Annotated in this window: 52 protein-coding genes and 1 tRNA gene (2 of these 53 only partly in view); 19 read left to right on the forward strand and 34 right to left on the reverse strand. The window is 73.6% G+C overall.

Features of this window, described 5'->3' with window-relative positions:
* On the reverse strand, positions 1-649 hold the start of the coding sequence (locus ACIQIB_RS02360; protein WP_400756265.1) for an MFS transporter. Its footprint begins 686 nt before the window's first position; only the first 649 of its 1,335 coding nucleotides appear in the window; its start codon is at positions 647-649; its stop codon lies beyond the left edge, outside the window.
* Positions 650-852: 203 nt separating this feature from the next.
* Here ACIQIB_RS02360 and ACIQIB_RS02365 point away from each other — a divergent pair, with 203 nt between their 5' ends.
* Positions 853-1,680: a hypothetical protein gene (locus ACIQIB_RS02365; protein ID WP_400756266.1), complete on the forward strand. Its 828-nt coding sequence runs from the start codon at positions 853-855 to the stop codon at positions 1,678-1,680.
* Positions 1,681-1,702: 22 nt separating this feature from the next.
* Here the strand turns inward: ACIQIB_RS02365 and ACIQIB_RS02370 are convergent.
* Positions 1,703-1,776: transfer RNA gene (locus ACIQIB_RS02370), tRNA-Thr, on the reverse strand.
* A gap of 281 nt (positions 1,777-2,057) precedes the next feature.
* Between ACIQIB_RS02370 and ACIQIB_RS02375 the strand changes: the two genes are divergently transcribed.
* From ACIQIB_RS02375 to ACIQIB_RS02385, 3 genes are all read left to right on the forward strand, one after another.
* Positions 2,058-3,149, forward strand: a complete 1,092-nt coding sequence (locus tag ACIQIB_RS02375) for a sn-glycerol-3-phosphate ABC transporter ATP-binding protein UgpC (protein WP_363612509.1) — start codon at positions 2,058-2,060, stop codon at positions 3,147-3,149.
* Positions 3,150-3,397: 248 nt separating this feature from the next.
* Complete coding sequence (locus ACIQIB_RS02380; RefSeq protein WP_363612507.1) at positions 3,398-3,841, forward strand: hypothetical protein; 444 nt, start codon at positions 3,398-3,400, stop codon at positions 3,839-3,841.
* 53 nt (positions 3,842-3,894) lie between these two features.
* A complete protein-coding gene (locus ACIQIB_RS02385) occupies positions 3,895-4,698 on the forward strand; it encodes an NDP-sugar synthase (RefSeq protein ID WP_400756267.1) in 804 nt (267 codons plus the stop codon).
* A 112-nt stretch (positions 4,699-4,810) separates the two neighbouring features.
* Here ACIQIB_RS02385 and ACIQIB_RS02390 read toward each other — a convergent pair whose 3' ends face one another.
* From ACIQIB_RS02390 to ACIQIB_RS02420, 7 genes are all read right to left on the reverse strand, one after another.
* Positions 4,811-6,442 (reverse strand): DoxX family membrane protein, encoded by a 1,632-nt coding sequence (locus tag ACIQIB_RS02390; protein WP_400756268.1) that lies wholly within the window; start codon positions 6,440-6,442, stop codon positions 4,811-4,813.
* 306 nt (positions 6,443-6,748) lie between these two features.
* A complete protein-coding gene (gene rlmB / locus ACIQIB_RS02395) occupies positions 6,749-7,744 on the reverse strand; it encodes a 23S rRNA (guanosine(2251)-2'-O)-methyltransferase RlmB (RefSeq protein WP_400756270.1) in 996 nt (331 codons plus the stop codon).
* A gap of 134 nt (positions 7,745-7,878) precedes the next feature.
* Positions 7,879-9,273, reverse strand: a complete 1,395-nt coding sequence (gene cysS / locus ACIQIB_RS02400) for a cysteine--tRNA ligase (RefSeq protein WP_400756271.1) — start codon at positions 9,271-9,273, stop codon at positions 7,879-7,881.
* A 118-nt stretch (positions 9,274-9,391) separates the two neighbouring features.
* A complete protein-coding gene (locus ACIQIB_RS02405; protein ID WP_400756272.1) occupies positions 9,392-9,787 on the reverse strand; it encodes a PPOX class F420-dependent oxidoreductase in 396 nt (131 codons plus the stop codon).
* A 164-nt stretch (positions 9,788-9,951) separates the two neighbouring features.
* Positions 9,952-10,443: a 2-C-methyl-D-erythritol 2,4-cyclodiphosphate synthase gene (ispF, locus tag ACIQIB_RS02410; RefSeq protein ID WP_363612495.1), complete on the reverse strand. Its 492-nt coding sequence runs from the start codon at positions 10,441-10,443 to the stop codon at positions 9,952-9,954.
* Positions 10,433-11,191, reverse strand: coding sequence for a 2-C-methyl-D-erythritol 4-phosphate cytidylyltransferase (ispD, locus tag ACIQIB_RS02415; RefSeq protein WP_363612513.1), 759 nt, complete (start codon positions 11,189-11,191; stop codon positions 10,433-10,435). Before ispD ends, ispF begins: the two co-directional genes overlap by 11 nt.
* A gap of 257 nt (positions 11,192-11,448) precedes the next feature.
* The gene (locus ACIQIB_RS02420; RefSeq protein ID WP_030244332.1) at positions 11,449-11,931 is read right to left on the reverse strand and encodes a CarD family transcriptional regulator; all 483 of its coding nucleotides are present in this window, start codon (positions 11,929-11,931) and stop codon (positions 11,449-11,451) included.
* A gap of 416 nt (positions 11,932-12,347) precedes the next feature.
* On the opposite strand from ACIQIB_RS02420, the gene ACIQIB_RS02425 reads away from it, so the two are divergent.
* The gene (locus tag ACIQIB_RS02425) at positions 12,348-12,998 is read left to right on the forward strand and encodes a DUF461 domain-containing protein (protein WP_400659855.1); all 651 of its coding nucleotides are present in this window, start codon (positions 12,348-12,350) and stop codon (positions 12,996-12,998) included.
* A 113-nt stretch (positions 12,999-13,111) separates the two neighbouring features.
* Here the strand turns inward: ACIQIB_RS02425 and ACIQIB_RS02430 are convergent, their stop codons facing one another.
* Both ACIQIB_RS02430 and ACIQIB_RS02435 read right to left on the reverse strand, forming a co-directional pair.
* Positions 13,112-13,807: a response regulator transcription factor gene (locus tag ACIQIB_RS02430; protein ID WP_363612491.1), complete on the reverse strand. Its 696-nt coding sequence runs from the start codon at positions 13,805-13,807 to the stop codon at positions 13,112-13,114.
* A gap of 2 nt (positions 13,808-13,809) precedes the next feature.
* Positions 13,810-15,195 (reverse strand): ATP-binding protein, encoded by a 1,386-nt coding sequence (locus ACIQIB_RS02435; protein WP_363612489.1) that lies wholly within the window; start codon positions 15,193-15,195, stop codon positions 13,810-13,812.
* 307 nt (positions 15,196-15,502) lie between these two features.
* Here ACIQIB_RS02435 and phoU point away from each other — a divergent pair, with 307 nt between their 5' ends.
* Positions 15,503-16,189, forward strand: a complete 687-nt coding sequence (gene phoU, locus ACIQIB_RS02440; protein WP_363612487.1) for a phosphate signaling complex protein PhoU — start codon at positions 15,503-15,505, stop codon at positions 16,187-16,189.
* 630 nt (positions 16,190-16,819) lie between these two features.
* Here phoU and ACIQIB_RS02445 read toward each other — a convergent pair.
* Entirely contained in the window at positions 16,820-17,578 is a 759-nt protein-coding gene (locus ACIQIB_RS02445) for a phosphoglyceromutase (protein WP_400659861.1), read from the reverse strand.
* 162 nt (positions 17,579-17,740) lie between these two features.
* On the opposite strand from ACIQIB_RS02445, the gene ACIQIB_RS02450 reads away from it, so the two are divergent.
* Positions 17,741-19,087, forward strand: coding sequence for an MDR family MFS transporter (locus ACIQIB_RS02450; protein ID WP_400756273.1), 1,347 nt, complete (start codon positions 17,741-17,743; stop codon positions 19,085-19,087).
* Positions 19,088-19,106: 19 nt separating this feature from the next.
* Here the strand turns inward: ACIQIB_RS02450 and ACIQIB_RS02455 are convergent, their stop codons facing one another.
* Together ACIQIB_RS02455 and mshA are read right to left on the reverse strand one after the other, a co-directional pair.
* The gene (locus ACIQIB_RS02455; RefSeq protein ID WP_363612481.1) at positions 19,107-19,619 is read right to left on the reverse strand and encodes a YbjN domain-containing protein; all 513 of its coding nucleotides are present in this window, start codon (positions 19,617-19,619) and stop codon (positions 19,107-19,109) included.
* Positions 19,620-19,685: 66 nt separating this feature from the next.
* Positions 19,686-21,050 carry a D-inositol-3-phosphate glycosyltransferase gene (mshA, locus tag ACIQIB_RS02460; RefSeq protein WP_400659881.1) on the reverse strand — a complete coding sequence of 455 codons (1,365 nt, stop codon included), beginning with the start codon at positions 21,048-21,050 and terminating at the stop codon, positions 19,686-19,688.
* Positions 21,051-21,388: 338 nt separating this feature from the next.
* Between mshA and ACIQIB_RS02465 the strand changes: the two genes are divergently transcribed.
* Complete coding sequence (locus tag ACIQIB_RS02465; protein WP_400659868.1) at positions 21,389-22,219, forward strand: class I SAM-dependent methyltransferase; 831 nt, start codon at positions 21,389-21,391, stop codon at positions 22,217-22,219.
* 182 nt (positions 22,220-22,401) lie between these two features.
* Here ACIQIB_RS02465 and ACIQIB_RS02470 read toward each other — a convergent pair whose 3' ends face one another.
* Positions 22,402-22,980, reverse strand: coding sequence for an O-acetyl-ADP-ribose deacetylase (locus ACIQIB_RS02470; RefSeq protein ID WP_363612475.1), 579 nt, complete (start codon positions 22,978-22,980; stop codon positions 22,402-22,404).
* Between the two features lie 232 nt (positions 22,981-23,212).
* Here ACIQIB_RS02470 and ACIQIB_RS02475 point away from each other — a divergent pair, with 232 nt between their 5' ends.
* A complete protein-coding gene (locus ACIQIB_RS02475; RefSeq protein ID WP_363612473.1) occupies positions 23,213-24,706 on the forward strand; it encodes a SpoIIE family protein phosphatase in 1,494 nt (497 codons plus the stop codon).
* A 121-nt stretch (positions 24,707-24,827) separates the two neighbouring features.
* On the opposite strand, the gene ACIQIB_RS02480 is transcribed toward ACIQIB_RS02475, so the two are convergent.
* From ACIQIB_RS02480 to ACIQIB_RS02505, 6 genes are all read right to left on the reverse strand, one after another.
* Positions 24,828-25,181: a DUF2516 family protein gene (locus ACIQIB_RS02480; RefSeq protein WP_363612471.1), complete on the reverse strand. Its 354-nt coding sequence runs from the start codon at positions 25,179-25,181 to the stop codon at positions 24,828-24,830.
* Between the two features lie 152 nt (positions 25,182-25,333).
* On the reverse strand, positions 25,334-25,918 hold the full coding sequence (locus ACIQIB_RS02485; RefSeq protein WP_363612469.1) for a hypothetical protein: 585 nt from the start codon (positions 25,916-25,918) through the stop codon (positions 25,334-25,336).
* 18 nt (positions 25,919-25,936) lie between these two features.
* Positions 25,937-26,407: a helix-turn-helix domain-containing protein gene (locus ACIQIB_RS02490; RefSeq protein ID WP_400756274.1), complete on the reverse strand. Its 471-nt coding sequence runs from the start codon at positions 26,405-26,407 to the stop codon at positions 25,937-25,939.
* Positions 26,408-26,620: 213 nt separating this feature from the next.
* Complete coding sequence (locus ACIQIB_RS02495) at positions 26,621-27,748, reverse strand: MerR family transcriptional regulator (RefSeq protein ID WP_400756275.1); 1,128 nt, start codon at positions 27,746-27,748, stop codon at positions 26,621-26,623.
* A 282-nt stretch (positions 27,749-28,030) separates the two neighbouring features.
* A complete protein-coding gene (locus tag ACIQIB_RS02500) occupies positions 28,031-28,285 on the reverse strand; it encodes a hypothetical protein (protein WP_400659965.1) in 255 nt (84 codons plus the stop codon).
* Positions 28,282-31,551, reverse strand: a complete 3,270-nt coding sequence (locus tag ACIQIB_RS02505; protein WP_400756277.1) for a DEAD/DEAH box helicase — start codon at positions 31,549-31,551, stop codon at positions 28,282-28,284. Before ACIQIB_RS02505 ends, ACIQIB_RS02500 begins: the two co-directional genes overlap by 4 nt.
* Before the next feature lie 263 nt (positions 31,552-31,814).
* Between ACIQIB_RS02505 and ACIQIB_RS02510 the strand changes: the two genes are divergently transcribed.
* A complete protein-coding gene (locus ACIQIB_RS02510) occupies positions 31,815-32,426 on the forward strand; it encodes a YceI family protein (RefSeq protein WP_363612459.1) in 612 nt (203 codons plus the stop codon).
* Between the two features lie 182 nt (positions 32,427-32,608).
* Here the strand turns inward: ACIQIB_RS02510 and ACIQIB_RS02515 are convergent, their stop codons facing one another.
* Positions 32,609-33,577, reverse strand: coding sequence for a LysR family transcriptional regulator (locus tag ACIQIB_RS02515; RefSeq protein ID WP_400659957.1), 969 nt, complete (start codon positions 33,575-33,577; stop codon positions 32,609-32,611).
* A gap of 129 nt (positions 33,578-33,706) precedes the next feature.
* Between ACIQIB_RS02515 and ACIQIB_RS02520 the strand changes: the two genes are divergently transcribed.
* Positions 33,707-35,011 carry an MFS transporter gene (locus ACIQIB_RS02520; RefSeq protein ID WP_400659954.1) on the forward strand — a complete coding sequence of 435 codons (1,305 nt, stop codon included), beginning with the start codon at positions 33,707-33,709 and terminating at the stop codon, positions 35,009-35,011.
* A 9-nt stretch (positions 35,012-35,020) separates the two neighbouring features.
* Positions 35,021-35,506 (forward strand): macro domain-containing protein, encoded by a 486-nt coding sequence (locus tag ACIQIB_RS02525; protein ID WP_400756279.1) that lies wholly within the window; start codon positions 35,021-35,023, stop codon positions 35,504-35,506.
* A 13-nt stretch (positions 35,507-35,519) separates the two neighbouring features.
* On the opposite strand, the gene ACIQIB_RS02530 is transcribed toward ACIQIB_RS02525, so the two are convergent.
* On the reverse strand, positions 35,520-36,113 hold the full coding sequence (locus ACIQIB_RS02530) for a GNAT family N-acetyltransferase (RefSeq protein WP_363612451.1): 594 nt from the start codon (positions 36,111-36,113) through the stop codon (positions 35,520-35,522).
* Between the two features lie 184 nt (positions 36,114-36,297).
* Between ACIQIB_RS02530 and ACIQIB_RS02535 the strand changes: the two genes are divergently transcribed.
* Complete coding sequence (locus ACIQIB_RS02535; protein ID WP_400659950.1) at positions 36,298-37,131, forward strand: TetR family transcriptional regulator; 834 nt, start codon at positions 36,298-36,300, stop codon at positions 37,129-37,131.
* A 180-nt stretch (positions 37,132-37,311) separates the two neighbouring features.
* Here the strand turns inward: ACIQIB_RS02535 and ACIQIB_RS02540 are convergent, their stop codons facing one another.
* The 8 genes from ACIQIB_RS02540 to ACIQIB_RS02575 all read right to left on the reverse strand — a co-directional run bounded on the left by ACIQIB_RS02540 (position 37,312) and on the right by ACIQIB_RS02575 (position 48,958).
* Positions 37,312-38,625 (reverse strand): GNAT family N-acetyltransferase, encoded by a 1,314-nt coding sequence (locus tag ACIQIB_RS02540; RefSeq protein WP_400756280.1) that lies wholly within the window; start codon positions 38,623-38,625, stop codon positions 37,312-37,314.
* A 115-nt stretch (positions 38,626-38,740) separates the two neighbouring features.
* A complete protein-coding gene (locus ACIQIB_RS02545; RefSeq protein ID WP_400756282.1) occupies positions 38,741-40,060 on the reverse strand; it encodes a C40 family peptidase in 1,320 nt (439 codons plus the stop codon).
* 332 nt (positions 40,061-40,392) lie between these two features.
* Positions 40,393-41,484, reverse strand: coding sequence for a hypothetical protein (locus ACIQIB_RS02550; protein WP_363612445.1), 1,092 nt, complete (start codon positions 41,482-41,484; stop codon positions 40,393-40,395).
* 78 nt (positions 41,485-41,562) lie between these two features.
* Complete coding sequence (locus tag ACIQIB_RS02555) at positions 41,563-43,380, reverse strand: threonine/serine exporter family protein (protein ID WP_363612443.1); 1,818 nt, start codon at positions 43,378-43,380, stop codon at positions 41,563-41,565.
* Positions 43,381-43,509: 129 nt separating this feature from the next.
* On the reverse strand, positions 43,510-44,163 hold the full coding sequence (locus tag ACIQIB_RS02560; RefSeq protein WP_400756283.1) for a DedA family protein: 654 nt from the start codon (positions 44,161-44,163) through the stop codon (positions 43,510-43,512).
* Between the two features lie 136 nt (positions 44,164-44,299).
* Entirely contained in the window at positions 44,300-46,657 is a 2,358-nt protein-coding gene (locus ACIQIB_RS02565; protein WP_400659937.1) for a hypothetical protein, read from the reverse strand.
* Between the two features lie 86 nt (positions 46,658-46,743).
* Positions 46,744-48,660 carry an ATP-binding protein gene (locus ACIQIB_RS02570; RefSeq protein ID WP_400756284.1) on the reverse strand — a complete coding sequence of 639 codons (1,917 nt, stop codon included), beginning with the start codon at positions 48,658-48,660 and terminating at the stop codon, positions 46,744-46,746.
* Positions 48,661-48,769: 109 nt separating this feature from the next.
* A complete protein-coding gene (locus ACIQIB_RS02575) occupies positions 48,770-48,958 on the reverse strand; it encodes a hypothetical protein (RefSeq protein WP_400756286.1) in 189 nt (62 codons plus the stop codon).
* 156 nt (positions 48,959-49,114) lie between these two features.
* Between ACIQIB_RS02575 and ACIQIB_RS02580 the strand changes: the two genes are divergently transcribed.
* Complete coding sequence (locus ACIQIB_RS02580) at positions 49,115-50,272, forward strand: acyl-CoA dehydrogenase family protein (protein ID WP_400756287.1); 1,158 nt, start codon at positions 49,115-49,117, stop codon at positions 50,270-50,272.
* 153 nt (positions 50,273-50,425) lie between these two features.
* Here ACIQIB_RS02580 and ACIQIB_RS02585 read toward each other — a convergent pair whose 3' ends face one another.
* Positions 50,426-50,689: a hypothetical protein gene (locus tag ACIQIB_RS02585; RefSeq protein ID WP_363612433.1), complete on the reverse strand. Its 264-nt coding sequence runs from the start codon at positions 50,687-50,689 to the stop codon at positions 50,426-50,428.
* 192 nt (positions 50,690-50,881) lie between these two features.
* Here ACIQIB_RS02585 and ACIQIB_RS02590 point away from each other — a divergent pair, with 192 nt between their 5' ends.
* Positions 50,882-51,199: a cupin gene (locus tag ACIQIB_RS02590; RefSeq protein WP_363612431.1), complete on the forward strand. Its 318-nt coding sequence runs from the start codon at positions 50,882-50,884 to the stop codon at positions 51,197-51,199.
* Positions 51,200-51,237: 38 nt separating this feature from the next.
* Positions 51,238-51,882: a hypothetical protein gene (locus ACIQIB_RS02595; RefSeq protein ID WP_400756288.1), complete on the forward strand. Its 645-nt coding sequence runs from the start codon at positions 51,238-51,240 to the stop codon at positions 51,880-51,882.
* On the opposite strand, the gene ACIQIB_RS02600 is transcribed toward ACIQIB_RS02595, so the two are convergent.
* Positions 51,824-52,108, reverse strand: a complete 285-nt coding sequence (locus tag ACIQIB_RS02600; RefSeq protein ID WP_363612428.1) for a type II toxin-antitoxin system RelE/ParE family toxin — start codon at positions 52,106-52,108, stop codon at positions 51,824-51,826. The two genes, ACIQIB_RS02595 and ACIQIB_RS02600, sit on opposite strands and share 59 nt — an antisense overlap.
* A 5-nt stretch (positions 52,109-52,113) precedes the next feature.
* Complete coding sequence (locus ACIQIB_RS02605; protein WP_363612426.1) at positions 52,114-52,395, reverse strand: type II toxin-antitoxin system Phd/YefM family antitoxin; 282 nt, start codon at positions 52,393-52,395, stop codon at positions 52,114-52,116.
* Between the two features lie 823 nt (positions 52,396-53,218).
* Between ACIQIB_RS02605 and ACIQIB_RS02610 the strand changes: the two genes are divergently transcribed.
* The 3 genes from ACIQIB_RS02610 to ACIQIB_RS02620 form a co-directional block, all read left to right on the forward strand.
* On the forward strand, positions 53,219-53,788 hold the full coding sequence (locus ACIQIB_RS02610; protein ID WP_363612424.1) for an isoprenylcysteine carboxylmethyltransferase family protein: 570 nt from the start codon (positions 53,219-53,221) through the stop codon (positions 53,786-53,788).
* A gap of 239 nt (positions 53,789-54,027) precedes the next feature.
* Positions 54,028-54,342 carry a Sec-independent protein translocase subunit TatA gene (tatA, locus tag ACIQIB_RS02615; RefSeq protein WP_363612422.1) on the forward strand — a complete coding sequence of 105 codons (315 nt, stop codon included), beginning with the start codon at positions 54,028-54,030 and terminating at the stop codon, positions 54,340-54,342.
* 158 nt (positions 54,343-54,500) lie between these two features.
* Positions 54,501-55,320: the 5' portion of a hypothetical protein gene (locus tag ACIQIB_RS02620; protein WP_363614572.1), read on the forward strand. Its footprint extends 524 nt past the window's final position; 820 of the gene's 1,344 nt are visible here — the first part of the coding sequence; it begins with the start codon at positions 54,501-54,503; the stop codon falls past the right edge of the window.

A 55,320-nucleotide genomic window follows, 5' to 3' on the forward strand; every position in this document is an offset into this window, starting at 1 on the left:
GCCCGGGCAGGCTCAGCCGGGCGAGCGCCAGGGCGCCGACGCCGTACGTCACCGCGTCGACCAGCAGCACCGCGGCCGGCCCCTGCGCCGCCGTCACCACGCCGGCGACGGCCGGGCCCGCGACCGTCCCGACCGAACGGGCCAGGCCGAGCAGCGTGTTGGCGTCCGGGAGACGGCTCCGGTCACGCACCAGGCCGGGCACCAGCGCACCGAGCGCCGGCATGAAGAGCCCCTCACCGACGCCCCAGACGGCGACCAGCACCACCATCGCCCAGACCGGGGCCCGACCCGCCATCAGCACCGCCGCGAACACCGCCTGCACGACACCGCGCAGCACATCCGAGGCCAGCATCACCCGCCGGCTGCCCAGGCGGTCCGCGATCACCCCGCCGGCCAGCAGCACCAGCACGATCGGCAGGATCCGGGCCGCCATCACCCAGCCCAGGTCGGTGCCGCTCCCGCCGTGGCCGCCGCTCCCGCCCCCGCCGTCCAGCACCGCGAAGGCCACCGCCACCGGCGCCATCGAGGAGCCGAGCAGCGAGGTCGCGTACCCGACGAAGAACCACCTGAAGTCACGCTCGCCCAGCACGGCGAGACGGCCGGCGAGCCGCCGACGGCGGGCCGGAATCCGTTCCATGTCCACTGCCATGGGCGGCAAGTCTGCCTCCGCGCCGGAGGGGCGTTCAAGGCTTTCCGGCGAAAAACCTGAGCCGACTCGCATCAATTTCTCGAAACCCTGCCACCGCCGCAGTAAATGACCCCAACAGGCCGCTTCCACCTGCTATTTACTGCATCAACCCGATATTCTCCAGACGGTCCGTCGCCCATCGTTTACTGCGGAAAGAAGGCTCCATGCCCGAGTTGCCACCGGTCGAGTACGCAGTGGCCGTCGAGCGCTATCTCGCCGCCTCCGGGCTCGGCGCCGGCTCCCGCCGGATCTACCGGATCGCGCTGAACACCTGGGCCTGGGCACTGGCCGACCGCCCCGCCCCCACCGGCCCCGAACGGCGGCGCGCCCGACCGCCCGTCCTCCCACTGGCCCTGCTCGACCACCCCGGCGCGGCCACCCGCCTCCGGACCGCCGCCACCCGTCGCGCCGCCGCGACCGACCCGCGCACGCTCAACCGCGAACTCTCCACCCTGCGCGCCGCGGTCACCTGGTGGCGCGCCCAGGGCTGGATCGACACCGACCCCACCACCGCCCTGCGCCCACGCCCCCTGCCCGGCACCGGCCCGGCACCGCTCACCCCCGCCGAACTCCGCGCGCTCCTCACCCTCCGCGCGCCGCTGCGCGAGCAGACCCTCTGGCACCTGCTCCACGAGAGCGGCGCCGCCATCGAAACCGTCCTCGCCCTGAACGCCGACGACCTCGACCTCCGCCACCGCCGCACCCGCCCCTCGGCCGCCCCCCTCCAGTGGCAGACCGGGACCGCCCGGCTCCTCCCCCTCCTCCTCGCCGGCCGCACCACCGGCCCCCTCTTCCTCACCGACCGCCGCGCCCCCGCGTCCACCCCCGCCCCCGACCGCTGCCCCCACACCGGCCACGCCCGCCTCTCCTACCGCCGCGCCGCCGAACTCTTCACCACCCTCACCCGCCCCCTCTCCCCCACCACCCCCTGGACCCTGCGACAACTGCGCCCCAACGACACCGGCCCCGGGCACAGTGCCCGGGGCCGGTGATCAAACGATGAGTGGCGCGCTGAGCCCCCTGTCGGGTTCGAACCGACGACCCCCGCTTTACAAGAGCGGTGCTCTGGCCAGCTGAGCTAAGGAGGCATGGTGGCCGTCCGCGACGGATCACGGCGGCACCGGGGGCAGTCTACCGGGCCGGGGCGGGGCGGTGCTGGCATATCCGGGGGTTGGCGGGACGGGTGGGCGTGATGGAACCGATGCCGAAATCGGGCTTGCTGGGGGCTGACAAGCGGCGGAAGCGCAGGTAGCGTCGCCGGGAGTCGGTTCGCACAGTGGTTCAGACCACTTGACGGGCCGACGGGTACGACATCCGCCCTTTACTCGGATCGTCCGGCACGTTCCTGCCGGTGAAGGAGAGCACAGCCATGGCTTCTGTGACGTACGACAAGGCGACCCGTGTCTACCCCGGGGCCGACAAGCCCTCGGTGGACGCGCTGGACCTGCAGATCGAGGACGGCGAGTTCCTCGTGCTGGTCGGCCCCTCGGGTTGCGGCAAGTCGACCAGCCTCCGGATGCTGGCCGGCCTGGAGGACGTCAACAGCGGTGCGATCCGCATCGGCGACCGCGACGTCACGCACCTGCCGCCGAAGGACCGGGACATCGCGATGGTGTTCCAGAACTACGCGCTGTACCCGCACATGACCGTCGCCGAGAACATGGGCTTCGCGCTCAAGATCGCGGGCGTCAACAAGGCGGAGATCCGCGCCAAGGTCGAGGAGGCCGGGAAGATCCTCGACCTCACCGAGTTCCTGGACCGCAAGCCGAAGGCGCTCTCCGGCGGTCAGCGCCAGCGTGTCGCGATGGGCCGTGCCATCGTCCGCGAGCCGCAGGTCTTCCTGATGGACGAGCCGCTGTCGAACCTGGACGCCAAGCTCCGCGTCTCGACCCGTACCCAGATCGCCGGCCTGCAGCGCCGCCTGGGCATCACCACGGTGTACGTCACCCACGACCAGACCGAGGCGCTCACCATGGGTGACCGCGTCGCGGTGCTCAAGGGCGGCGTGCTGCAGCAGGTGGACAGCCCGCGCACCATGTACGACCGGCCCGCCAACCTCTTCGTCGCCGGCTTCATCGGCTCGCCGGCGATGAACCTGGTCGAGGTGCCCCTGGTCGACGGCGGCGTGAAGTTCGGCGGCTCGGTCGTCAACATCTCCCGCGAGGACCTGGCCGGCTCCGGCACCGACAAGACCGTGACCGTCGGCATCCGCCCGGAGCACTTCGAGGTCGTCCCGTCGGGCGGCATCGAGGGCGTCGCCGTCACCGTCAACGTGGTCGAGGAGCTCGGCTCGGACGGCTTCGTCTACGGCACCACCAAGATCGGCGGCGAGGACCGGGACCTGGTCGTGCGCGTGCACGGCCGTCAGGTCCCGCAGCGCGGCGAGACCATTCACGTGGTGCCGATCGCCAACGAGACCCACGTCTTCTCCACCAGCACCGGCGCCCGCCTCTCCAGCTGAGGCCCGCGCAGGACAGCGGCCGGAGCCCCGTCGGACCACCCGTGGTCCGACGGGGCTCCGTCGTGTCGGGGGTGCTCCGTCGCCTCGGCAGCCCTCGGCCGACCCCGGGCCCGCAGGGTCACCGGCACCCGCTTCCCCGCCCGGAGCGCCGCCGCGTCAACACGGTGAGGGGACGAACCCGGACACGATGTCACTCGATGGGGTAACGGAGGGCAATCCGGACCATACTCAGCGCTACTCTCCTGATCGTGAAGCAGCTTGTTCGCCGTATCGGCCAGACCATCGCCCTCACCCTGCCCGTCGTCCTGGTGACCACCGGCACCCTCGCCGTGACCAGGGTGCCGTGGGCCCCTCCGACCGGGCTCGACCAGCAGGTCGTGGCCGCGTCCAGCGGCGACGGCGCCGGGATCGGCCGGGCCTCCGGAGCCGGCAAGCCCCAGGACGGCCTGGCTCCCCAGGAGTCGCTGCGCGTCGCGCTGCTGGACGAGCTGCGCGCGCACAACCCGGGCTCCGCGCTGGACCTGCTGGAGCGTTCGATGCGGGAGCAGCCGTCGCTGACGCCGTACTGCTCCTCGCTCGCCACCGAGCTGGGCAAGGCCGCGGTGCGCAAGTACCAGGGCGACGTCCAGCGGGCCCGCTCCTTCGCCCGCCCGGTCTGCGACGGCTCGTTCGCATCGGGTATCGCGGGCTAGGGTTTGTCAGACAGCCCTATGAGTCCATCGCGGGGCGCGCCTATTGTTCAGGCATGACCGCTGACTCCGGCCCCACCGCCGACCTCGCGTCCCCGCAGCCCCTGCCGGCCCCGTCCGCCGGGGCGAGCGCCCGCCCGGCCGTGACGCAGGCCGTCATCCTGGCCGGCGGCCAGGGCTCCCGGCTGCGGCCCTACACGGACGACCGCCCGAAGCCGCTGGTGGAGATACCGGGCACGGGCACGCCGATCCTGGGGCACCAGCTGGCCTGGCTCGCTTCCGAGGACGTCACCGACGTGGTCATCTCCTGCGGGCATCTGGCCGACGTGCTGGAGGAGTGGCTCGACAAGGCCGACCTGCCGCTGAACGTCCGCACCGTCGTCGAGGCCGAGCCGCTCGGCCGTGGCGGCGGCCTCAAGCACGCCGCCAAGGCGCTGCCCCGCCCGGACGAGCCCTGGTACGCCACCAACGGCGACATCTGGACCCGCTTCAGCCTGCGCGACATGGCGGCCTTCCACTACGAGCGGGACGCCGTCGCGACGCTCGCGCTGGCCCGCCCGCGCATCCCGTGGGGCGCGGTGGAGACGGACCAGTTCGGCAACGTGCTGGACTTCATCGAGGCCCCGCCCTCGCCGTTCCTCATCAACGCCGGCCTGTACGTGTTCAGCCCGGAGTTCGCGGAGCTGCTGCCGGACGTCGGCGACCACGAGCGCACCACCTTCCCCCAGTTGGCCCGGGGCAAGCGGCTGGCGGGCTACCAGCTGCCGCAGGGCGTCTACTGGCGCGCCATCGACACCGCGAAGGACCTCACCGAGGCGGCCAAGGAGCTCGCCGCCGGGGCCGGCCGCGCCCCGCAGTAGGGCAGGCCGCCAGGACCGGCTCAAGGCCCCGCGCGGCGGACAGCACACCGGCCGGGTGCTCCCCCATGGAGCACCCGGCCGGTGTGTCCGCCCCGAGGGGCCGGACGGCCCGTCAGGTGGACGTCGGCGAACCCGGCCGCGAGGACCGGCCGTCGGCACCGGACAGCTCGGCCAGCGGCCCGCTGCCCAGCACCCCGCCGAGCAGACCGGGGCCCGACCCGGAGGCCGCACCACCGCTGGGACTGGGCCTGGACGCCGACCCCGAGCCGCCGCCCGGGGCCGGACTGCTGCGCTGCGCGGGCGCCGCCCCGGCCGACGCCGGGCCGCCCGACGCCGCCGTCGACGGGGCCGGGCTCGCACCGCCCTCCGGCTTGGTCGAACGCGCCTTGCCGGTCGGGGTGGCCGTCGTGGCCTTCGGCGAGGCCGGGGCGGTGGACGGCGGTCCGGACGAACCACTGGGCGCGGGAGCTCCCGGGCGCGGGCCCCCGGGCGAGGGCGAGGCGGACGGGCCCGGCCCGCCGGGGGCGACGGACGGTCCGCCGCTGGGCCAGACCGGGGTGCCGTAGTCGGTGGCCGGCCGGGACGGCGCCGGGTGCGGCCGGCTGCCGGTCCGTACCGCCGCACCCAGCATGGAGCCGAGCAGCAGGGTCAGACCGACGACCACCGCGGTGACCACCGCGCCCCGGCGCAGTACCCGGCGGCGCAGCGCCGCCGGGGCCCCGGAGCCGTGCCGCCGCCAGGCCTCCAGGTTGAGCCGCCCGTCCAGCGAGGCGAACGGCGCACCGGCGATCAGCAGCGGGCTCCACGCCGCGAGGAAGATCAGGTCGGGCGTGTCGTAGACCGGCACGGCCCGCCAGCTGACGGTGAACAGCAGCACGGCGGAGAGGAGCATCGCCGCGCCGGCCGCGAGTCGCTGCCAGAGGCCGAGGACGGTCAGCACGCCGACCACGATCTCGGCGAACGACACCACCAGGCCGGAGCCCACCGGGTGCGCCATGGCGAAGGCCAGCAGCGGCTCGGCGACCTTCCATGGGTGCAGCGAGGAGAGCCAGCGCATCATCGAGCCGCGCTCGCCGCCGTCGAAGTACACCGGGTCGCAGAGCTTGCTGAACCCGGCGTAGACGGAGAGCGAGCCGAGTACGGCGCGCAGCGGCAGCAGCACCAGGCCGAGGTCGACCCGACGGCCGGGGTACCAGGGCTGCCTGGCGTCGCCCGCCGTCGCGGAGACCTCGGGCAGCTCGCCGCTGGGTGTCCAGCCCTGCGGCGCGCCGACCGGGCCGTGGCCGGCCTCGGTGGCGGTGCCCGCGCCCTCGCGCGGCTGGCGCGGGACGGTGCGGGCGCCCGCGTACGGCGGGATCAGCCGGGTGTCGTCGCCGACCACGGCCGTGCCGCCCCTGGCCGGTGCCGGTACGCCGGTCAGCCGGACGGCCTCCAGCAGCTGGGTGGCCGCGAGGTCCCCGGGGGGTGCCTGGCCGGTCCAGGTGACGGCGGTGACCCGGCCCTTGCGGCGCGGCGCGGCCCCGCCGCCGGCCCCCGCGAGGGCCGGCACGGCGGAGGCGGGCACGATCACCTGCGGGGTGACCAGCGGACGGCGGATCAGGCCCTGGGTGGCGTACGGGTCGCCGAACGCGGCACCGGTGGACAGCAGTCCGGCCGGGGCCTCGATCAGCGGCGCCACCGGGGCGCCGAGCCGGAGCCGGAAGCTCGCCTGGGTGATGCTGAGGCGCGCGGGGTCGGACGGCACCTTGACCGTATTGAGGCCGGGGCCCGCGTCTATCCCGGTGCTGCCTTCGCCGAACAGGGGGCGCCGAGGTGTTCTGGTGTCCACGCCCGTCTAACGGGTGACCCCCGGTTAGGACACTCTCCCGAGTGGACATCCGGCGCACACTTGAAGTGATCATGAGAAAAGCGATCGGGCCCGGTCGGGCCCGATCGCTTTCACCAGGATTGCGGAGAGTTCAGAAGATCTCCTGCGCGCCGCACACCCCGTGTGATCGGCGCGGACGCGGCGGCGTCAGGCACTCCGCCGACGTTCCTCCGGCCCGGCGGCTCAGCCGACCTTGCTCCGCAGCCGCGCGGCCTCGTACAGCACGATGCCCGCCGCGACACCGGCGTTCAGCGACTCGGTGGCACCCGGCATCGGGATCCGCACCCGGATGTCGCAGGTCTCCGAGACCAGCCGGGACAAGCCCTTGCCCTCGCTGCCCGCGACGATCACGACCGGGCCGGTCAGCGCCTCCAGGTCACCGATCTCGGCCTCGCCGTCGGCGGCCAGGCCGACCACCAGCAGGCCGGCCTTCTGGTAGGCCTCCAGCGCCCGGGTCAGGTTGGTGGCACGGGCGACGGACAGCCGCGCCGCGGCACCGGAGGAGGTCTTCCAGGCACCGGCGGTCATCCCGGCCGCCCGGCGCTCGGGGATGACCACGCCGTGCGCGCCGAAGGCGGCGGCGGAGCGGACCACGGCGCCGAGGTTGCGCGAGTCGGTGACGCCGTCCAGCGCCATGATCAGCGCGTCCTGGCCGGCGTCCGCGGCCTCGCCGAGCAGGTCCTCGGGGTGCGCGTACTCGTACGGCGGGACCTGGAGCACCAGGCCCTGGTGGTTCAGGCCGCCGGTCATCTGGTCCAGCTGCGGGCGCGGGGCCTCCATCAGCGGGATGCCGCGGTCGTTGGCGGCCTGGAAGGCGTCCCTGACCCGGTCGTCGGTGTCGATGAACTGCATGACGTACAGCGCGGTGGCCGGTACGCCGCCCTGCAGGGCCTCGACCACCGAGTTCCGGCCGACGACCAGCTCGGCGGAGCCCGCCCCGCCCCGGCCGCCACGACCGCCGCCACCGCTGCGGCGCATGCCGGCCCGCGCCTTGGCGTCGCGCTCGCGCTTGACCGCGGCGTTGGCGGCACGCTGCTTCGGGTGGCCCTTGCGCTCGGCGCCGGGCGGGGTCGGGCCCTTGCCCTGGAGTGCCTTCCGGCTGTGGCCGCCGGTACCGACAGACGCGCCCTTCTTCGATCCGGCGTTGCGGCGGTTCCTGCGCTGGCTGTTGCCGGCCATGGCTGTACTTCCTGTCTGTCCGGCATGCCCGGCCGCCCCGGTGAGACCGGTGACGGCCGACGGCATGCGCTACGTCATGCGGGAGGGCCGCACCGGTCCGGTACGGCCCACCCTCACCCCATGGTCAGATGGGGTTACTGGCTGTTGATCGTCCAGCGCGGGCCGGACGGGGTGTCCTCGATCGCCAGCCCGGCCAGGCCGAGCTGGTCGCGGATGGCATCCGCGGTGGCGAAGTCCTTGCGGGCCCGGGCCGCCTGTCGCTGCTCCAGGACGAGGCGGACCAGCGAGTCGACCACGCCGTGCAGGTCCTCGCCGCGCTCCGCCCCGGCCCACTGCCGGTCGAGCGGGTCGAGACCCAGCACTCCGAGCATCGCACGGACCTCGGCCAGACGCGCCACCGCGTTCTCCTTGTCGTCCGCGGTGAGGGCGCTGTTGCCCTGGCGGACGGCGGTGTGCACGATGGCCAGCGCCTGCGGCACGCCCAGGTCGTCGTCCATCGACTCGGCGAAGGCCGGCGGCACCTCGGGCGCGGCGTCGACCGGGCCGAAGCGCTCGACCACGCGCTGGACGAAGCCCTCGATCCGGCCGAATCCGGCCTCGGCCTCGCGCAGCGACTCCTCGCTGTACTCGATGGTCGAGCGGTAGTGCGGGGCCGCCAGGTAGTAGCGGAGCACGATCGGACGCCAGCGCCCGACCATCTCGGAGACCAGCACCGAGTTGCCGAGCGACTTGCTCATCTTCTCGCCGCTCATGGTGACCCAGGCGTTGTGGACCCAGAAATTGGCGAAATCGTCGCCGTACGCCTTGGACTGCGCGATCTCGTTCTCGTGGTGCGGGAAGATCAGGTCGATCCCGCCGCCGTGGATGTCGAACGCCCGGCCCAGGTACTTGTGCGCCATCGCGGAGCACTCCAGGTGCCAGCCGGGACGGCCGCAGCCCCACGGGGTGTTCCAGCTGGGCTCGCCCGGCTTGGCGGCCTTCCACATCGCGAAGTCGCGCGGGTCCCGCTTGCCGGTCTCGCCCTCGCCCTCGGGCTGGCGCAGGTTCTCCAGCTTCTGGTTGGAGAGCGACAGGTACTCGGGGAAGGACTTCACGTCGAAGTAGACGTTGCCGTCGGCCGCGTAGGCGTGGCCCTTGGCGATGAGCGCCTGCATCATCTCGACCATCTCGGGGATGTGCCCGGTGGCCCGCGGCTCGACGGTCGGGGACAGGCAGCCCAGCACCGAGTAGCCGTCGTTGAAGGCCCGCTCGTTGGCATAGGCGATCTGCCACCAGGGCGTGCCGAGCTGGCGCTCCTTGGCGATGACCTTGTCGTCGATGTCGGTGACGTTCCGGGCGAAGGTCACCTGGTAGCCGCGGTAGGCGAACCACCGCTGCATGATGTCGAAGTTCAGGCCGGACCGGATGTGCCCGATGTGCGGGGCCGCCTGGACGGTAGCGCCACACAGGTAGATCGAGACACAACCCGGTACAAGCGGGACGAAGTCGCGTACCTGGCGGGTGCTGGTGTCGTACAGGCGAATGCTCACAGCGTCAAGCGTAGTGGGCAGCAGGGGGTGCCCCGCGACATTCTCAAATGTCAATACCGCGGCAGCGCCGTTTCTTCTCCATGACGGGGAGGAGGCACCCCCTCCGCTCAGGGTCGGCTCAGAGGTGGCCGACCACCTTGTGCGGGGTGAGCCGGACGACCACGCGGACGTCGTCCGGGCCGTCGAAGCCGTAGGAGTCCGCCCCCTGGTACTTCCGCGCCAGCTGGTCGATCAGCTCCCTGCCGCCCTCCCGCGTGACGGTGACGGAGCCGCGCACCTCGACGTAGGAGTACGGGTTCTCCGGCGGGTTGACCAGCAGGGAGGCCCGCGGGTCCTTCACCAGGTTGAGGTGCTTGCGGCGGCCCTCGACGGTGGAGAACAGAATGTCGTCGCCGTCCCGCGCCACCCAGACCACGGAGGACTGGGGGCCGCCGTCCGGCTGGACGGTGGAGACCACGGCGAAACTCCTGCCGTCGATCAGGGCTTTGGCCTGGTCGGTGAGATGGGCGGTCATCGGGAACCTCTTCTCGTCACGCGGCGTCGGACGCGGGCCCGGTAGCGAGGGCCTGGCCTCGCGGGGCCCGCGTCGAACGGTAGCGACCCGGGCCCCGGCAAAGGCTTCTGAACACCCGTCACCCGACGGTTATTCCCGAGGGGCCCGCCCGCGGCCCCTCGGGTTCAGCGGCGCTCGTAGACCAGGGCGGTGGCGATCGCCGCCAGCCCCTCGGCCCGGCCGGTCAGGCCGAGACCGTCGGTGGTGGTGCCGGAGACCGAGACCGGCGCGCCCACCGCCGCCGAGAGCGCGGCCTGCGCCTCGTCCCGGCGCTTGCCGATCTTCGGCCGGATCCCGATCACCTGGACCGAGACGTTGCCGATCTCGAATCCCGCCGCGCGGACCAGCCGGGCCGCCTCGCCGAGCAGCGTCACGCCGGACGCGCCGGACCACTCCGGCCGGTCGGTACCGAAGTGCGCGCCCAGATCGCCGATCCCGGCGGCCGAGAACAGCGCGTCGCAGGAGGCGTGCGCGGCCACGTCGGCGTCCGAGTGCCCGGCCAGGCCGTACTCGGCGCCCGGCCACTCCAGGCCGGCCACCCAGAGCGGGCGCCCGGCCTCGAAGGCGTGCACATCGGTGCCGATGCCGATACGGGGCAGGACCGGGTCAGTAGCCATCGGAGGCCCTCCTGCGGGCGAGTACGGCCTCGGCGAGCACGAGGTCCAGCGGACGGGTCACCTTGAACGCCTCCTCGTGGCCGGGCACCACGACCACCGGGCCGCCGAAGCGCTCCACCAGGCCGGCGTCGTCGGTGACCGGCGGCAGCGCGCCCGCGCCGCCCGCGCTCTCCTCGGCCAGCGCCTTGGCGTGCACCTCGACCAGCGTCGTCCGGCGGAAGCCCTGTGGGGTCTGGACCGCGCGCAGGGTGGCCCGGTCGGGCGTGTCGAGCACCGGTTCCGGCCCGCCGGACCTCGGCTCGACCCGCTTCACGGTGTCGGCGAGCGGCACGGCGGGCACCACGGCCTCGGCCCCGCCCCGGACGGCGGCCGCGACGGCGTCCACCACCTCGACCGGGACGAGCGGGCGGGCCGCGTCGTGCACCAGGACGATCTCCACCTCGGCCGGGATCACGGCGAGGCCGAGCCGGACCGACTCCTGGCGGGTCGCCCCGCCGGCCACCACCCGGATGTCCTTGCCGTCCAGACCGTGGCTGTCGAGCAGGGCGGCCACCTCGGCCACCCCGTCCGCCGGCGCGGCCACCACGACCAGGCCGACCGCCCGGCTGCGGGCCAGCGCCCGCACGGCGTGCACCAGGAGCGGCACTCCGCCCAGTTCCCGCAGGGCCTTGGGGGCGCCGGGCCCCAGCCGCTCGCCGCGTCCGGCGGCGGGCACCACTGCTGCTGCGACTGCTGCTGTGGCGTTCAGGTTTCACTCCTTCGGCGAAGTGGGTATGGCCATGGCGTGCACGACGGGCGGGTGGACCCCTTCCGCAGAACCATGGTCCCGCCGCCCGCAGAACAGCAGAAACGATCTTGCATGCCCGGGTCGGCTCGGGGTGAGAGGCGTCGTCCGGACACGCCTCAGCGCCCGAGGTGTCAATGCACCACTCGCAGGACATCACATCCGGTGAGTGGCGCGCCGACATCGGGCGCCGTGAGCGGGCGGGCGGCAGCCCGACTGCGCTACGAGGCGAGGACCTCGTCGAGCAGCGTCTCCGCCTTGTCCTCGTTGGTGTTCTCGGCCAGCGCCAGCTCGCTGACGAGAATCTGGCGGGCCTTGGCGAGCATGCGCTTCTCGCCGGCCGAGAGACCGCGCTCGCGCTCGCGACGCCAGAGATCGCGCACAACCTCGGCGACCTTGATAACGTCACCCGAGGCGAGCTTCTCCAGGTTCGCCTTGTAGCGACGGGACCAGTTGGTCGGCTCTTCGGTGTACGGTGCGCGGAGCACCTCGAAGACCCGGTCCAGACCTTCCTGGCCGACCACATCGCGAACGCCGACGAACTCCGCGTTCTCAGCGGGCACGCGGAGCGTCAGGTCTCCCTGCTGCACCTTGAGCACCAGGTAGGTCTTGTCCACACCTTTGATCTGGCGAATTTCGATGGCCTCGATCAGCGCGGCCCCGTGATGGGGGTAGACCACCGTGTCGCCAACCTTGAACGTCATGTGACAGGACCCCTTCCGTGGCTTTCCAGAATAACACGCTTTTCGGCGCACCCGAAGGGCGTTTTCGCAGGTCAGGGCCGGTCTCAGGGCTTGACAAGGACCCCCATGACGTGCTGCGACCGGCCTTCGGCGGGGGCTTCCCGCAGGTCGGAGGCGGTTCCGGCGCTTGCCGAAACCTGCGGCAACACTCCCGAAACCGTGATTGGATCTTGGGTTTTCACCGTTTATCGGGCCGTTTCCCGATCGTGATCCGATCTTGGTCGACTGTTGACCTGAACACGCGGAAGTGCCGCCGTATGGGGGCCCCACGAACCTTCGACGCACGACACGGGGGACCACCCCGTGAGGGGCGTATAAGTGGGGTCGATAATCTGAGGCCTGACCATCCGCCACGCGACCTAGGAGAAGCCGCCGCCGTGAGCCGCAGCCTTCGACGCGGCAGCATCGCCGCCATCGCCGCCCTTGCCATCGTTTCGCTGTCCTCCTGCGCGGCCGGCAACACGCCGGAAACTCTGGAGATCAAGCCCGACAACGCCTCGGCGACACTCGGCACCACCCTCCGACTGAACAACATCGTCGTCGTGACCGGGGACGAGTCCTCGGGCGAGCACACCGGCCCCGCCAATGTGACGGTGAACATCAGCAACACCGGGACCGAGCCGGCCGAGCTGCAGTCCATCACCGTCGGCAACGGTGCCGGCGCGGTCTTCGCCGACGACAAGGGCGCTCCGCTGAGCAGCATCGTCGTCCCGGCCGGCGGCGCGGTGCTGCTCGGCGGGAGTGGCAACCCGTCCGCCAAGGTCGCTTCCGTCAGCGTGAACGTCGGCGGCTTCGTGCCCACCGCCTTCGCCTTCAAGGACGGGAGCAAGGTCGAGACCCAGGCCGCCGTCAGCCCGAACAAGGGCCTGTACAAGGGCTGGGGCCCGACCGCCGGCCCGGCGGCCGCGCCGTCCAAGGCCGCCGGCTCCCCGGCCGCCACCACCCCGGGGGCGACCGCCCCGGTGACGACACCCGCCGGTGCGACCACGCCGTCCGGTGCCACCACCACCCCCGCCGGCACCCACTGACGTCCGCCCGCCCGGGCGCGGCAGTACGAGAAGACCCCCTCCGGCGCTTGCCGGAGGGGGTCTTTCGTCCGGCCCGGCACCGGTTCGGTGACCGGTGCCGGGCCAGACGCGGTTTACGGCTCGAACTTGTAGCCGAGGCCACGCACGGTGACCAGGTAGCGCGGCGCGCCCGGGTCCGGCTCGATCTTCGCCCGCAGTCGCTTGACGTGGACGTCCAGGGTCTTGGTGTCGCCGACGTAGTCCGCGCCCCAGACCCGGTCGATCAGCTGCATCCGGGTGAGCACCCGGCCGGCGTTGCGCAGCAGCATCTCCAGCAGGTCGAACTCCTTCAGCGGCAGGTCGACCTTGGCACCGTCCACCGTGACCACGTGCCGGTCGACGTCCATCCGGACCGGGCCCGCCTCCAGCGCGCCGGGGCCGCCGCCGTTGTCACCGGCGCCGCCGTCCTCGCCGCGGCGGCGCAGCACCGCGCGGATCCGGGCGACCAGCTCCCGGGTGGAGTACGGCTTGGTGACGTAGTCGTCCGCGCCTATCTCCAGGCCGACCACCTTGTCGATCTCGCTGTCCTTGGCGGTGACCATGATCACCGGGACGTTCGAGCGCACTCGGAGCTGGCGGCAGACCTCGGTGCCGGGCAGCCCCGGCAGCATCAGGTCGAGCAGGACGAGGTCGGCGCCGTTCCGTTCGAACTGCTCGAGCGCGTCGGGGCCGGTGGCGGCGATGGCCACCTCGAAGCCTTCCTTGCGGAGCATGTACGAGAGAGCGTCGCTGAACGACTCCTCGTCCTCGACCACCAGTACTCGGGTCACGATCAGGCCTCCGGGGCAAGCTGGGTTGTCTCTGACAGGGGTTCTTCCCGCTCCCCGGCGGGGAGCGACCGGTCCGCGCGGCCCGTGCTGGCCGTCCGGTCCGTGGTGAGGGTCCTCGGTGCCGCCGGCGACGCCGTGGTGGCGGTCGGTCCGGCGTCGGTCGTGTCGGTGGCGGGGGCCTGACCGGCGGGCAGGCGCAGGGTGAAGGTGGAACCCTGGCCCTCGACGCTCCACACCGAGACCGTACCGCCGTGCGAGGCGGCCACGTGCTTGACGATGGAGAGGCCGAGGCCGGTGCCGCCGGTGGCCCGGGAGCGGGCCGGGTCGACGCGGTAGAAGCGTTCGAAGACCCGCTCGCGGTCCTTCTCGGAGATGCCCATGCCCTGGTCGGTCACCGAGATCTCGATCAGCTCGCCGTCGGCCTCGCCGAGGGCGGCGGCGCTGGAGATCCGGCGGGTGGCGATCGCGACCCTGGTCCGCGGCGGGCTGTAGTTGACGGCGTTCTCGACCAGGTTGCCGAGGGCGGCGGCCAGCTGGCCGCGGTTGCCGTACAGGTAGAGGCCGGCGATGCCGCCGGCGGCGATCAGGATCTGCTTGGCGGCGGCCTGCTGGCGGCAGCGGTCGATCGCCTCGACGATCAGTTCGTCCACCGCGACCGGCTCGGGGTCGACCATCAGCCGGTCGTCCTGGACCCGGGAGAGGTCGATGATCTCCTGCACCAGGCTGGCCAGCCTGGTCGCCTCGATCTGCATCCGGCCGGCGAAGCGCTGGACCGCCTCCGGGTCGTCCGCCGCGTCGGCGACCGCCTCGGAGAGCAGCGACAGGGCGCCGACCGGGGTCTTGAGCTCATGGCTGACATTGGCGACGAAGTCGCGCCGGACCGCCTCGACCCGGCGGCGCTCGGTCTGGTCCTCGACCAGGACCAGGACCAGCCGGGAGCCCAGCGGGGCCACCCGCACCGACACCGCGAGCGGTTCGACGGCGCGCGCGGTGCCCGGGCGCGGCAGCTCCAGCTCGACCTGGCGGATCTCGCCGTCCCGGCGGGTGGCGCGGGCCAGCGAGAGCATCTGGTCGACGGCGACCGCGCCGCCCCGCACCAGGCCCATCGCGTACGCCGCCGAGCTGGCCTTGACCACCTCGTCGCCGTCGCCGAGCACGATCGCGCAGGAGCGCAGCACGGAGAGCACCGTGTCGACCCCCGGAGGCAGCGGGGCCTCATGGGTGGGGGCGCTCAGCCCCTGGTGCCGACCACTGCTTCTGCCGCTGGTGCCGCTGTTCCTGCCCCTGGCCTGTTCGCGCTCGCTCCAGCGGAATGCGATGGAGGCCGTGAGGCCGACTCCGAGCCCGGCTATGGCGCAGGCAGCGGCGGCGGCCACATTCACGTCCATGCGGCCAGCCTAAGCGCACGGCCAGGGCGCTCCCCAAGGATCGGATCAAGGCATCGGCTGGACGTTGCCGAGAATTCACCTTCACGTAGCCGCCGGTTCACCGCACGGGTCGTGCGTGGTCGCCCGGACGGCCCAGAGTTGGCCGGGCAGCCAGTGCGGGAAGGGGCGACGGACCGGACACCCGCCTGTCGCCCCCGGTGCGCGCGTACGATTCGCGCCACCAGCAGCGGTTACCCGAAGGCCGGACCGACGGTCGTACGGGACGACCGGTCGGCACCGCCACCGACACAGCTACTGAGGAGAGAGCATGCGCGACGCGTACCACGAGGAACTCGACTCGATCGGCGACAGCCTGGTCGAGATGGCCCGGCTGGTCGGTTCGGCCCTGGGCCGGGCCACCACCGCGCTCCTCGATGCGGACCTGGCGCTGGCGGAGAGCGTGATCGCCGCCGACGAGAAGGTCAACGACCTGCACCATGACCTGGAGAACCGGGCCATCGACCTGCTCGCCCGCCAGCAGCCGGTCGCCACCGATCTGCGCATCGTCGTCACCTCGCTGCGGATGAGCGCCGACCTGGAGCGCTGCGGCGACCTGGCCCGGCACGTGGCCAAGGTGGCCCGGCTGCGCTACCCCGAGTCGGCGGTGCCGGCGGACCTGCACGCGACGGTGCTGGAGATGGGGCAGCTCGCCCAGCGTCTGGTGGCCAAGGTCGGCCTGGTGATCGCCACCAAGGACGTCGACAAGGCACTGGAGCTGGAGCAGGACGACGACGCGATCGACGCGCTGCACCGCGAACTGTTCGCGCACCTGATCGACGACCGCTGGCACCACGGCATCGAGACGGCCGTCGACGTCACCCTGGTCGGCCGCTACTACGAGCGGTTCGCGGACCACGCGGTGTCGGTCGCCAAGCGGGTGGTGTACCTGGTCACCGGTGAGCACGTGGACGAGTTCGTGGCCTCCACGGAGGCCGCCGCCGCCGCTGGGGAGTGAGGCCGCCGGGGGCCTCGGCGCCTGGGCCCCCGGGGTGGGGCCTCAGGGGTGGGGCCCCGGCGACGGGGCTCCCCCCGGAGGGTGAGTAAACCTCGAACAGGAGTGGTGGGGGCGCACGACCTCTCGGGCTCCCCACCACTGCGCGCCTGTTGACGCTCCCTCCGATTGGCGGTTTCACTCGATGCCGTAGGCACCGAAGTGTGCCCGTCACAAGGAGGAGCCAGCGCGATGAAGGCAAACCCGACCCGACCGGCACCGGCACACGCCACCGTTGAGCCGCCCACCCCGAACCTGCTGCCCGTCCTCGCGGCCGGCTGCGGTTGTGGCCCGGGCTGCGGCTGCGGCTGCCAGTCCGGCGCCCCCTGCCAGTGCGGTGGCGTCAGCGGCGGCTGCTGCGGCCACTGAGAACCCTGCACCCCCGAGGCCCCGCACCCCGGGGCCCTGAGCGCCTGCGCGGCCGCTTTTACGTCCACCTGATGCCGGAACAGCCGGCACCGGGCCCGGAAGGCGATCGGGGAGGTGTTCAAGCCCCGGGATCACCAAGGCTGACGGCCCACAGCCGGCCCGGAAATGACGACGGCCCCTCACCAGCGCCATACGCGCAGGTGAGGGGCCGTTACGTCTTCGGGCTTACTTCTTGCCCTGGTTCTTGACCGCCTCGATGGCGGCGGCGGCGGCCTCCGCGTCGAGGTAGCGGCCGCCCTTGGTGACGGGCTTGAAGTCGGCGTCCAGCTCGTACACCAGCGGGATGCCGGTCGGGATGTTGAGGCCGGCGATGTCCTCGTCCGAGATGCCGTCGAGGTGCTTGACCAGCGCGCGCAGGCTGTTGCCGTGCGCGGTGACCAGGACGGTCCGGCCGGCGGCCAGGTCCGGCACGATGGCGTCGTACCAGTACGGGAGCATCCGCTCGACGACGTCCTTCAGGCACTCGGTGCGCGGACGCAGCTCGCTCGGGATGTCGGCGTAACGGGCGTCACCGGCCTGCGAGTACTCGGCGCCGTCGGCGAGCACCGGCGGCGGGGTGTCGTACGAGCGGCGCCAGAGCTGGAACTGCTCCTCACCGAACTCGGCCAGGGTCTGGGCCTTGTCCTTGCCCTGGAGCGCGCCGTAGTGCCGCTCGTTGAGGCGCCAGCTGCGGCTGACCGGGATCCAGTGGCGGTCGGCCTTGTCCAGGGCGATCTGCGAGGTCCGGATCGCGCGGCGCAGCAGCGAGGTGTGCAGCACGTCGGGGAGCAGACCCTCGGCGGCGAGGAGCTCGCCACCGCGCGCGGCCTCCTTCTCGCCCTTCTCGTTGAGGTCGACGTCGACCCAACCGGTGAACAGGTTCTTCTGGTTCCACTGGCTCTCGCCGTGACGGAGCAGGATGAGTCGGTACGTCGTGTCAGCCATGGCCCCCAGCTTAGTGGAGCCCGGAAAACCCCTGGTCGGGACCTATGGCCATGTGTAATGCGTGCTCAGCAGTTTTGACTCTTACCTATCTGCTGGGCGGTTCCGCCTGCCCCGCCCAGCGGACACCCTGCCAACGCCGCCTGCCGCCCCGGGGAGCCCCGCATGCCCGCCTCGTCCGACCTGCCCCTCACCGACCGGATCCGAAGAGCGGCGGGCGAGACGACGGGCGGGCTGCCCCGGCAGTTCTGGTGGCTCTGGACCTCGACCCTGATCAACAAGCTCGGCGGGTTCGTGGTCCCGTTCCTGTCGCTCTATCTGACCACCAGCCGGGGCTATCCGCCCTCGTACGCGGGCCTGGTCGCGGCGCTCTTCGGCCTGGGTTCGTCGATCTCGGCGGTGGGCGCCGGCGTGCTGACCGACCGGATCGGGCGCCGCCCCACACTGGTCGCCGCCCAGTTGGGCACCGCCCTGTTCACGGCGGTGCTCGGCTTCACGGACGGTCAGGTGGCCATCGCCGTGGTCGTCTTCCTGGTCGGCCTCTGCAACAACGCGACCCGGCCGGCCACCTCGGCGATCATCGCGGACATCGTGCCCCCCGAGGACCGGGTCCGCGCCTACTCGCTGAACTACTGGGCGATCAACATCGGCTTCGGCCTCTCGGCGGCGGCCGCCGGCCTGATCGCCACCCACGGCTACCTCACTCTCTTCCTGCTGGACGCGCTCTCCACCCTGATCTGCGCGGTGGTGATCTTCATCCGGATCCCGGAGACCAGGCCGGCCGAGCCGGTCGGCCGACCGGACGAACCGAGGATCGGCCTCGGCACGGTGTTCCGGGACACCCGCTTCATGACGGTGGTGGCGCTCAACCTGCTGCTCGCCCTGGTCGCCCAGCAGGGCAGCACCACGCTCGCCGTGGACATGGGCCTGGCGGGCATCACCTCCGTCCAGTACGGCCTGGTGATCGGGCTCAACGGTCTGCTGATCGTGCTGCTGCAGATCCCGCTCACCCGGTGGATGGAGGGCCGCGACCGGACGGCCCTGCTGGTCGCCAGCGCGCTGTTCATCGGCTGGGGCTTCGGGCTGACCGCGCTCGCCGGGTCGTCCGCGTGGTTCTACGCGTTCACCGTCGCGGTGTGGACGATCGGCGAGATCCTGAACGCGCCGACCATGATGGGCCTGATCGCGGAGTTGTCACCGACCCACGCCCGAGGCCGCTACCAGGGCGTCTATTCGCTTTCCTGGTCGCTCGCCTCGTTCCTGGGCCCGGCGGTCGGCGGTGTGCTGCTGGAGTGGGTCGGCAGCACGGCGGTGTGGGGCTCCTGCGCGGTCTGCGGCACGGTGGCGGCGGCCGGGTACGCGGTGCTGGGCCGGCGGCCCGGAGCGGCGACGGCCGCCGCCGTCCCGGGCCGCCGGAACGGCACGACGGCGGTCGGCGGCCCCGCCGACACCGGGCCCGAGCCGGCATCGGCGCCGGCGCCGGCGTCGGCGCCGGCCTCCGCGGGCTCCTGAGCGGCGGCCGGGCCGATCGTTACTCGGCCGCCGGGGCGGCGAGGTGGGCGAAGGCGGCCAGGTTTCGGGTGGACTCCCCGCGCTTGGTCCGCCACTCCCACTCGCGCCGGATGGCCGACGCGAAGCCCAGCTCCAGCAGTGTGTTGAAGGGCTCGTCGGCGTTCTCCAGCACCGTCCCGAGCAGCCGGTCGACGGTGTCCGCGGCCAACGCCTCCAGGGGCAGCCGGCCCGCCAGGTAGACGTCCCCGAGCTGGTCGATCGCGTAGGCGACGCCGTACAGCCGGGTGTTGCGTTCCAGCAGCCAGCGGTAGACGCCCTCGTGGTTCTCGTCCGGGCGGCGGATCACGAAGGCGTTCACCGAGAGGGTGTGGTCGCCGACCCGCAGGGCGCAGGTGGTGCTCAGCTTGCGGGTGCCCGGGAGGGTCGCGACCAGCGTGTACGGATCGGCGGTGGCCGGCTCCCAGGCCACCCCGGCGTCGTCCAGGGCGGTGCGCAGGAGGGTCAGGGCCTCGTCCTTGGTGCGGATAGCCATGAGGGTGACGTTACTCGGCGGTACCGGCCGCGCGCAGCAGCGACCGGCCCCGACCGGTGCCCGCGCTCAGGCCAGCCGCAGGCGGGAGCCGGTGAGCCGGCCCGCCGGCCTGGACAGGCTGCCCGCGTACACCTCGGCGGTGGCCGCCGCGGCGGTGTCCCAGCCGAAGCCGGCCGCGTGCCGGGCCGCCTCCTCGCCCCGCCGGGCGACCAGGCCCGGCTCGGTGGCGTACGGCTCCAGCGCGTGTGCCCAGGCCTGCGGGTCGTGGCCGTGGACCAGTGTGCCCGTCACGCCGTCCCGGACGGCGACCGGCAGACCGCCGACCGAGGCCGCCACCACCGGTGTGCCGCAGGCCTGCGCCTCCAGCGCGACCAGCCCGAAGGACTCGCTGTACGAGGGCATCACCAGCGCCGTCGCCGCGCGGTACCAGTCCGCCAGCTGACTCTGGCCGACCGGCGGGTGGAACCGGACCACGTCCCCGATGCCCAGCTGGGCGGCGAGCTTGTGCAGGCTCTCCGGCCTGGCCAGCCCGGTGCCGGACGGGCCGCCGACCACCGGCACCACCAGCCGCTCCCGCAGCCTGGGCCGCCGCTCCAGCAGCGCCGCGACCGCCCTCAGCAGCACGTCCGGCGCCTTCAGCGGCTGTATGCGGCCGGCGAAGAGCAGCACGGCGGAGTCCTGCGACAGGCCGAGCCGGGCCCGGGCGGCGCGGCCGTCCCCCGGGCGGAAGACGTCCAGGTTGACGCCCGGGTGGACGACGGCGAGCTGGTCCGGCCGGGCGGAGTAGTGCAGCGCCAGCTCGGCGGCCTCCTCGGTGGTGTTGGCGATCAGCCGGTCCGCGGCCTCCACCACCTGGGTCTCGCCGATCACCCGGGCGGCCGGCTCGGGGGTGTCCCCCTCGGCCAGCGCGGCGTTCTTGACCTTCGCCATGGTGTGCATGGTGTGCACCAGCGGCACGCCCCAGCGCTGGGCGGCCAGCCAGCCGACCTGGCCGGAGAGCCAGTAGTGCGAGTGCACCAGGTCGTAGTGGCCGGGGCGGTGGCCGGCCTCGGTACGGAGCACCCCGTGGGTGAAGGCGCAGAGCTGCGCCGGCAGGTCCTCCTTGAGCAGGCCCTCGTACGGCCCGGCGGTGACGTGCCGCACCAGCACGCCCGGGGCCAGCTCGACGGTGGGCGCGTCGTCCGAGCAGATCGACCGGGTGAACACCTCGACCTCGATGTTGAGGTCGGCGAGCCGCTTGGCCAGCTCCACGATGTAGACGTTCATCCCGCCCGCGTCGCCGGTGCCGGGCTGGTGCAGCGGCGAGGTGTGCACGCTGAGCATGGCTATCCGGCGGGGCCGGCGCTGGCGGCCGGTGACGAGCGACTGGAGCCGGCCGCGTACGGGCGGGGTCGGCTGGGCACGGCGTACCGAACGGACGGGGTGCTGGATCACCTGGCTGAAGCCTCCTCTGTGCTGCCCGGTCGCTGCAGCCTGCCTGCTGCCTGCTGTTCGGTCTGTGCGCTGCCGCCGGCGCCACACCGCCGCGTCGCGGGTGCGGCGCGGCGGCGTGCTGCCCCGTCCGGGCAGACATCGCCACCAGTGTGCCAACCACCAGGTCATCGATCGGCATTCCCGTCCCGGCACATGAGATGACGCACGCCCTGAGCGGGCGGGGCGGCCGGTGGTCGAGGCCCGGCCCGAGGCGGGCCGGGAGCGGGCGGGTCCGGAGGGCCGGCGGCCGGGCTCGGACGCGGAGGGCGGGTGGGCGCGCGCGTACCCTTCTGGGCATGGCCGCCTCCTTCGACTCCGTGACCGCGCCCGCCCGAGGGCGGGCGGGGCGGCCGGTGGGGACGGTCACCCGGGGCACCACCAACACCAACCGGCTGCGGCGGATGGACCGCTGGATCGCGCACACGCTGGGCCACGCGTTGCGGTCCGCCGACCGGCCGCCGGTGGCCGTCGACCTCGGATACGGCGCCGCGCCCTGGACGGCGGTCGAGCTGGCCGGACGGCTGCGCGCGGTACGGCCGGACGTCCGGGTGGTGGGGATCGAGATCGAGCCGGAGCGGGTCGCGGCGGCACTGCCGTACGCCCAGCCGCCGCTGCTGACCTTCCGGCGCGGCGGGTTCGAGGTGCCGCTGGACGGCGGCGCGCCCGCCCGGCTGATCAGGGCCGCCAATGTGCTGCGGCAGTACGACGAGGCGGCGGTGGCCGGGGTGTGGGAGCGGCTCTGCGCCCGGCTGGCGCCGGACGGGCTGCTGGTCGAGGGGACCTGCGACGAGATCGGGCGGCGGCACGTCTGGGTCGCGCTCGGCCCGGAGGGGCCCCGCACGGTGACCTTCGCGGCCCGGCTCGGCGGCCTCGGGCAACCGTCCGACCTGGCCGAACGGCTCCCGAAAGCACTGATCCACCACAATGTGCCGGGCCGGCCGGTGCACGCCTTCCTCACCGACTTCGACCGGGCCTGGGCGGCGGCCGCGCCGTACGGGGCGTTCGGCGCCCGGCAGCGCTGGGTGGCGGCGTGCACGGCGCTGTCGGGCAGCTGGCCGCTGGTGGACGCGCGCGGGCGATGGCGCCAGGGCGAGGTCACCGTGCCGTGGACGGCGCTCGCGCCGTAGCGGGCGTTGCCTCCAGCCGGCAGACGATGGCGGGCGGCGGGGCGGCACCGGCAGGAGCTGGTGAGCGATCCCAGGGATTCACTCGAACGAGTTATCGAATACCTCTGGCATGTTGACGCCTTGTCACGCCACCATGGAGGCATCCGATCGGCGCCACCACCGTCGCTCGGGCCCCACCCTGCTCAGTCGTTCCGCTCAAACCCGCGCAACTCGTCCGCCACCCGCAACGCCCGCTCGAACACCCCGTACGCCTCCCTTCCGAACAGCACGAACCGCACTTCCTCCAGCTCCACCGCTTCGCCCGTCCTGTCGCCGCGCACCACCTCGGCGACGGTGCCCACGGCGATCCGGGCCGCATCCTCCAGCGGCCACCCGTACACCCCGGCCGACACGGCCGGGAAGGCCACCGTGCCCGCGCCGAGTTCCACCGCCACCCGGATCGACTCGCGGTAGCAGGAGGCCAGTTGCTCCGCCCTCTTGTCGTACTCGTCCGCCCAGTAGACCGGCCCCACGGTGTGCACCACCCAGCGGGCCGGCAGCCGCCCCGCCGTCGTCCCCACCGCCTGCCCGGTGGGCAGCCCCTTGCCGTAATGCGAGGCTCGAAGCCGGCGGCACTCCTCCAGAATCTGCGGCCCGCCCTTGCGGTGGATCGCACCGTCCACCCCGCCACCGCCCAGCAGAGAGGAGTTGGCCGCATTCACCACCGCGTCCACCCGCTGTTCCGTGATGTCACCCTCGACCAGGGTGATCCGCGTCACCATCGTGCGCTCCTTCTCCGCCCGCCCGCGCGTCCCCGGTACGGGCCTCATCCGTCGTCCACGTCCATTCACCACACCGCCACCGGCGTGGCAATAGCCACAACGGTGCCGGTCGGCCAGAGAAATCCCCGGAGATCACGTTATGGTCGCGAGAAGTTCCCCGCCGCACCGTGCCAGGCGGGCACTGCGGACGGGCGCCGGCCGTTACGCACTCGGGGAAAGGGAGGATCGACCGATGCCCGCAACGGGAGACGGGCGGGCACCTGGTGCCGCTGACCTGACGGGCGCCCTCAACGGCGCTCTCTCCGGCCATGCCCGCAACCGCCCAGGCCCCGCCGAACGGTCCGTGGGCCCGGCCACGGCCACCGCGCCGATACCGCACCCCCGGTCGGACGCCGCGGCCGCCACCTCCCTCTGGCACTCCCCGGCCGGACGTTCCGCACCCTCCGCCGCCCCGCTCAAGCTGCTGGTGATCGAGGACGACGCCTCCGACGCCCAGTTGATCAGGGCGGCGGTGGCCGACAGCGGCACCTCCATCGAGATCCACTGGGCCCGCGGCCTGGACCAGGCCACCGAGCTGCTGGCCCCCGCCCCGCCGTGGAACCGGCGCGGCCGACCGCGCGGCTCCGACTTCAGCTGCGTCCTGCTCGACCTCGCCGCACCCGCCGACCTGCCGCACCCCTCGGACGCCTCCGACGGTCTGGAGGGCCTGCACGAGCTGCTCCGCCGAGCCCCGCACACCGCGGTCGTGGTGCTCACCGACGCCGCCGGGGCCGAACTGGGCGCCGCCGCCGTGGCCGCCGGAGCCCAGGACTTCCTGATCAAGCACGAGACGGACGGCCCCCTGCTGGCCCGGGCCCTGCGGTACGCGGTGGAGCGCAAACGCGCCGACGAGTCGCAGCGCCGACTGGTCGAGGCGGAGCTGCGCGGCCAGGAGAACGCCCGGCTCCAGCGCCATCTGCTGCCCACCCCGCTGCTGGACGGCGCCGGTCTCTCCTTCACCCGGCGCTACCGCCCGGGTCGCCGCCGCGCCCTGCTCGGCGGCGACTTCTACGATGCCGTCCGCACCGACGACGGCAGCGTCCACGTGGTGATCGGGGACGTCTGCGGGCACGGCCCCGACGAGGCCGCCCTCGGAGTGGCGCTCCGGATAGCGTGGCGCACCCTCGTCTTCGCCGGTCTCACCGGGGAGACGCTGCTGACCACCCTCCAGCACGTCCTGGAGCACGAACGACGCAGCGACGAGATCTTCGCGACGCTCTGCATGCTGGTCATCGAGCCCGGCGGTGCGTCCGGCGAGCTGGACTCGCTGGGTGCTGTCGAGCACGCCCGGCTCTACCTCGCCGGGCACCCCGCTCCGCTGCTGCTCGGCCATGACCACAAGCCCGAGATGCTTCCGTCCGACCTCGCCGGGCCCGCGCTCGGCCTGCTGCCGTGCGACGACGGCCAGGCCGTCTGGCCGTCGCACCGGTTCGAACTCCGTCGCGGCTGGCGGCTGCTGCTGTACACCGACGGGCTGATCGAGGGCCGGGTCGGAGCCGGCTCCCGCCGCCTCGGCCAGGACGGGCTGGCGGATCTGGTCGGCGACCACCAGTCCGCCGGGCTGACCAGGGGTCGGCTGGTGGACAGCGCGATCGCCGAGGTCGAGGAGCTGAACGGCGGCGCGTTGACGGACGACGTCGCCGTCCTGCTGCTGGAGCGCAACCCGGTCCAGCTGATCCTGGGCTGACGCGGCACCGGAGCAGCGGCGTCCGGCTGACCGTCCCGGTGACCGGAGCCCTGCGCACAAAGCCCCGGCGCTCGGGGTGGTCCCGCGCGCCGGGGCTCGCTGTTCGTCTGGGCCGACCGGTCTACCAGGGTCCGTACGGCCCCATGTTGCGCCGGTCGCCGCGCCCGCCGCCGCGGTTGGTCAGCTCCCGGATCGCCGGGCGCACGTCGACCATGTAGACGATCGCGGCGACCAGGCCGCCCAGGGTCAGGAAGCTGGTCAGGAAGTTCGCCCCGAACAGCAGATCGAGACCGAAGGCGATCCCCAGGATCGCCAACCAGAACGGCTTGGTCTTCTTGTCCGCCGCCCGGTAGGCGTCCTCCGGGCGGGCGGCCGCGTCGATCAGTGCGAAGAGCTTGAAGCCCAGAATCGCCACGGCCAGCCACCAGAACGGATTCAGGTAAGCCAAGTCCAGGATCTGACCCACTCCGCCCATCACGGTCTCCTCTGTGTCTCGGCTCCGGCGTCCCGGTCCCACCCATCCTGGCACGGTGAACCGTCCGCCGAGGTGTCAACGTCCCGGGGCCACCGGATGTGCCCCGGACCACTGCTCCGCGACCGGCCTTCGACCGGTCCGGGCCGGAGCGGCTACTCGGCCGCCCCGCTGCTCTTCCGGGCGCGGGGGCCCTTCTTCGGCCCGGACTCCTCGGCGGCCCCGGCCGGCGCACCGTCCTCGACCAGCTCTGCCTCGACCAGTTCGGCCTCGACCAGTCCGGCCTCGACCGGCTCCTGCTCGGTCTCCGCCCGCTCCGGCTGCTGGTCCCGCGCCGGCTCGGTGAGCGCGTCCGCGCCACCCGGACGGCCCCGGTCCACCACGCCCTTGCCGCGCTCGGCCAGCTCGTCGTACGTCTCCTTGGCCTTCACCGCCAGCTCGACCGCCCGGCCCACCTGCTGGAGGGCGAAGGTCTGTGCCTTCTCCTGGAGCACCTTGAGGTCGGTGGGCAGGGTGGTCACGGTACCCGCGACCTTCGCCTGCGCCTCGACCAGCCTGGCCTGCGCCTCCTGGAGCTTGACCGTGGCCTTCTCCTGCGTGCCCCTGCGGTCCGCGGCGATCGCCTCGACCTTCCCCGGGACCTCGCGCAGCTTCTCGTAGGCGAGGTCTCCCGCGCCGGCCAGGGCGTAGAGCGGGGTCGGGTCGCTCAGGGTCTTCTTGATCTCGTCAGTGATCGGCATGACCGGTCCTCCCGGTGTCTAGGTTGCTGGGCCGACGGTTTTCGGGCCATCGGTCGTGGGACCTGCGGTCCCGAGGCGATCGACCTTCGAACCGTCGGCCTGCGGGCCACCGGTTTCCGGGCCGTCGGAGACCGCGCCCTGATGAGCGGCGTTCTCCTTGAGGAAAGCGTCGTAGACCGCGAGCAGCGCCTGCTTCTGCCGCTCGTTGATCAGCGGATCGGCCAGGATCGAGGCCCGTAGCTCCAGGCCCTCGTCCCGCCGCTCCTCCAGAATCCCGGCCTGGACGTACAGCGTCTCCGCCGAGATCCGCAGCGCCTTCGCGATCTGCTGCAGGATCTCCGCGCTCGGCTTGCGCAACCCTCGCTCGATCTGGCTGAGGTAGGGGTTGGACACGCCGGCGGCCTCCGCCAACTGCCGCAACGAGTACTGCGCATTTCGCCGCTGCTCGCGGATGTACTCGCCCAACGAGCCGACATTCAGTGAGGCCATGCGACCACCCTGCCCCACCCTGCTTGCATGTGCAAGCAGGGTGCTAACAACAGCAAACGCGCCGGGCCGGCGCAGTTCGCCCAGTTGCGCACCACCGTCCCCGCCGACACGCTGGGCCCCGGAAGATCCGCTGGACAGGTCGCCGCAGGGCGCAGTGGCCCCCGGTGCTTCCGGTGGGGCCGGGCCGGGGAGGGCGGGACCGCGCCCGGCGGATCACCCGAGGTCGGGGACCCGGATCGGCATCAGGATGGAGAAGGTGCCGTCCCGGTCCGCCGAGCGGATGGCCAACGGGGCGATCGGACCGGTCAGTTCGAGGACGAGCTGCTCGGGTCGGCCGGCGGCCCGGAGCGCCTCCAGCAGGAAGTCGCGGTTGACGGCCACCCGAACCTCGCCGGGTGCGGCGGCGGTGTCGGCCGGGGCGACGGTGAGCCGTCCGTCCTGGCCGAGGGCGAGGACGGTGACCTCGCAGGCGGCCCCGTGCGGCCCGGAGGGCAGGGTCCGGGTGGCGCCGGACTCGACGGCGCCGCGCAGTTCGGCGGCGGGCAGGCCGACCCGGTGGACGGGGTCGAGGCGGATCAGCGACCGGTAGTCGGGGTAGTCGTGGTCCGGGGTGGCACCCTCGATGCGGTGCCCGCCAGTCTCGACCCGGACCAGGCCGCCGCCCAGGGTCAGCTCCGCCTCCTCGCCACCCGCGCCGAGCAGCGCGCGGATGCCGTCCACCAGGGCGGTCGGAACGATCGCGCCGGCCGGAAGACCCTCGGTCGCCGGCTCTTCGGCCGGGGACGCGCCCCGCACCGGGACCTCGGCGAGCGCCATCCGGTACCGGTCGGTGGCGACCAGGCGCAGCAGTGCACCGTCCAGGTCGAACAGCACGCCGGCCAGGACCGGCAGTTCGGGATCGCCGCCGACCGCGAAGCGGACCGCGTCCAGCGCGACGGCCAGCTCACCGGCCGGGACGGTGAAGCGGAGTTCGGTGGGTGTGGTGGTCACGGGGTTCTCCCTCTGGTCGATCAGCGCTCGGATCAGGGAGAGCTCGCGGCGGGCGTCGGCGAGGCCGTCCTCCAGCCTGCGCAGGTGCGTGTCCACCACCCGGTGGGCGGCGCCGGAGCCGGAATCGGCGCCGAGCACGGCCCGGATGCCGGCCAGCGGCAGACCGACCCGCCGCAGCCGGCAGAGCAGCCGGGCGTCGGCGAGCTGCCGGGGCCGGTACCAGCGATAGCCGGTCTGCGGGTCCACCCAGGCCGGGGTGAGCACGTCGGCGCCGTCGTAGAAGCGCAGGGTGCTGACGCTGAGACCGCTGTCGCGGGCCAGTGCGCCGATGCTGCGCAGGTCGCTCTCCATGCCGCCGACTCTGCCGTCTCGACCAGGTCGAGGGTCAACGCCGGCCGGGACCGGCCGTGGGATCCGCCGTAGGGAGCGGAGCGCGGGCCGCAGCGGTGGGTGGGCTGCCGGGGTCGCGCAGGGCCCGGATCCCGGTGATCCGGCCGCCGCCGTCCGCCTCGCCGAACCCGGACACCGCCACACCGCCACACCGCCACGCCGTCACGCCGTCACGCCGTCGACCGGGCGGGGGCCATCACGAGGACCGGACAGGGCCCCGGTCTGTGACATCGGGCGGCGGGGTCAGGCCCGGAAGGCGTCGTACGCCGGGGCGAGCAGGGTGGCGAGGTCCCGGCCGCGGACGGTGATCCCGGACGGGCCGAGGCGGCTCAGCGAGGGTTCGATCCGGTCCTCGACCGCCTCGGCGCGCAGGGTGAAGTCACCGCGCCAGTAGTCGGCGACGGTCATGGGCGCCGCCTGTCCCCGCTCCGGCTCACGCGTCGACTCGCGGTCCGGTCCGTGCTCCGGCTGGTGCCCGGACGGGTGCTGCCCGGTCATCGGTCCTCCTCCTCGGCCACCGCGTCACGGGAGAGCGCGACCAGTTCGCGCAGTGCGTCGGCGGGCAGCTCGGTGAGCCACTGCTCGCCCTCCCCCACCACCGCCTCGGCCAACGCCCGCTTGGCCGCCAGCAGTTCGTCGATCCGCTCCTCGACCGTTCCCACGCAGACCAGCCGGCGGACCTGGACGTCGCGGCGCTGGCCGATCCGGAACGCGCGGTCGGTGGCCTGTTCCTCGACCGCCGGGTTCCACCAGCGGTCGAGGTGGACCACCTGGTTGGCGGCGGTCAGGTTGAGGCCGGTGCCGCCGGCCCGCAGCGAGAGCAGGAACACCCTTGGCCCGTCCGGCGACTGGAAGCGCGCCACCATCTCCTCACGGCGCGCCCGGGAGACCCCGCCGTGCAGATAGAGCACCTCCTCGCCGAGCCGCCGGGTCAGATAGGGCTGGAGCATCGCGCCGAACTCCGCGTACTGGGTGAAGACCAGAACGCGGTCCCCTTCGGCCAGCGCCTCCGTCAGCAGCTCCGCGAGCCGGGCCACCTTGCCCGACCGCTCCCCCAGCGCCGAGCCGTCGTGCAGCAGTTGGGCCGGATGGTTGCAGACCTGCTTGAGCTTGCCGATGGACGCCAGGACGGTGCCGCGCCGCTGCACCCCCTTGATGCCCTGCACCCGCTGCAACAGGTCGGCCACCACCGCCTGGTAGAGGCCGGCCTGTTCGACGGTGAGGTTGCACCAGACGGTCATCTCCTGCTTGGCGGGCAGTTCGGCCGCCACCGCCGGGTCGGACTTGAGCCTGCGCAGGACGAACGGCCCGGTCCGGCGCTGGAGTTCGGCGGTGAGGTCCGGGTTGCGGTGCAGCTCGACCGGGATCGCGTAGCGCTCCTTGAAACGCTCGGCCGAGCCGAGCAGTCCGGGGTTGGCGAAGTCCAGCACGGCGTGCAGTTCCGCGAGGCGGTTCTCCACCGGGGTGCCGGTGAGGGCGATCCGGTGGACGGTGACGGGCAGCGAGCGAATCGCCCGGGACTGCGCGGTGCCGAGGTTCTTGATGTGCTGCGCCTCGTCCGCGACCACCCGCCGCCAGCGGATCGCCCGCAGCGCGGCGAGGTCGCGCTGGACCAGGCCGTAGGTGGTGATGACCAGGTCCACCCCGCTCACGGCGGCGGCCAGTTCGTCCTCGCCGAGCCGGCCCGAGCCGTGGTGGACGTGCAGTCGCAGTCCCGGTGCGAAGCGCTCGGTCTCGCGCTGCCAGTTGCCGACCAGGGACATCGGGCAGACCAGCAGGGTCGGGCCGGTGACGCCCCGGGCCCGCTCGGCGGCCAGCAGGGCGAGGGTCTGGACGGTCTTGCCGAGGCCCATGTCGTCGGCCAGGACGGCGCCGAGACCGAGGCCGGCCAGCCCGCTCAGCCAGGCCAGCCCCCGCTCCTGATAAGGGCGGAGGACGGCACGGAAGCCCGCGGGGAGGGCGGGCACGGGGGCCGGGACGGCGCGGCCGGCGAGCAGTTCGCCGAGCGGGCCGTCCACCCTGACGGCGGTGACCGGCAGACCGGCCACCATGGCATCGGGGTCGAGCGCCGTACGCAGGACGTGGCCGGCGGACATCACCCCGTCGCGCCGGTGGGCGAGGAAGGAGAGCGCGGCGGCGATCTGCGCGGGGTCGGCCTCGACCCACTTGCCACGCACCCGGACCAGGCCCTGCTTGGCGGCGGCGAGGTCGGCGAGCTCCGCCTCGCTGAGCGGGTCACCGCCGTCGCCGAGCGCCGCCTGCCAGCGGAAGGCGACCACCGCGTCCCGGTCCACCTGGCTGGCGACGGCGAGCGAACCGGGGGCCGGGACCGTGGTGACCTGCAGGGCGAGCCCGAGCCGGGGGCGGCGGCGCCACCAGGCGGGCAGCAGGACGCCGAAGCCGGCCTCGGCGAGCGCGGGCGCGGCGTCGCGCAGGAAGTCCAGCGCACCGGCCCGGCCGAGGGGGAGCGCGGCCGGACGGGCGCGGTGGCGCAGCCCGTCCAGTGCGGGCCAGCGGTGGGCGGCCCGGGCCAGTTCGGCGGCGAGCACCTCCGCCGGGTCGTCCGCCTTGCGGGCCAGCGCGGCCAGCGCGGCACCGCCCTCGTGCAGGTCGGCGGCCCGGACGAGCAGCGAGGGCTCGTCGACGGCCTGGAGCAGGAACTCGACCCGCCAGTGGTCGTCGGACGGCCGCCCTTCCGGGTCGTCCGGGTCAGGGCCGAGCGGTTCCACCAGCCGGAAGCAGAGGCGCAGTTCGGCTGAGGCGGGCTCGGCGGCGGCGTACCAGGCGGCGATCCGGCGCCGGAGTTCGGCGAACTCCGGCGGCTCGGCCAGGTCGGCCAGGTCGGCCGGGACCGGTCCGGCGCCGGGGACAGGACCGCCCTCCGGGGCGAGGCGCCCGTCCGGGGCCGCCAGGGCGGCGAGCCAGCGCTCAGCCGCCCCCGGGCGGGCGACACCGGCGGGCTTCAGCAGTGGGGGCTCGGCGGCGAGCACGGCGCGGGCCTCGGCGTCCACCAGGACGGCCAGAACGGCCTCCACCAGCGCCTCCCCGCTGCGCCCCGGCACATGGACGGGATCGGCGGGGGCGGCGGGAACAGCCCAAGCGGCGAGGGCTGCAGCGCCGGGGTCGGCGGGCCACTCGCCCCGGCAGACCGGCGGGCAGCCGGCCGCCAGCGCGGCGGCCTCCCGGCGTTCGGCCGGCCCCGGGTCCGGCCGCCAGCGGGCGGACGGCACGCCGCCCTCCAGGACGGCCACCGGCAGCACCCGGCCTCGCCCGACCACGCGCCAGGCGAGGTCGTGCACGGCGGTGAGCCAGCGCAGCGAGGGGCCGTAGGTGACCTCGACGGTCCCGGCACCGGGGAGTTCGGCGCCGGTCACGGCCCAGTGCGGGTCGAACACCTCCCCGAGCAGCTGGGCCGCCGCCGCCGCGTCGAACAGCAGGGCGGGCACCCGCCACGGCAGCAGGACCGCGCCGCCGCGCACGGGGGTGACCGGCAGGTCGGGCGAGGGGGCCGGCCGGCCGCCGACGGCGGGCAGCAGCAAGGTGGCCCACCGCTCGGGGGCCTGTCCGGCCAGCCAGCCAAGGCCGGGGCCGATCCCGCCGAGCAGGGCGGCCACCTCCGCGGCCGGGCAGGCGTACGGGTGGGCGCGCGGGGACGGCCGGTCGGCGGGCGCGTCACCCGCCGTCGCGGCGGGATAGGCCCGGGCATCCTCGGCCCAGAGCGCCAGCTGCCCGTCCGCCCGCCAGAGCGCGTGCAGCACGAACATGGGCGGGGCCCTCCCGGGGTCTGCGGAACCGACGTTCGAAGACTATCCGGCGGCCCTGCGCTCAATGCGGACAGGAACTGGCCTGGTTCGCCGACGCCTCGGCCCCCCGAAGCGGAAAGCGCCACCGACGAGAGGCCGGCCGGGCGCGGGCGCCGACTCCGGGAATCACCCGGACAGCATGGTTGAACTTTGAACGAAACTGCCCTAGGCTGAAGCCAACAAGTTGAAGCCTAAACAAATGGCTTCGAACCCGAGGAGGAGCCATGGGCCTTTTCAACCGCACCAAGAACACCGCCACCACCGTCACCGCCGTCAAGGCCCCCGCCGGCCCGGACCTCGGCCACCTCACCGGCGACTGGGCGATCGACACCACGCACAGCGAGGTCGGCTTCTCGGTCCGGCACGCGATGGTCACCAACGTCAAGGGCCGCTTCACCGAGTACGACGGCAAGCTCCACCTGGACGGCACCACCCCGGGCAACTCCACCGCCGAGCTGGTGATCAAGGTCGCGAGCATCGACACCAACCAGACGCAGCGCGACGAGCACCTGCGCACCGGCGACTTCTTCGCCGCCGAGACCCACCCCGAGATCCGCTTCCGCAGCACCTCCGCCGAGCGGCTGCGCGGCGACTCGTACCGGCTGACCGGCGAGCTGACCATCAAGGGCACCACCCGCCCGATCGTCCTGGACCTGGACTACACCGGCAGCGCCACCGACGCCTACGGCGCCGAGCGGGTCGGCTTCGAGGGCACCGCCGTCCTGGACCGCACCGACTGGGGCCTGACCTACAACGCCGCGCTGGAGACCGGCGGCGTGCTGATCGGCGAGAAGGTGAAGCTCAGCTTCGACATCTCCGCCGTCAAGGCGGCCTGAACCGGCCGACCACGGCCACCGCACCGCTTCGCCTCCGCGGCGCTTCACCACCGCGCCGCCGCAACACGTACCCGCACGCCCCGCCCCTGCCGACCCCCGAACGGCAGGGGCGGGTTCGTCTCCGGCCTCAACAACGGCCGGGCGGCGGGCCATTCCGCCCGGGGCGGGAGACTTCCGATCGCTCAGGCCCGCGCCACCAGCCCGGCGTCGGCCGTCGGCAGCCAGCTGCCCGGCGGGCGATGCAACCAGCCTTCGCGGGAGCCGAGTTCGGCGGCCGCGGCGGCCAGTGCGGTCAGCCCGGGGTGACGCAGGTCGGGGCGGTGCACCAGGCTCACCAGGCTGAGCGGCACCGGCTCGACCAGCGGCACGTTCACCACACCGGGGATCAGCGGGCCGCCCGTGGTGGTCAGCATCGGATCGCCGTGCCGGGCGAGGTAGCGGGCGGTCTCGTCCACGCCGACCGGCGGGACGTACGGCGCGGCGGCCACCAGGCCGTGCTCGGCCAGCAGCCGGGCGCCGAGGTCCGCCCACTCCGTGGTGGCCGGATTGCCGGCGCAGACGTCCACCGGGTGACCGGCCAGCTCGGCGAGGCGCAGCACCGACCGGCCGGCCAGCGGGTGGCCGACCGCCATCATCACCGAGATCGGCTCCAACCGAACCGGCACCTGGGCGAGTTGGGAACGCAGACCGGTCGACAGGCCGGCGAATCGGCCGAACGAGACATCCAGCCGGTGCGCCAGCAGCTCGCCGGCGGCCGCCGCGAGTCCGCCGAGGAAGCGCGCCAGGATCTCACCCTCCGGCCAGGCGGCCCGGGCCCGTTCGAGCACCCGGCAGGCCGTCAGGTCCGGTCCGGTGACGTCGCTGTTGAGGTCCAGCAGCAGCGGACGGTGCGCGGCGTCCGTGACGATCTCGTCGTGCAGGGCCAGCAGCCGGCGCGCCTTCGGCAGCAGCCGCAGCCCCGCCGGGGTGAGCTCGACGCTGCGGGTGGTCCGGGTGAAGAGCGCGTCGCCGAGCAGCCGCTCCAGCGCGCGGATGTCCCGGCTGAGCGCCTGCTGGGCGACGTGCAGCCGCTCGGCGGCCCGGCCGAAGTGCAGCGTCTCGGCGGTCGCGACGAAGCCTCGGAGCAGGCGGGGGTGCAGGTCACGGGGCATGGCGGCAGATTAACAACAGGGTGTTGTGAGTCCGGCGAAACAGGTGTTGGACGGGCGCCGGTCCGCCCCGCGAAGCTGAGGGCTCCCCCGGAAACCCCCGCCGCCGGGACCTCTCTGCCCTGGAGCCCCATGCCCGCGCGCGCCCCCGCCCTGTTCGCCTCCTACCGACGCCTGTTCGCCGCCCCCGGCACCGCCGCCTTCACCCTGGCCGGGCTCCTCGGCCGACTCGCGATGTCGATGACCGGCGTCTCGCTGGTGGTCCTGCTCGCCGAACGGCGCGGGTCCTACGCGCTGGCGGGCACCGTCGCGGCGGCCGGACTGGTCACCGGGGCGATCGGCATGCCGCTGCTCGGCCGGCTGGTGGACCGGTACGGGCAGGCGCGGGTCGCCGTCCCGGCGACGCTGTACAACGCCGTCCCGTTCGCCGGCCTGCTGCTCTGCGTCCGGCTCGGGGCTCCCGACTGGACGCTGTACGCCTGCTGGGCGGCGTGCGCGGCGGCGCCGAACCTGGGTGGCATGGCGCGGGCCCGCTGGGCGCAGCTGTACCGGGACGACCCGGCGGCCCGGCACCTGGCCAACTCCTTCGAGCAGGCGCTGGACGAACTCTGCTTCATGGCCGGGCCGGTGCTCGCGATGACGCTCAGCACCACGCTGGCCCCGGAGGCCGGGATGGTCACCGCCGGTGTGCTCGGCACCACCGGCGCCCTGCTCTTCGCGGCCCAGCGGCGGACCGAACCGCCGGTCGCGGAGCGCCCGTCGCGCGAACGCCACGGCTCACCGCTGCGGGTGCCCGGCCTGCGGGTGCTGCTGCTGACCTTCCTCGCCACCGGCATGGTCTTCGGCTCGATGGAGATCACCACCGTGGCGTACGCCGACGCGCTCGGCCACAAGCCGGTGGCGGGCGGGCTGCTGGCACTGGTCGCGGCCGGCTCGTGCGCGGCGGGGCTGGCCTTCGGACTGCTGCGGCCGCGCCGGGCACCGGGCGTCCGTTTCCTGCTGGGCACCGGGGCGATGGCCGGTCTGCTGCTCCTGCCGCTGGCCGCCGGGCTGGGTGGGGCCGGGCTCGGCACGCTCGGGGTCGCGCTGTTCGCGGCCGGGACGGGCACCGCGCCGACCATGGTGACCGGCATGACGCTGGTCCAGGAGCTGCTGCCGCGGCGGAGGCTGAACGAGGGCATGGCGGTGGCGGTGTCCGGCATCGTGGTCGGCATCTCGGCCGGTGCGGCCCTCGCCGGGGCGGTCGCCGAGCACGCCGCCCCCGGCACCGGCTACTGGCTGCCCGCCGGCGCCGCCGCCCTCGCCCTGCTGATCGCGCTGTCCGGCCGCCGCCACCTGCGGGGCCCGGACCGGCCGCCTGCCGCCGGGAACGCGGCCGGGAACCCGGCTGGGAACGCGGCCGGAAATTCCGAACGGACTGTCGGTACTGCGGGCTAGCGTCGGGGCATGGAAGCGACGACCATCCGTTACGTCCGCGGCGATGCCACCGCGCCCCAGGCCAAGGGCGTGAAGATGATCGCGCACGTCTGCAACGACCTCGGCGGCTGGGGCAAGGGGTTCGTGCTGGCGCTGTCCCGGCGCTGGCCGGAGCCGGAGGCCGCGTTCCGGCGCTGGCACCGGGAGCGCGCGGGCAACGACTTCGGGCTGGGTGCCGTCCAGCTGGTGCGGGTCGAACCGTACGTCTGGGTGGCGAACATGGTCGGCCAGCGCGGCATCCGGACGGCCCGGTCGACGGGCGTGCCGGTCCGGTACGAGGCGATCGACACCGCGCTGACGGCGCTGGCCGGGCAGGCGCTGGCGCTCGGCGCGTCCGTCCACATGCCGCGGATCGGCTGCGGTCTGGCGGGCGGGCGCTGGGAGCGGGTCGAGCCGCTGGTGACGGCCCGGCTGGTGGATCGGGGGGTGCCGGTGACGGTCTACGACCACGACTGACCGGCGGCCGGTCTCAGCCGGCGGCCGGCCAGGTGTACTCGTACTCCGGCAGCACATGGCCACCGGGGAAGACGCCCTCCCGCTGCGCCGTCCGGCGACCACCCTCGCGTTCGTAGAAGGCGACCGCCCGGGTGTTGGCACACAGGACCTCCAGGTAGAGGTCGGCGCCGGGGTGCCGCCGCGCGACGTGCGCGCGCGCCGTGTCCAGCAGGGCGCGGCCGATGCCGCCGCCGGTGCGGCCGGGCCGGACGTGCAGGTTGTCGAGCAGCACGCGGCCGTCCGGCTGCGGGACGAGATAGGCGAACCCGACGGCGGCACCGGCCTGTTCGGCGATCAGCAGCTCCGGGGTGTTGGCCGGTTCGCCGTAGTCGACGGCCAGCCGCAGCGACCAGACCTCGTGCCGCTCGGCGGGCAGCCCGTCGCCGAGCGCCTCCTCCGGGACGATGCCGGTGTACGCGGTACGCCAGCTGAGGCTGTGCAACTCGGCGACGGTCCCGGCATCGTGCGCGGTGCCCCGCCGGATCGTGGTGGCCGAGGCCGGGGAGCCCGTGGCGGCCGTCGCCCCGACGGCCGGAGTCGTCGTGGCGCGGTCATCGGATGCGGTCATGTGACGAGCCTCCCACACACCCCGGGTTGAACATGTTCAACGCTTACCTCTACAGTCGTGCCATGCTTTTGAACGCGTTCGAAATAAGCGGGGGCGAGGCGACGGCACCGGATGCGGAGGGGGCATCCGGTGCCGTACGCCACGACACCGGCTGGAACTGAGCGATCCGGCTAGGCTCGGATCCGTGGACGACCTGGCAGCGACGAACGGTACGGGCAGCACGAGCGCCGCGAACGGTACGCGTGGTGCGGACGGGACGCAGGTAGAGGCACCGGCGGCGCCCCCGGCGGCACCGCCCGCCGAATCGCGTGGCAGCCGTGCCCAGCCGAAGACCGACAAGAGCGAGCAGACCCGGGCGCTGATCCTGGAGACCGCCATGCGGCTCTTCCAGGAGCGCGGCTACGACAGGACCACCATGCGCGCCATCGCCGCCGAGGCCGGTGTCTCGGTCGGCAACGCCTACTACTACTTCTCGTCGAAGGAATTCCTCATCCAGGGGTTCTACGACCGGATGACGTACGAGCACGCCGCCGACGCCCGCCGACGGCTGGCCGGCACCAAGGACTTCACGGAGCGTCTGGAGATCGCCGTGAGCTCCTGGCTCGACTGCGCGGCGCCGTACCACGAGTTCGCCGCCCAGTTCTTCCGCACGGCGGCCGACCCGAACAGCGCGCTGAGCCCGTTCTCCAACGAGTCCCACCCGGCCAGGGCCACCGCCGTGGAGCTGTTCCGCGAGGTGCTGACCGGGTCGGAACTCGCCCCCAAGCTGGACGCCGAACTGGCCGAGCTGCTGCCCGACCTGCTCTGGCTCAACCTGATGATCGTCGTCCTCTACTGGGTCTTCGACCGCACCCCGGACACCGAGCGCACCCGCGAGTACGTCCGCCGCTCGACCCCGATGGTCGCCCGGATCATCAACCTCTCGCGCTACCGGGTGTTCCGCCCGATCGTCCGCGACGCCAAGGGCCTGATCCAGGACTTCATCCTCCCCACCATCGGGAAGACGGCCGCCAAGTAGGCCCGGAGCCACCATCAGGCGCCCGCTCCCGGAAAGGCGCCCGCTCCCGACGGGACCGGAGGGGGGAGCGGGATCCGGGCCACCGGGCCGGTCATGCCGACGGCCGGCCCGCCCGGCCGTCGGCGGTTGCCCGCACGACGGCCGCGGCGGACCGGCCGAAGCCCACCAGGGGTGCGCCGCTCAGAAATTGTCCGGGTTCCAGGCGGCCAGTGGGGTACGCAGCAGGAGGTCCGCGGCGGCGGCCGCGCCCGGGCGCAGCTCGGTGACCAGGCCCGCGGCGGCCAGCCTCGGGGCGGTCTCGCCGCCCAGGTAGAGCGAGCCGAGCGCGGAGGCGTCCAGCGCGAGGTCCGCCTCGTCGGAGGTGCGGGTGCAGCGGCCGGTGCCGTCGGCGGCGACCTCGATGGCCCAGCGCCCGGCCGTATAGCCGTCCCGGTCCTCGACCTCCAGCACGACCCGGCCCGGCGCGCCGTAGGTACGGGCGTTGAAGGCGGCCTCGACGTCGAGCACCCGCAGCCAGGTGAAGTCGGCGTTGTCCACGTACGGGGTGGCGGCGCGCGGGTCGCTGAGCAGCAGCGGCAGCGGGTCGTCCACGCCGATGTTCTCCGCGACGACCTTGCGCACCCAGTCGACGGAGAGGACGAACCGCCACAGCTCGGCGGCGGCACCCCGGTCGAGGGCGAGGAAGTCGGCCACGGTGAGGGTGCAGTTCGGGTAGCTGCCGTCCCAGCTGTCGTCGACCCGGTAGACGACCAGGCCGGTGGCGGTGCCCTCGGCGTTCCGGTGGACGGCGGCGAAGGGCTCCTTCCAGTCGAAGCCGGGCACCTTGGTCTCGCCGGTCGTGCGCTTCCACCAGATGTCGTCACGGGCGATCGCGCCGGGCTGGGTGAGCCGCCAGCGGTCGTGCAGTTCGGGGCCGACCTTGCGCAGCTCCTCCATGCCGACGAAGTCGATCCGCCCGCCGGGGACGGTGGGCAGGCCCTCGCGCAGGCCGCGGGTGCGCAGCAGGTCGATGTTCCAGCCGTGGCCGCGGGTGGCCGGGCCGAAGCCGAACCGGCCGTAGATGTTGTACTCGGCCGCGATCAGGATGGCGACCGCCGAGCCGCGCTCGCGGGCCGCCGCCAGGTCGTGCGACATCATCCGGCTGAGCAGACCGCGCCGGCGATGGGTGGCGGACACGGTGACGGCGGTGACGGCGTCCGCCTGGACGGTGGCCCCGCCGGGAACGGTCAGCTCGACGTCGAAACTCCGGAACGTGGCGACGTGCCGGCCGTCGTCCACGGCCGCGAGCACCCGCCCCGGCTCGTACTGCAGCCGCCGGAAGTCGGCCGCGCTCTCCACGTGCGAGCGCAGGAACCCCAGGGCGAGCGCCCGGTCCCACGCGGCGATCTCGTCCTCGGCGATCGCACGGATCTCGACGCCGCCCACGGTGTCGACGGTCTCCTTCAGCCGGCCACGGCCCGGGTCACGGGACTCGCCGTTCACTTCGTTGCCCATTGAGCCACCGTACGACCGGCCCGCGACGGCGGCATCTCATTTATTTCGGCACGGACCACCGGCCGCCACCACCGGAGATGACGCACCGCCACCTGGCGGCCGGAGGCCCGGCCCGCTACGGGCGGGCGTAGAAGTCCGGGGTGCCCATGATCCAGAGGCTGGCCTGCTTGACCGCCCGGCCGGGGCGGGGTGCCTCGATCATCTGGTCGTCGCCGATGTAGAGGCCGACGTGGTGGATGTCGGCGGCGCGGCCGGTGTCGGTCCAGAAGACGAGGTCGCCGGGGCGGAGCTGGGAGTAGCCGACCCGGCTGCTCTGGGCGTACTGGTCGGCGGCGAAGTGGTTGAGCTGCTTGCCGCCCTGGCGCCAGGCCATCATGGTCAGCCCGGAGCAGTCGTAGCCGCCGGGGCCCTCGCCGCCCCAGATGTAGGGCAGCCCGATCTTGGAGCGGGCGAAGGCGACGGCGGCGGACGCGGCCTCGGCGGACCACGGCCGGACGTCCGGGGACGGGGCGGCCTCCGGGAGCGGGGCCGCCTTGGAGGCTTTCACGTCCGCTGCTGCGGCGGCCGCGGCCGCGACGGCGACCTGCTCCGCGGCGGCCTCTTCGGCGGCGGCCTGCTCGGCGGCCGCGCGGGCGGCGGCCTCGGCCTCACGGGCGGCGATGACCTCCAGGGCCTCGCGCCGCTGCCGCTCCAGCTCGACCGTGGTGTTCCGGGTGGCGGCCAGTTCGGCGAGCAGCTGCTCGCGGCGCTGTCCGATGGCGCCGACCTCGGTCTGCTGGTCGGCCAGCCGGGCCTCGGCGCGTTCCCTGGCGGCGCCGACCTCGGCGGCGGCCTGCCCGGCGGCCTCGGCGGCGGCGCGGGCGGCGGCCGAGGCGCGGGCGGCGGAGGCGGCCGTGGAGGTCGCGGCGTCCAGGATCTGCCGGGTGCGGTCGCTGGCGACGCCGACCACCGCGGCGCGGTCCCCGGCCTCGCGCGGGCCGTGCGCGCCGAACAGGGCGTTGAGGGCGGAGAGCTCGGCGCCGGCGCCCTGGCGATACGTTTCGGCGGCCAGCTGGGCGGCGTCCTCGACGGCGGCGGCCCGCTCGGCCTCGGCGGCGGCGGCCCGCCCGGCGGCGGCGGCCTCCTCGGCGCGGGCTCTGGTGAGCGCGAGCTGTGCGCCGTTGTAGGCCTCGACGGCCTGTTCCGCGACCCGGCCGGCCCGTTCCAGCGCCGTCCTGGCGGCGGTGAGGCCGGCTTCGATGGTGCCGACCGAGTCGGCCCGGCGGTCGGCCTCGGCGCGGGAGCGGTCGATGTCCTCGGTGGACGGGTACGCCTCGTCGGCGTGGGCGCCGGCCGGGGCCGGCTCCGGGTCCGCCGGTGCCGCCGCCGCGGCGGGGAGCAGCCCCAGGAGGGCCGCGAGGGAGAACAGGAGGGTCGGCAGGAGCCTGCGCGCCACGGGACATCCTTCTCACTGGTCGGACGCCGCGCCGCCACCGGCCCCGACGGATCGAGCGGGACGAACGGGACGAACGGGACGAGCGGGGGTCCGACGGGGCTGACGAGATCTGATCGGGTCTGACAAGGCCTGACAGGGTCTGAGCGGGTCTGAGCGGGCCCGGGAGACCGGCGATCCCCCGAAGAACATCTCATCGCGTGACAGGCCCATCACTCTTCGCATTATTCTCAGACCGCTCGGTCCGCCCCCACCAGCCCTGCGCCGCCGGGCGGGTGACCGACCGACGGATCCGACTGAACGTCAACTTCGGCCGGGAGCACCGGGTGGACGGCCTACCGGTGGATCCGGGGGGTGTGCGTCCGCAGCCGGGGGTGGCGGTCGGGCCGGGGCTCCAGACCGGTCGGACGCAGCGCGTAGGTGCGGTTGCGGCCGGCCCGGACCGTCCGGCGGCGCTGCTCCGCCCGCCGCTGCTGGCCGAGTTCGTACGCGGATCGGGGGTCGGCCGGCGCGGCCTGCGGGTATCCCCCGGCCGGCGCGGCACCGGGCCCGGCGGCCGCCGCCGAGCGGCGGTCGGCGAGCCGGGCGGAGCGGCGGGCCAGCGAGCGGGCGGCGTGCGCGTCGAGGTGGGCGCTGGCCCGGGCGGCCATCCGCTCGGCCACCCGCTGGGCGGCGGGGTGGTGGGCCGGGACCTTGTCGGGGGCGCCGGCGATCAGGTCGAAGAGCCAGGTACGGGCCCGGTCGGCGCGCCCGTGCAGCAGTCGCTCGCGCCGGAGCGCACGCGCCCGGCGGCGGGGGCGCGTGGCGTAGCGCCAGCGTGCCCAGGGGCTGCTGGGGCGGGCCAGCCGGATCGCGCCGATCCAGGAGAGGCCGGGCACCATGATGCCGAGCAGCCCCGTCCACATCTTGCCCTTGAGCAGGGTGACCACCGAGACCAGCGCGTTCACCGAGATCACCGCGACCAGGCCCCACCTGGTCTCCTGGCTCGGCACCACACCGAGCGGCACGTACCCGGTGAGCAGCAGCGCGGTGAACAGGATGCCGAAGATCACCGCGTCCACCGACTTGCGGCCCTGCTCGCTCCAGTAGACGTCGTCCAGGTGCAGGATCAGCGCGAACTCGTCCAGCACCAGACCGCAACCGATGCCGAAGAGCAGCCCGAACAGGTCGATCCACGGGTGCCCGCCGTAGGTCGCGAACACCCCGACGCCGCCGACCAGCAGAAAGCCCAGACCGAACACCATGTGGTGGATGTGCAGGCCACCGGGGGTGACGTTGCCCGGCCACCAGCGCACCTGGGCCCGGATCATCCGCACGCTGACCCGGATGAAGACGAACGAGGTGATGAACCCGACCAGCAGCAGGAACAGCGGTTGCTTGTGCGCCGCGACGATGTGCGCGCGGTAGCCGTCCAGCAGTGTGGTCATGGGTCTTACCTTCGTTCCTGGTACTGCGTCCTGCCTGCCGCGACATGACCCGGGGGCCAACAGCGGTCCAACGCGCGGTCAGAAGCCCCGAGTGCGCTTGGCCGCCCGCCGTGGGACGGCCGGGTACAGCGACGGGCGCTCGGCGCCGCCCGGGAGCTTCATGAAGAGGCGGGCGACCTCGCCACCGAGGTTCACGCCGATCGCCAGCGCCATCGCGATCGCGGCGGCGCGGCTGACCGAGACCAGCCCGGCGCTGGCGTGGCCCTGGGCGAAGGAGAGCATGCCGAGGTAGAGCGCCGAACCGGGCATCAGCGGGCCGATCGCGGCGGTCACGTAGGGCAGCGCGGAGCCGTAGCGGTAACGGGCCATCAGCTGGCCGAAGAGGCCGACCAGGCCGGCCGCCACCCCGGTGGCGACGATCGGGGAGAGCCCCGCGTTGTAGGCCAGCACGCCGTAGCTGGCCCAGCCGATGCCGCTGTTCAGGGTGACCAGGGCGAGCGAGCGGCGGTCGGTCTGGAGCAGCATCGCGAAGGCGAGCGTCAGCACCAGCGCGGCGATCATCTGGACCGGCGGGTAGTTGACGCCGACCAGGCTCTCGTCCGGTTTGAGCTTCGCCTCGAAGCCGACGCCGAGGTAGAGGATCAGCATCACGCCGATGACGATGCCCGCGACCAGGTAGATCACTTCGAGCAGCCGGGCGGCGGCGGTGATGTAGAAGCCGGTCAGGCCGTCCTGGACGGCGGCGACCAGGGCCCGCCCGGGCAGCAGGGCGAAGAGCCCGCCGGTGATCACGACCGAGCCGCGCAGGCCCCAGTCGTTGAGCGACAGGATGATGCCGGAGGCGGCGGCGGGCATCGCGGCCAGCACGAACTGGTAGAACTCCGGCAGTCCGCGCCGGGCGACCAGCGAGGCCAGCCGGTCGCCGAGGACGGCGGCGATGAAGGCGCTGGCGAAGACCAGCCAGGCCTTGTCGTCGGCCCGCCCGCCGACCAGGAAGGTCGCCGCGCCGGCCAGCAGGCCGGAGTTCAGCGAGAGCAGCCAGGCCGGGTACGGGTGCCGGTTGCGGCGGATCAGGGCGAGGCGGCGGTACGCGTCGTTGACGGTGACCTTCTCCGCGGTGATGTCGGCGACCAGCTCGTACACGGCGTTGAGCCGGATGTAGTCGGAGGTGCGGCGGCGCACCACCCGGTCCGCGGTGACCGGGGGCTCGACCAGCGAGGGCTGGTGGGAGATGCCGATCAGGGTGAAGGTGACCTGCGGCTCGCAGCGGTCCAGCCGGTAGGCGTGGGCGATGCCGAGCATGGCCGCCTCGACGTCCTCGGCGGCCTCGCCGCTGGCCAGCAGCAGCTCGCCGATACGCAGCGTCAGGTCGAGGATGCGCGGCACGTTCCGGGCGGCGGAGGGGTGCAGTTCGCGGGGCGTCCGCTCGAAGGCCGGGCGCTCGGACATCGGGGTGCGCAGCAGGGTGCGCATCCGGTCCGGCCAGGGCGCCTCGCCGGGGGCGCCGGCCCGCAGGGTGGGGACGGCGATCCCGGTGGGTGGCGTGTAGCCGGCGGCCCGCCACTCCTCGGGGGTGAGGGTGTCCTCGGCGACCGAGCGCCGGCGGGGGCCGGTGGTGCCGGCCCCGGCGGCGGGCACGGGTGCGGGCTCCGCCTCGGCCTCGGGCGTGGGCTCCGGGGTCAGCAGCCCCTTGGTGGGCGGGGCCGGCGGGGCGAGCGGGATCACCGTGGCGGGCTCGACGGCCGGAGCCGGGTGGCCGAGCAGGCCCTCGGTGGGCGGCGCGTCGGAGGGGTGGACCGGCCGGACCGGCGGTGTCTGCCGCGCCTGCCGTGCCTGGCGTGCCGCCCTGCCGCCCCTGGCCCGCTTGCCTGCGCCCGGCCGGCCCCGCTTAGGCACTTCCCGCTCCTTGCCGCCCCTGGTGGCGCCGGGCCACCCGGGCCGCCGTTCGATCTCCGCTTACACCTTGCCTGATCGAACTGCAGGACGCACATGTACGTCCCGGCGGGCGGCGGGGCGTACGGGCGCCTACCCGGCGCGGTGGCGGTCAGTGGAGGCCGTGCCGGAGCGGCGGGCGCGCAGCAGTTCGATGGCCACCGGGACCACCGAGAGCAGCACGATGCCGATCAGGATCGCCTCGATGTTGTCCCGGACGAAGGGGATCCGGCCGAGGAAGTAGCCGAGCACGGTGACGCCGCCGCCCCAGAGCACGCCGCCGACGAGGTTGAAGACGACGAAGGTGCGGTAGTTCATCCTGCTCACCCCGGCGACGATCGGGGTGAAGGTCCGCACGATCGGCACGAAGCGGGCCAGCACGATCGCCTTCGGCCCGTGCCGGTCGAAGAAGGCGGCCGCCTTCTCCACGTTCTCCTGCTTGAACAGCCGGGAGTCGGCGCGCCGGAACAGGCTCGGTCCGACCTTGCGGCCGAAGAGGTAGCCGACCTGGTCCCCGGCCACGGCGGCGGCCACGATCAGCGCGCAGACCAGCCAGAGCGGCTGGTGCAGGTAGGTGCCGCCGGCCACCAGGAGACCGGTGGTGAAGAGCAGGGAGTCACCGGGGAGGAAGAAGCCGATCAGCAGACCGGACTCGGCGAAGACGATGGCCAGGATGCCGAGCAGCCCGAAGGTGGAGATCAGGCTGGTCGGATCGAGCCAGGACGGGCCGAGGGCGAGGCTGGTCACAGGGCAGGCACTCCTGAGGTCGGGTCTTGGCAATGAAACAGTAAAGCACTGACCAAGAATCCTTGACTCAAGAGGGCCTGCGGGCGGTTCCCGTACCCGGTACCGGCGGGCCGCCGGTACCGGGTACGGGTGCGCCTCAGAGCCCGTAGCGCTCGACGATCTCCTCGTGGCGGCCGGTGTCCGCGCCCGCCGCCCTGGCCAGGTCGAGCCAGGAGAGCGGGTGCGGCCAGGAGCCGGTGAGCCGGTGGAGCAGGGCGTCGGCCTCGGCGGCCTGCGCGGTGGGCGGCACCGCGACGGCGGCGTAGATGCCGGGCAGCGACCCGTCGTCGTCCGCCGGGTCGGTGATGCTGTAGTGATCCCCGCTGTACGCCCACACCGCGTAGCCGGCCTGCCGCAGCTCCTCGCGGAGTTCGGCCCAGGCCTCGTCGCCGGGCCAGCCGCCGTCGATCCAGTAGGTGGTGTAGCCGGCCGGGTCGAGCAGCGTCAGCAGCTGGAACACCGGGCGCCAGCGCTCCTTCTCCTCTTCCGGGGCGTCGTCGGCGGGCGGCCGCTCCAGCAGGGCCGGGGCGAAGACCACCACGTCGCCGTGGTTGAACGTCAGGTCGTCGCCGAGCACCGGCAGGAGGCGGGCGGTGGCCGGGCCGGTGCGGACGGCCGGGAGGTCGGCGGTGGAGCCGTCGGTCCGCGGGGCCCGGACGGTGACCAGCTGCCACTCCTCGTCCACCGGGCCCTCGGGCTCGTCGAACTCGATGCCGATCAGGGCGCCGGTGGAACGGACGGCCGTCCAGTCCCGGTTGACGGTGGCCGCGGTGATCAGGTGCCAGAGGTCGGGCTCCTGGACGGTACGGTGCCGCTCCTCCGGCGGGGTGCCCTCGGCCGGCAGCGCGTGCTCCAGGATCTCCTGGTACAGCCGCTGCGCCGTCCCGTGGTCGCCGAGCTCGGTCGCCGCGGCGGCGGCCAGCCGGCGGGTGTTGATCCGGTCCGGGTGCGTGGCCAGGATCGCCTCGCACTGCTCCAGCACCTCGGCCCAGCGGCCCTCGGCGGCGGCCCAGCGGGCGCGGATCCAGTGCCCGTCGCCCGGGCTGGTCAGCGCCAGCCGGTCGGCCAGCCGGCGGACGCCCTCGCCGTCCCCGGCCTCGACCAGGGTGGCGCCGAGCATGCCGGTCAGCTCCTCGTTCTCCGGGTCGGCGTCGAGCCGCGCCCAGAGCAGGTCGGCGGCGGCCCGGGCGTGGCCGAGACCGCCCAGCACCGCGGCCAGGTTGATCGCCAGTGTGGTGGCGCCGGCCTGCTCACCCCGGTACCGGTCCAGGGCGACGGAGAGCAGGTCGGCGCCGGTCTCGTAGGGCACGCCCGCCTCGGCGAGGTGTGCCGCGAGCTCGGCCGGCGGGACGGGCAGCTCGGGTACCGGCAGCGCCTCGGCGGCGGCCCGCAGCGCGGCGACCTCCTCGGCGACGCCCTCCGTGCGGCGCAGCCGGGTGAGCTTGCGCTCGCCGGTGGCGGCCAGGGTGAGCGCGACCGTCCGGGCGCCGCGCCGCACGGCCAGCCGCCCGGCGGCCAGCAGCAGGTCCACGCAGGGCCGGTGCGAGCCGGTGCCGTCGAGGTAGGCGACCCAGCCGGCCACGGCGGCGCCGAGTTCGGCGTCGTTCTCCCAGGCGCCGGCCTCGACCAGCAGCTCGACGGTCCTGGTCCAGGCCGACCGCAGGTCGGCGTGGCGCTCGGCGTCCGCGAGGGAGGGCAGCAGGGCGAGCGCCTCCTCGGTGCGGCCGAGGGAGGCCAGCGCGCGGGCCCGCAGCAGGGCGCCCCAGCGCCGGTCGCTGTCGTCGATCCCGCGGCCGCGGGCACGCTCGGCCTGCTCGGCGGTGTCCAGCAGGGCCAGCACGTCCTCGTGCCGGCCGAGCAGGTGCAGCGTGCCGGCCCGGGCGTGGTGGAAGTGCAGGGAGAGCCGCTGGCCGGCCGCCTGCATCCGGGTGGCGGCGCTGTCGAGGTGGCTGAGCGCCTCGGCCGGGCGGCCGTCGTCCTCCAGGGCGTCGGAGTACTCCCGGGAGAGGCAGTCGAAGCAGGCCCGGGCGGGCTCGATCCGCTCCAGCGTCTCGCCGAGCACGGCGAGCCGCTCGGGCACGTAGCCGGGGCCGTCGACCCGGGCGTGGCAGATCGCGAAGTCCTGCACCACACAGACCGACTGCGGGCAGCCGGCCGTCTCCTCGCGGTGCGCGAACTCCAGCAGGTCCACCGCCTCGGGCAGGGCCTGCTCGCCCTGGTGGCGCTTGTTCAGCAGGTTCTGCATCCGCCAGTGCCGCAGGTAGACCTCGACCCAGGGCAGGCCGAGTGCCCGGGCGGCCGCGACGGCCTCCGGGTAGACGGCGTCGAGCTGCTCGTTGCGCCCCTCGTTGGCATGGCCGGGGAGCTCGTAGATGGCGTCGGCCAGCCGCCGGTGGCCGGCCTCGGCCAGCTGCTGGTGGGTGTCGTGGACCCAGGCCCAGATGTCGGTGCTCATACCGCTTCCGTCTCCCCCTGCGGGTGGTGCGCTGTGCTGGTGGGCAGTGTGCCGCCCCCCACTGACAATCCGTTCGGCGCCATCGGTCAGGCCCCGTCCGCCAGGCCGTCCGGGCTGTCCGGGACGGCGGGCAGGCCCTCCGGCAGGGCGGCGGTGAGCGCGGAGACCGCGGTGCCGATGCCGGACAGGGCCGCGGTGAGGTCCCCGCCGGACGAGCCGGCCGAGGCCGCGGCCATGATCACCTTGAGCGAGCGGAGCAGCCCGGCCGCGGTGGCGCTGCCGGTGTGCCCGTCGCGGTAGGCGGTGAGCAGGTCCTGGACGGTGGGGCAGGCGAGGTTGAGGTAGAGCCGGGCCTTCACCTCGCCGTCGGTGCGCGCGGTGAACGCCCGGGCCAGCCGCAGCGCGGCGGACGGGATGCGGGCGTCGGCCTGGTCGTCCTCGATCCTGGCCTTCAGCTCGGCCTCGCGGTCCGGGACGAGGACCAGCGGCAGGCCGGGCGGATCGAACCGGGCCGGGACGAGCTGCTCGCCCGGGTCCGCGAGGGCGCCGGACAGCCAGGCGGCCTCCTCCGCGGGCAGCGGGCGTTCCGGGTCGCGGAACAGCTCGCGGTTGCCGCTCTCGCTGCCGAGTTCGACGATCCGGCAGTCCCTCAGCTGGGCGTAACGGCGCAGGAACGGCAGTACGGCGTAGCGGTCGCCGCGCGCGATCGGCACCTGCATCGCCCGGTAGAGCATCTCCTCGAAGCCGCCGCCGCTGCCGAGGGCGACGTGCACCGCTCCCCCGCCGGCCGCCCGCAGCGCGCCCGCGGTCAGGTCGCCCTGCGAGGTGGGCACCGGGACGTCGTCGGCGAGCAGGGTGAAGAGCCGGTCGTCGCAGAGTGCGGCCCCGAGCAGGTCCTGGCCGTGCCGGCTGAGGATGCGGCGCCAGACGGCGGGCCGCAGCCGGGCGGTCTCGTAGAGGCCGTCCACGATGGCGTCGGCGAGGGCCTGCTGGAGGGCGCGGTAGTGCCCGTCGCGCTGGAGGTCCTCGCGGCTGGCGGTGGGGGTGAGCCGGCCGGACTCGACCACGCCGCCGATGAACCCGGCCCAGCTGGGCAGCAGGTCACGGGCGTCCTCGGCGAGCAGCATGCCGCGCAGGTAGACGGCGAGGTCGCGGTTGTCGGTGCTGCCGTAGGTGCCGCCGTCCTGGACCCAGAGCAGGCCGACCGCGTCGGTGCCGTCCTCGGCCGCGTCCGGGGCCGGCTGCACCGGGAAGGCCGTCAGCGGTTCGAAGCGGCGGCCGAAGGCGGCGGCGAACCGCATCCGGGCGGCGTACTGGTCGCCGTCGGAAGGCCGGCGCCAGGGCACCCGGACGCCGTTGACGGGGTGTTCGTCGTCGCCCACGTAGACCGGGATCGGCAGCAGGACGCAGTACCGGCCGAGCACCTCGCGCAGCGCGTGCTCGTCGGCGAGGTGGGCGTGCTCGGCCTTGAGCGACAGCTCGACGACGGTGCCGGGCAGCGGCCGGGCGGCGACCCGTTCGACGCTGTACTGTTCGCCGCCGTGGCTGCGGTAGCGGTGGCCGAGGCCGGGCTCGCGGTGCGAGGTGGTGGTGACGACGACCTCGTCGGCCACCGAGAAGGCGGAGAGGAAGCCGAGGCCGAAGGCGCCGATGAGCTCCTGGTTGCCGGTGAGTTCGCGCAGCATCCGGGTGTAGCCGGTGCCGACGGTGGCGAGGTAGGCGTGGATCTCCGGTTCGGTGAGGCCGGCGCCGGTGTCCTCGATGCCGACGGTGCGCCGGTCGATGTCGCCGCGCACCCGGATCAGGGGCCGGTGGCCGCCGTCCGGGTCCTCCAGGAGGCGGCGGGTGTGCGAGTCGTGGGCGTTCTGGACGAGTTCGCGCAGGGCGACCAGCGGGGTGGAGTAGAGGTGGGTGGCGAGGACGTTCACCAGTCCGCCGAGATCGACCTCGGTCGTACGCAGATCCTCGGCGGGCACGGGGTCGGGCGGGAGACCTTCAGACATGGGTCCTCAGTGTGCCAGTGCGACTATCCGGCGACCATTTGTTTCTGAGGGGAGGTCGGGACTCGGTCAACCGGACATTGACGGCGAGGTCCCGCCCCCGGTACGCGCCTCAGGGCCGCACGCCGTCGGCCGCCTCCGACGGCCACCTCCGACGGCCGCCGCCTTCGGGCAGCCCGAGGACGGCCCGGACGACCCGCCGCAGGCAGTCGCCGAGGTCCGGACGGGCGCCGCACGGACGGTTCCGCACCCCGTCGTTGACCAGCGCGAACAGCGCGTGCACCCGGATCCGGGCCTCCACCGCGTCGCACTCCGGCCGCCCCGGACAGCGGCCTCGCGCAGGGCCCGGGCGGCCTCGCGCCGACCCTGGACAGCCGAAACTACCCGCGATTAACTTGTGGAGCGATCACCTGGCCCCGCCAGGCGTCAGCCGGGCACCACCGAAGGGAGCGCCACCGTGCGCCGCACCGTGTTCACCGAGGACCACGAGGCCTTCCGGGAGACCATCCGGGACTTCGTCGCCAACGAGGTCGTCCCCGTCTACGAGAGCTGGGAGGCCGAGGGCCACCCGCCGCGCGACTTCTACCGCAAGCTCGGCGACCTCGGCGTCTTCGGCATCGAGGTGCCGGAGGAGTACGGCGGTGCGGGCGAGAGCGGTTTCAAGTACCAGGCGGTGATCACCGAGGAGGTCGCCCGCGCGGGCGTGAGCTTCGGCTCGTCCGGCGTGCACACCGGCCTCGTGCTGCCGTACCTGCTGGAGTACGCCAACGAGGAGCAGAAGCGGCGCTGGCTGCCCGGCTTCGTCTCCGGCGACCTCATGACCGCGATCGCGATGACCGAGCCGGGCGCCGGCTCCGACCTCGCGGGCATCTCCACCACCGCCCGGCTCTCCGAGGACGGCACCCACTACGTCCTCAACGGCGCCAAGACCTTCATCACCGGCGGCGTGCTGGCCGACCTGGTCCTGGTGGTCTGCCGCACCGCCCCGTACGACCCGGAGAACCGCCGGGCCGGCCTCTCCATCCTCTGCGTGGACACCACGTCCGAGGGCTACACCGTCGGCCGCAAGCTGCAGAAGATCGGGCTGCGCACGTCGGACACCGCCGAGCTGGCGTTCAGCGACGTCAAGGTGCCGGTGGAGAACCTGCTCGGCGAGGAGGGCCGGGCCTTCTCGTACCTGACCCACAACCTGGTGCAGGAGCGGCTGGCGATCGCGGTCGGCGCGTACGCGGCCTCGGCGGCGGCGGTGCGGTTCACCGTCCAGTACGTCAAGGACCGCAAGGTCTTCGGCAAGGCGGTGGCCGAGTTCCAGAACACCAAGTTCTCGCTGGCCGACTGCGAGGCCCAGGTGATGGCCCAGCAGTCGATGGTGGACCGCGCGCTGGAGCTGTACCAGAACGGCGAGCTGACGGTCGCGGACGCGGCGGCGGCGAAGCTGTTCTGCACCGAGTCGGCCTCGACGCTGATCGACAAGTGCCTTCAGCTGCACGGCGGTTACGGCTACATCCTGGAGTACCCGATCGCCCGCCTCTACACCGACAACCGGGTGTTCCGGATCTACGGCGGCACGAGCGAGGTCATGCGCAGCATCATCGCCAAGTCGCTTGGTCTGTAGGTACGTTCGGACCGGCGGCGGGCCGCACCCCCATGGCGGCCCGCCGCTGCCGTCGCACGGGCCGCCATGGGGCCGCCGGGCCGCCCGGTCGGACGCGCGGCTCAACCGGGCGCGCTGCTCAGTCGGGTGAGCGACTCAGCCCGGGTGAACGGCTCAGTTGGGTGAACCGTGCTCGGCCCGCCAGGCCTCCCAGCCCGCCGAGGACGCCGCCTTCGCGCCGTGCAGCGCACGCTGCGCCAGCTCGACGGGCGGGGTCTCCAGCCGCTGCAGCCAGCTCCGGCCGGCCGTGGCCACCGCCGCGCACACCATCACCGCACCGGCCAGCCCCAGCACCGCCCCGACACCTGTGAGGATGGCACCGCCGGCCAGCAGCGGGCGGTTGACCTGGAATCCGCTGAAGAAACTCTCGTTCGCCATGCCTCCACCATGGAGGGTGTCGGCGGCCTCCGCACGCCGAGCGGCTCCGGGCGGCCCCGAGCGGCTCCGGGCGGCTCCGGGCGGCTCCGGGTGCGCGAGCGCACCGTGTCCGCGACGCTGGGCCGGAGGGCCCGCCGCGACGGGCGGCCCCCGCCCCGGACGCCCCGCCGGGCCGGCGCAGGAGGACACGCGATGGTCGATCTCGAACAGCTCGTCGTGGAGCACGCCGCCAAGGCCGCCGAGAGCCCGCACGGGCGCAGTGCCCATCTGGCGCTCCACGACGGCGTCCTGCGGCAGACCGTGATCGCGCTGACCGCCGGCACCGCGCTGGACGAACACAACGCGCCGACCGCAGCCAGCCTCCAGGTGCTGCGCGGCCGGGTGTCGCTGACCATCGCCGGCCGCCTGCAGGAGCTGTCGGCGGGCCAGCTGTACCCGATCCCGCAGGAGCGGCACGGGCTGCTGGCCCACGTCGACTCGGTGGTGCTGCTGACCGCCGTCACCGTGTAGCCGGTTTCGGCGCCTACCGCGCGGCCGGCTTCGCCCTGATGACCCGGGTCGGCGCGGACTCCCCGCTCGCGCTCGTCCTCACCGCGGCGGGCATCCTGGCGGCCGGCACCGTCGGCACCATGACCCTGACCGCCGAGATGGTGGTCTCCGCCGCCCCGGTCGAGCGGGCCGGCGCCGCCTCCGCCACCTCCGAGACCGCCGTCGAACTCGGCAGCTCCCTCGGCATCGCCCTGCTCGGCGCGGCCGGCGCCGCCGTCTACCGCTCCCACCTGGACGGCGCCCTCCCCGCAGGCCTGGACGGCGAAGCCGCCGGCGCCGCCCGGGACACCCTCGGCGGCGCCGTCACCGTCGCCGCCCACCTCCCCGGACAGCTCGGCACGGACCTCCTCGGCGCCGCCCGCGCCGCCTTCACCGACGGCCTGCACGTCGCCGCCGTCGTCGGCCTGGTCTTCGCCGTCGGCGCCGCCGCCCTCGCCTACCGCCTGATGAACCGCCTCCCCGCCGCCCGCCCCACCGAGCCGGCCCCACCTGACCCCCGCCCTTCCCCGACCGGTCCGGCCCGCCCCCGCGCGTCATCAGGAGCCCCCGCCCGGGCCTCGGCCCGGGCGGGGGCTCTCGCGCTGCTCAGGCCTGGAGATTTCGATAGACGTCGCGGCGGTTGCCAACGACCAGGACCCAGATGATCAGCTGTCCGTCCTCAAGCGTGTACACAACGCGGTAGTCCCCCACCCGCAACCGCCACCGCGCGTTGTGCCCCTGCATGACCTTGATGTCGAAGGCGGCGGTGTCACCCGCGTTCAACGCTTCCTGGAACTCGGCAAGGCGCCGGAGGATGCGCATGGCATCGGGCCGGGCGACTTTGATCAGGTCCCGCTGGGCGTGCGGAGTGAACCGCGTGACATAGCCCATGGCGGTCAACTGTGGTGGTCGCGGAGCAGGGCGGCCATCTCCTCGAACGAGACCGACCCCTCAGTGCCTTCGGCCTCCGCCTCGTCGGCCAAGCGGTTGAGCCAGGACTCTTCGGACTGCTCCGCGAGTTGAGTCAGCCGCCGGTACTCGGCGATGTCGATCACCACCGCTTCCTGCTTGCCTCGGCGCGTGATGATCGTCGGAGTCTCGTCCCTGTGGGCCCGGTCAAGGACATCCGCAAGGTGGCTCCGCACTTCGGCCATAGAGGCGATCACCGGCTCGGTCATGTAACGAATGTACCTGTTGTACATGGGGCTGGGTGCAAATTTCAGCGAACGCCTCCTTTGCCTCGCCCCCGGGAGTGACACCAGGCGCAGTTGGACACTGAAACCCGAGGCCTGAAAGCACTCCCGCAACGCCTTGACATGGCTACGTCCTCCCCGCAAGGGATCCGTTCGGATCAGACGATCGCTGGGCGCGATCACCGGGGTTAACGACGTCGAGGTCTGAAGGTCACACGCCGCGAAGGCGGATGACCGCCTGAAGCATGAAGACTTCGGGCGGTCACGGACCGACCAGCACGTCACAGCGGGCGGGTCGCCACCCAACAACAGAACCCCGCAGGTGCGGGGAGCACGGTCGCCACACCTCTACGTCGGGACCAACCCCGCACATGCGGGGAGCAAGCAGTCGGCCAGGCACTTGTGGCACCGCTTAAAGCCTATTGAGGAGGACCGAGTCAGAAAGCACTAAGCGATGAACACCCTGCCAACGAGTGGCGACCGCACTACCAGGCGCCCGCTAACACATTCGCCTGATCGAACACCCGCGGCAGGCCAAGCTGATTTCATGTCAGCGAACGAAGGGCCCGAGCGGTCCGAGCAAGCCGGCGGGCGCCCGGCTCGCGGTAGAGGCGCGGCTGGAGCGGGCCAACTATCCGCAGGAAGCGCCGACTCGACGCGGGCACCGGCCAGCCCGGCGGCTGGGCCGCGGGCGGTCCACCCGGGGGTGGAGGTGGCGGTGTCCACCCCCGGGCGGGTGTGTTCCGGGCGGGGGTGCGGGAGCTTGGTGGGGTACCCGGATCCGGCGTCGAGCGTCAGGAGTCCCCCCATGTCCCTGCCGAGCCTGCTCGCCCTTCTCGGCATCCTCTGCTGGGTGGGCTACGAGCTGCTGCTGCGCCGCCGCGAGGATGCCGCCGCCGGCACCTGGCGGGCGGACGGCCGCGACCGGGGTTCCACCCGGCTGCTGCTCTCCTGCTACGCCGCCTCGGTGGCCGTCGTGGTGCTCTTCGGCCGGGCGTCGATCGGCGAACTCCCCGGGTGGGCGCGCTGGTTCGGGGTGGTCCTGCTCGCCGCCGGGCTCGCCCTGCGGGCCTGGGGGATGCACACCCTCGGCCGCTACTACACCCGCACCCTGCGGACCGTCGACGCCCAGCGGGTCGTCCGGGAGGGCCCGTACCGGCTGATCCGGCACCCCGGCTACTGCGGCAGCCTGCTGGTCTGGACGGGCTACGCACTCGGCCTGGGCAGCTGGCCGGCGACGCTGATCGTCGCCGCGCTGCTGCTGGTCGCGTACACCTGGCGGATCGGCGCCGAGGAGCGGCTGCTGCTGACCGCGTTCGGCGACGAGTACGCGACCTACCGGCGGGGCTCGAAGCGGCTGATCCCGTTCGTCTATTAGGACGGGCCCGGCGGGTCGCCGACGACTCGGGACAGGACGCGCACGTGGCCGCGGGTGCCGTCCGGCCGGGGGCGATCATGTGGTCCAGACCACTGCTCGGGATCCGCTTGAGCAACACCTGGTTTTTGACCAGCGTTTCCCAGCCGGTGTATACGTTCGTCGCCGCGGACAGGCATACTGGCGAGGTCGGGCGGTTTGCCCTGCTGAGACTCTAGACAAGAAGGGACCGGTGGCCAGGGATGCTGCGGAACGGTCTTGAGCCCTGGCACCTCCTCGTGGTGCTGGCTGTCGTTGTCCTGCTGTTCGGATCGAAGAAGCTGCCGGAGATGGCCCGCGGCCTCGGCAAGTCGATGCGCATCCTCAAGGCGGAGACCAAGGCTCTGCGCGAGGACGACGCCCCGGCCGACGCCGCCGCCGCTGCCGCCGCTCCGGGTACGGCGCAGAGCACCGCCGCCCCCCAGCCGCCGGCCGCCGAGCAGCCCCGCCCTGCCGCCGTCAACCCGACCACCGTGACCAAGGCCACCGAGACCACCCGGTCCGCGACCAGCGCCTGAGCACCCGGTCCTCCGAAGGCCCCCGGCTCCCGTCCTCGACGGAACCGGGGGCCTTCGTCGTGCCTGCGCGGCCGCCGCTCCCGGGCGCTTCCCGACTGGCCGTCCTCTTTGATCCGTTATCTCCTGGTATGCACCGACCGGAGGAACGGAGTTGAGGCATGTCAGCCAGCGAGCCCACCGAGCCCGGCGAACCCGCCCGGCCCACCGGCGCCACCGGCTCTGCCGCCTCCGCCGACGAACTGGCCGAGCTGCGCGCCCGCCTCAGCGCCGTCGAGGCGCACGCCCGGCAGCCTCCCCGGCACCGGACCCGGTCCTTCTTCGCCGTCCTGCTGGTCCTGCTGGCCTGCGTGCTGACCCCGGTCAGCGAGGTCGCGGTCTGGACGAAGTCCCAGGTCACCGACACCGACCGGTACGTGGCCACGATGGCTCCGCTCGCCCGGGACCCGGCCGTCCGGGCCGCCGTCACCAACCGGGTGACCGACGAGATCGTGAAGTACATCCCGGTCGACTCGCTGCTGGACAGCGTCGCCCCCGCCGACCGGCCCCAGCTGGGCGCCCTGCTCGGCACCATCGGCCAGGCGCTCACCAGCGGGCTCACCGGCTTCGTCCACACCCAGGTCGAGCGGGTGGTGGACAGCGACGCCTTCGCCGGGATCTGGACGGAGGTCAACCGGACCGCGCACGCCGCCGTCGACAAGATGCTGACCGGGGAGGGCGGCGGCGCCGTCCAGATCAAGAACGACACCGTGGTGCTCGACCTCGCCCCGCTGATCGCCCAGGTCAAGACCCGGCTGGTGGACAACGGGCTGTCGATCGCCTCGAAGATCCCCGAGATCCACACCCAGTTCACGCTCTTCCAGTCCGACGCCATCCCCAGGGTGCGCACCGGCTTCCGGCTGCTGGACCTGGCCGGCTTCTGGCTGCCCGTGCTGACCGTGGCCTGTGCGGTCGGCGGGGTGCTGCTCGCCGAACGGCGGC

Source organism: Kitasatospora sp. NPDC092286 (assembly GCF_044755565.1).
Taxonomy (GTDB): Bacteria; Actinomycetota; Actinomycetes; order Streptomycetales; family Streptomycetaceae; genus Kitasatospora.

Coding starts and splice junctions, on each gene's coding strand:
- ACIQIB_RS02365 (WP_400756266.1), top strand. CDS start 853: ATGCCCGAGTTGCCACCGGTCGAGTACGCAGTGGCCGTCGAGCGCTAT.
- ACIQIB_RS02375 (WP_363612509.1), top strand. CDS start 2,058: ATGGCTTCTGTGACGTACGACAAGGCGACCCGTGTCTACCCCGGGGCC.
- ACIQIB_RS02385 (WP_400756267.1), top strand. CDS start 3,895: ATGACCGCTGACTCCGGCCCCACCGCCGACCTCGCGTCCCCGCAGCCC.
- rlmB (WP_400756270.1), bottom strand. CDS start 7,744: ATGGCCGGCAACAGCCAGCGCAGGAACCGCCGCAACGCCGGATCGAAG.
- ACIQIB_RS02405 (WP_400756272.1), bottom strand. CDS start 9,787: ATGACCGCCCATCTCACCGACCAGGCCAAAGCCCTGATCGACGGCAGG.
- ispF (WP_363612495.1), bottom strand. CDS start 10,443: ATGGCTACTGACCCGGTCCTGCCCCGTATCGGCATCGGCACCGATGTG.
- ACIQIB_RS02420 (WP_030244332.1), bottom strand. CDS start 11,931: ATGACGTTCAAGGTTGGCGACACGGTGGTCTACCCCCATCACGGGGCC.
- ACIQIB_RS02435 (WP_363612489.1), bottom strand. CDS start 15,195: ATGGACGTGAATGTGGCCGCCGCCGCTGCCTGCGCCATAGCCGGGCTC.
- phoU (WP_363612487.1), top strand. CDS start 15,503: ATGCGCGACGCGTACCACGAGGAACTCGACTCGATCGGCGACAGCCTG.
- ACIQIB_RS02445 (WP_400659861.1), bottom strand. CDS start 17,578: ATGGCTGACACGACGTACCGACTCATCCTGCTCCGTCACGGCGAGAGC.
- ACIQIB_RS02450 (WP_400756273.1), top strand. CDS start 17,741: ATGCCCGCCTCGTCCGACCTGCCCCTCACCGACCGGATCCGAAGAGCG.
- ACIQIB_RS02455 (WP_363612481.1), bottom strand. CDS start 19,619: ATGGCTATCCGCACCAAGGACGAGGCCCTGACCCTCCTGCGCACCGCC.
- ACIQIB_RS02465 (WP_400659868.1), top strand. CDS start 21,389: ATGGCCGCCTCCTTCGACTCCGTGACCGCGCCCGCCCGAGGGCGGGCG.
- ACIQIB_RS02470 (WP_363612475.1), bottom strand. CDS start 22,980: ATGGTGACGCGGATCACCCTGGTCGAGGGTGACATCACGGAACAGCGG.
- ACIQIB_RS02475 (WP_363612473.1), top strand. CDS start 23,213: ATGCCCGCAACGGGAGACGGGCGGGCACCTGGTGCCGCTGACCTGACG.
- ACIQIB_RS02480 (WP_363612471.1), bottom strand. CDS start 25,181: ATGGGCGGAGTGGGTCAGATCCTGGACTTGGCTTACCTGAATCCGTTC.
- ACIQIB_RS02485 (WP_363612469.1), bottom strand. CDS start 25,918: ATGCCGATCACTGACGAGATCAAGAAGACCCTGAGCGACCCGACCCCG.
- ACIQIB_RS02490 (WP_400756274.1), bottom strand. CDS start 26,407: ATGGCCTCACTGAATGTCGGCTCGTTGGGCGAGTACATCCGCGAGCAG.
- ACIQIB_RS02495 (WP_400756275.1), bottom strand. CDS start 27,748: ATGGAGAGCGACCTGCGCAGCATCGGCGCACTGGCCCGCGACAGCGGT.
- ACIQIB_RS02500 (WP_400659965.1), bottom strand. CDS start 28,285: ATGACCGGGCAGCACCCGTCCGGGCACCAGCCGGAGCACGGACCGGAC.
- ACIQIB_RS02505 (WP_400756277.1), bottom strand. CDS start 31,551: ATGTTCGTGCTGCACGCGCTCTGGCGGGCGGACGGGCAGCTGGCGCTC.
- ACIQIB_RS02510 (WP_363612459.1), top strand. CDS start 31,815: ATGGGCCTTTTCAACCGCACCAAGAACACCGCCACCACCGTCACCGCC.
- ACIQIB_RS02515 (WP_400659957.1), bottom strand. CDS start 33,577: ATGCCCCGTGACCTGCACCCCCGCCTGCTCCGAGGCTTCGTCGCGACC.
- ACIQIB_RS02520 (WP_400659954.1), top strand. CDS start 33,707: ATGCCCGCGCGCGCCCCCGCCCTGTTCGCCTCCTACCGACGCCTGTTC.
- ACIQIB_RS02525 (WP_400756279.1), top strand. CDS start 35,021: ATGGAAGCGACGACCATCCGTTACGTCCGCGGCGATGCCACCGCGCCC.
- ACIQIB_RS02530 (WP_363612451.1), bottom strand. CDS start 36,113: ATGACCGCATCCGATGACCGCGCCACGACGACTCCGGCCGTCGGGGCG.
- ACIQIB_RS02540 (WP_400756280.1), bottom strand. CDS start 38,625: ATGGGCAACGAAGTGAACGGCGAGTCCCGTGACCCGGGCCGTGGCCGG.
- ACIQIB_RS02550 (WP_363612445.1), bottom strand. CDS start 41,484: ATGACCACACTGCTGGACGGCTACCGCGCGCACATCGTCGCGGCGCAC.
- ACIQIB_RS02565 (WP_400659937.1), bottom strand. CDS start 46,657: ATGAGCACCGACATCTGGGCCTGGGTCCACGACACCCACCAGCAGCTG.
- ACIQIB_RS02570 (WP_400756284.1), bottom strand. CDS start 48,660: ATGTCTGAAGGTCTCCCGCCCGACCCCGTGCCCGCCGAGGATCTGCGT.
- ACIQIB_RS02585 (WP_363612433.1), bottom strand. CDS start 50,689: ATGGCGAACGAGAGTTTCTTCAGCGGATTCCAGGTCAACCGCCCGCTG.
- ACIQIB_RS02590 (WP_363612431.1), top strand. CDS start 50,882: ATGGTCGATCTCGAACAGCTCGTCGTGGAGCACGCCGCCAAGGCCGCC.
- ACIQIB_RS02595 (WP_400756288.1), top strand. CDS start 51,238: ATGACCCGGGTCGGCGCGGACTCCCCGCTCGCGCTCGTCCTCACCGCG.
- ACIQIB_RS02600 (WP_363612428.1), bottom strand. CDS start 52,108: ATGGGCTATGTCACGCGGTTCACTCCGCACGCCCAGCGGGACCTGATC.
- ACIQIB_RS02605 (WP_363612426.1), bottom strand. CDS start 52,395: ATGACCGAGCCGGTGATCGCCTCTATGGCCGAAGTGCGGAGCCACCTT.
- ACIQIB_RS02610 (WP_363612424.1), top strand. CDS start 53,219: ATGTCCCTGCCGAGCCTGCTCGCCCTTCTCGGCATCCTCTGCTGGGTG.
- tatA (WP_363612422.1), top strand. CDS start 54,028: ATGCTGCGGAACGGTCTTGAGCCCTGGCACCTCCTCGTGGTGCTGGCT.